The organism is Candidatus Manganitrophus noduliformans, from assembly GCF_012184425.1.
Taxonomy (GTDB): Bacteria; Nitrospirota; Nitrospiria; order SBBL01; family Manganitrophaceae; genus Manganitrophus; species Manganitrophus noduliformans.
The window spans coordinates 1,192,230-1,248,234 of the sequence record NZ_VTOW01000001.1 but is presented as its reverse complement, the minus strand read 5'-3'; the positions used below and the strand labels follow the sequence as shown (position 1 = coordinate 1,248,234).

58 protein-coding genes and 1 pseudogene (2 of these 59 only partly in view) are annotated in these 56,005 nt (G+C 56.9%); 16 read left to right on the top strand and 43 right to left on the bottom strand.

The annotated features are described in order from the left end of the window. Both MNODULE_RS06245 and MNODULE_RS06240 read left to right on the top strand, forming a co-directional pair. On the top strand, positions 1-277 hold the end of the coding sequence (locus MNODULE_RS06245) for an InlB B-repeat-containing protein (protein ID WP_168058585.1). It extends 7,253 nt beyond the left edge of the window; the window shows 277 of its 7,530 coding nt (coding positions 7,254-7,530); its start codon lies beyond the left edge, outside the window; its stop codon occupies positions 275-277. Between the two features lie 93 nt (positions 278-370). After that, complete coding sequence (locus MNODULE_RS06240; protein WP_168058584.1) at positions 371-1,321, top strand: hypothetical protein; 951 nt, start codon at positions 371-373, stop codon at positions 1,319-1,321. Between the two features lie 4 nt (positions 1,322-1,325). On the opposite strand, the gene MNODULE_RS06235 is transcribed toward MNODULE_RS06240, so the two are convergent. From MNODULE_RS06235 to MNODULE_RS06225, 3 genes are all read right to left on the bottom strand, one after another. Next, complete coding sequence (locus MNODULE_RS06235; RefSeq protein ID WP_168058583.1) at positions 1,326-2,393, bottom strand: AI-2E family transporter; 1,068 nt, start codon at positions 2,391-2,393, stop codon at positions 1,326-1,328. A gap of 135 nt (positions 2,394-2,528) precedes the next feature. After that, on the bottom strand, positions 2,529-3,452 hold the full coding sequence (locus MNODULE_RS06230) for a DNA integrity scanning protein DisA nucleotide-binding domain protein (RefSeq protein WP_168058582.1): 924 nt from the start codon (positions 3,450-3,452) through the stop codon (positions 2,529-2,531). After that, the gene (locus tag MNODULE_RS06225) at positions 3,449-4,837 is read right to left on the bottom strand and encodes a DHH family phosphoesterase (RefSeq protein ID WP_168058581.1); all 1,389 of its coding nucleotides are present in this window, start codon (positions 4,835-4,837) and stop codon (positions 3,449-3,451) included. The genes MNODULE_RS06230 and MNODULE_RS06225 overlap by 4 nt, the downstream gene beginning before the upstream one ends. Positions 4,838-5,044: 207 nt before the next feature. On the opposite strand from MNODULE_RS06225, the gene MNODULE_RS06220 reads away from it, so the two are divergent. The 3 genes from MNODULE_RS06220 (at position 5,045) to MNODULE_RS06210 (ending at position 7,795) form a co-directional block, all read left to right on the top strand. Further along, a complete protein-coding gene (locus MNODULE_RS06220; protein ID WP_168058580.1) occupies positions 5,045-5,737 on the top strand; it encodes a tetratricopeptide repeat protein in 693 nt (230 codons plus the stop codon). Between the two features lie 3 nt (positions 5,738-5,740). Continuing rightward, the gene (locus MNODULE_RS06215) at positions 5,741-7,198 is read left to right on the top strand and encodes an FGGY family carbohydrate kinase (protein WP_168058579.1); all 1,458 of its coding nucleotides are present in this window, start codon (positions 5,741-5,743) and stop codon (positions 7,196-7,198) included. A gap of 213 nt (positions 7,199-7,411) precedes the next feature. After that, positions 7,412-7,795: a response regulator gene (locus MNODULE_RS06210; protein WP_168058578.1), complete on the top strand. Its 384-nt coding sequence runs from the start codon at positions 7,412-7,414 to the stop codon at positions 7,793-7,795. 60 nt (positions 7,796-7,855) lie between these two features. Here MNODULE_RS06210 and MNODULE_RS06205 read toward each other — a convergent pair whose 3' ends face one another. Next, on the bottom strand, positions 7,856-8,089 hold the full coding sequence (locus MNODULE_RS06205; protein WP_168058577.1) for a hypothetical protein: 234 nt from the start codon (positions 8,087-8,089) through the stop codon (positions 7,856-7,858). 415 nt (positions 8,090-8,504) lie between these two features. On the opposite strand from MNODULE_RS06205, the gene MNODULE_RS06200 reads away from it, so the two are divergent. Then, positions 8,505-8,969, top strand: coding sequence for a hypothetical protein (locus tag MNODULE_RS06200; RefSeq protein WP_168058576.1), 465 nt, complete (start codon positions 8,505-8,507; stop codon positions 8,967-8,969). Positions 8,970-9,382: 413 nt separating this feature from the next. After that, complete coding sequence (locus tag MNODULE_RS06195; protein WP_168058575.1) at positions 9,383-9,697, top strand: RNA recognition motif domain-containing protein; 315 nt, start codon at positions 9,383-9,385, stop codon at positions 9,695-9,697. Positions 9,698-9,775: 78 nt separating this feature from the next. On the opposite strand, the gene MNODULE_RS06190 is transcribed toward MNODULE_RS06195, so the two are convergent. Genes MNODULE_RS06190 through MNODULE_RS06180 form a run of 3 tightly spaced genes read right to left on the bottom strand, consistent with a single transcriptional unit; the run spans position 9,776 to position 13,526 of the window. Continuing rightward, on the bottom strand, positions 9,776-11,641 hold the full coding sequence (locus MNODULE_RS06190) for a universal stress protein (protein ID WP_168058574.1): 1,866 nt from the start codon (positions 11,639-11,641) through the stop codon (positions 9,776-9,778). 44 nt (positions 11,642-11,685) lie between these two features. Continuing rightward, positions 11,686-12,513 (bottom strand): ABC transporter permease, encoded by an 828-nt coding sequence (locus tag MNODULE_RS06185; RefSeq protein ID WP_168058573.1) that lies wholly within the window; start codon positions 12,511-12,513, stop codon positions 11,686-11,688. Further along, entirely contained in the window at positions 12,510-13,526 is a 1,017-nt protein-coding gene (locus tag MNODULE_RS06180) for a substrate-binding domain-containing protein (protein ID WP_168058572.1), read from the bottom strand. The genes MNODULE_RS06185 and MNODULE_RS06180 overlap by 4 nt, the downstream gene beginning before the upstream one ends. A 373-nt stretch (positions 13,527-13,899) precedes the next feature. Between MNODULE_RS06180 and msrA the strand changes: the two genes are divergently transcribed. Further along, a complete protein-coding gene (msrA, locus tag MNODULE_RS06175) occupies positions 13,900-14,451 on the top strand; it encodes a peptide-methionine (S)-S-oxide reductase MsrA (RefSeq protein ID WP_168058571.1) in 552 nt (183 codons plus the stop codon). A 3-nt stretch (positions 14,452-14,454) separates the two neighbouring features. Here msrA and MNODULE_RS06170 read toward each other — a convergent pair whose 3' ends face one another. The 5 genes from MNODULE_RS06170 to MNODULE_RS06150 all read right to left on the bottom strand — a co-directional run bounded on the left by MNODULE_RS06170 (position 14,455) and on the right by MNODULE_RS06150 (position 19,740). After that, positions 14,455-15,900 (bottom strand): DUF4340 domain-containing protein, encoded by a 1,446-nt coding sequence (locus MNODULE_RS06170; protein ID WP_168058570.1) that lies wholly within the window; start codon positions 15,898-15,900, stop codon positions 14,455-14,457. Continuing rightward, the gene (locus MNODULE_RS06165) at positions 15,897-17,450 is read right to left on the bottom strand and encodes a GldG family protein (protein ID WP_168058569.1); all 1,554 of its coding nucleotides are present in this window, start codon (positions 17,448-17,450) and stop codon (positions 15,897-15,899) included. Before MNODULE_RS06165 ends, MNODULE_RS06170 begins: the two co-directional genes overlap by 4 nt. A gap of 27 nt (positions 17,451-17,477) precedes the next feature. After that, positions 17,478-18,248 (bottom strand): ABC transporter permease, encoded by a 771-nt coding sequence (locus tag MNODULE_RS06160; RefSeq protein WP_168058568.1) that lies wholly within the window; start codon positions 18,246-18,248, stop codon positions 17,478-17,480. Then, positions 18,245-19,240, bottom strand: coding sequence for an ABC transporter ATP-binding protein (locus tag MNODULE_RS06155; RefSeq protein WP_168058567.1), 996 nt, complete (start codon positions 19,238-19,240; stop codon positions 18,245-18,247). The genes MNODULE_RS06160 and MNODULE_RS06155 overlap by 4 nt, the downstream gene beginning before the upstream one ends. A gap of 107 nt (positions 19,241-19,347) precedes the next feature. Then, a complete protein-coding gene (locus MNODULE_RS06150) occupies positions 19,348-19,740 on the bottom strand; it encodes a response regulator (protein WP_168058566.1) in 393 nt (130 codons plus the stop codon). 426 nt (positions 19,741-20,166) lie between these two features. Here MNODULE_RS06150 and MNODULE_RS06145 point away from each other — a divergent pair, with 426 nt between their 5' ends. Next, positions 20,167-21,408, top strand: coding sequence for a tyrosine-type recombinase/integrase (locus MNODULE_RS06145; RefSeq protein WP_168058565.1), 1,242 nt, complete (start codon positions 20,167-20,169; stop codon positions 21,406-21,408). A gap of 30 nt (positions 21,409-21,438) precedes the next feature. Here MNODULE_RS06145 and MNODULE_RS06140 read toward each other — a convergent pair whose 3' ends face one another. The 4 genes and pseudogenes from MNODULE_RS06140 to MNODULE_RS06125 all read right to left on the bottom strand — a co-directional run bounded on the left by MNODULE_RS06140 (position 21,439) and on the right by MNODULE_RS06125 (position 23,709). Next, the gene (locus tag MNODULE_RS06140; RefSeq protein ID WP_202882125.1) at positions 21,439-21,978 is read right to left on the bottom strand and encodes an archaemetzincin family Zn-dependent metalloprotease; all 540 of its coding nucleotides are present in this window, start codon (positions 21,976-21,978) and stop codon (positions 21,439-21,441) included. A gap of 68 nt (positions 21,979-22,046) precedes the next feature. Next, positions 22,047-22,475, bottom strand: a pseudogene (gene tnpA / locus MNODULE_RS06135) (IS200/IS605 family transposase); the annotation flags it as partial. An 82-nt stretch (positions 22,476-22,557) separates the two neighbouring features. Then, positions 22,558-22,830, bottom strand: coding sequence for an HU family DNA-binding protein (locus MNODULE_RS06130; protein WP_168058563.1), 273 nt, complete (start codon positions 22,828-22,830; stop codon positions 22,558-22,560). Positions 22,831-23,019: 189 nt separating this feature from the next. Next, on the bottom strand, positions 23,020-23,709 hold the full coding sequence (locus MNODULE_RS06125) for a Crp/Fnr family transcriptional regulator (RefSeq protein WP_168058562.1): 690 nt from the start codon (positions 23,707-23,709) through the stop codon (positions 23,020-23,022). A 338-nt stretch (positions 23,710-24,047) separates the two neighbouring features. Here MNODULE_RS06125 and MNODULE_RS06120 point away from each other — a divergent pair, with 338 nt between their 5' ends. Both MNODULE_RS06120 and MNODULE_RS06115 read left to right on the top strand, forming a co-directional pair. Next, a complete protein-coding gene (locus tag MNODULE_RS06120) occupies positions 24,048-24,737 on the top strand; it encodes a response regulator transcription factor (protein ID WP_168058561.1) in 690 nt (229 codons plus the stop codon). A 1-nt stretch (position 24,738) separates the two neighbouring features. Then, complete coding sequence (locus tag MNODULE_RS06115; RefSeq protein WP_168058560.1) at positions 24,739-25,824, top strand: sensor histidine kinase; 1,086 nt, start codon at positions 24,739-24,741, stop codon at positions 25,822-25,824. Positions 25,825-25,879: 55 nt separating this feature from the next. On the opposite strand, the gene MNODULE_RS06110 is transcribed toward MNODULE_RS06115, so the two are convergent. Then, entirely contained in the window at positions 25,880-27,190 is a 1,311-nt protein-coding gene (locus MNODULE_RS06110; RefSeq protein ID WP_168058559.1) for a DUF7482 domain-containing protein, read from the bottom strand. Positions 27,191-27,675: 485 nt separating this feature from the next. On the opposite strand from MNODULE_RS06110, the gene MNODULE_RS06105 reads away from it, so the two are divergent. Genes MNODULE_RS06105 through MNODULE_RS06095 form a run of 3 tightly spaced genes read left to right on the top strand, consistent with a single transcriptional unit; the run spans position 27,676 to position 31,688 of the window. Further along, complete coding sequence (locus tag MNODULE_RS06105; RefSeq protein WP_168058558.1) at positions 27,676-30,174, top strand: methyltransferase domain-containing protein; 2,499 nt, start codon at positions 27,676-27,678, stop codon at positions 30,172-30,174. Between the two features lie 9 nt (positions 30,175-30,183). Continuing rightward, positions 30,184-31,278 carry an inorganic phosphate transporter gene (locus MNODULE_RS06100; protein ID WP_168058557.1) on the top strand — a complete coding sequence of 365 codons (1,095 nt, stop codon included), beginning with the start codon at positions 30,184-30,186 and terminating at the stop codon, positions 31,276-31,278. Then, positions 31,275-31,688 carry an arsenate reductase ArsC gene (locus MNODULE_RS06095; RefSeq protein ID WP_168058556.1) on the top strand — a complete coding sequence of 138 codons (414 nt, stop codon included), beginning with the start codon at positions 31,275-31,277 and terminating at the stop codon, positions 31,686-31,688. Before MNODULE_RS06100 ends, MNODULE_RS06095 begins: the two co-directional genes overlap by 4 nt. Positions 31,689-31,727: 39 nt before the next feature. Here the strand turns inward: MNODULE_RS06095 and MNODULE_RS06090 are convergent, their stop codons facing one another. The 22 genes from MNODULE_RS06090 to MNODULE_RS05985 form a co-directional block, all read right to left on the bottom strand. Next, positions 31,728-32,195: a hypothetical protein gene (locus MNODULE_RS06090; protein WP_168058555.1), complete on the bottom strand. Its 468-nt coding sequence runs from the start codon at positions 32,193-32,195 to the stop codon at positions 31,728-31,730. A 231-nt stretch (positions 32,196-32,426) separates the two neighbouring features. Then, a complete protein-coding gene (locus tag MNODULE_RS06085) occupies positions 32,427-32,648 on the bottom strand; it encodes a response regulator transcription factor (protein WP_320412355.1) in 222 nt (73 codons plus the stop codon). 63 nt (positions 32,649-32,711) lie between these two features. Further along, positions 32,712-33,053, bottom strand: coding sequence for a hypothetical protein (locus MNODULE_RS06080; RefSeq protein ID WP_168058553.1), 342 nt, complete (start codon positions 33,051-33,053; stop codon positions 32,712-32,714). Between the two features lie 724 nt (positions 33,054-33,777). Beyond that, on the bottom strand, positions 33,778-34,704 hold the full coding sequence (locus tag MNODULE_RS06075; RefSeq protein WP_168059227.1) for a DMT family transporter: 927 nt from the start codon (positions 34,702-34,704) through the stop codon (positions 33,778-33,780). A 68-nt stretch (positions 34,705-34,772) separates the two neighbouring features. Next, positions 34,773-35,402, bottom strand: coding sequence for an MlaC/ttg2D family ABC transporter substrate-binding protein (locus tag MNODULE_RS06070; protein ID WP_168058552.1), 630 nt, complete (start codon positions 35,400-35,402; stop codon positions 34,773-34,775). 1 nt (position 35,403) lies between these two features. Further along, the gene (locus tag MNODULE_RS06065) at positions 35,404-36,762 is read right to left on the bottom strand and encodes a TolC family protein (RefSeq protein ID WP_168058551.1); all 1,359 of its coding nucleotides are present in this window, start codon (positions 36,760-36,762) and stop codon (positions 35,404-35,406) included. A 5-nt stretch (positions 36,763-36,767) separates the two neighbouring features. Beyond that, positions 36,768-37,211 carry an outer membrane lipid asymmetry maintenance protein MlaD gene (mlaD, locus tag MNODULE_RS06060; protein WP_168058550.1) on the bottom strand — a complete coding sequence of 148 codons (444 nt, stop codon included), beginning with the start codon at positions 37,209-37,211 and terminating at the stop codon, positions 36,768-36,770. Then, positions 37,208-37,972, bottom strand: coding sequence for an ABC transporter ATP-binding protein (locus tag MNODULE_RS06055; protein ID WP_238339224.1), 765 nt, complete (start codon positions 37,970-37,972; stop codon positions 37,208-37,210). Before MNODULE_RS06055 ends, mlaD begins: the two co-directional genes overlap by 4 nt. A gap of 10 nt (positions 37,973-37,982) precedes the next feature. Next, on the bottom strand, positions 37,983-38,783 hold the full coding sequence (locus MNODULE_RS06050) for an MlaE family ABC transporter permease (RefSeq protein WP_320412354.1): 801 nt from the start codon (positions 38,781-38,783) through the stop codon (positions 37,983-37,985). A 108-nt stretch (positions 38,784-38,891) separates the two neighbouring features. Further along, positions 38,892-39,071 (bottom strand): hypothetical protein, encoded by a 180-nt coding sequence (locus MNODULE_RS06045; protein WP_168058549.1) that lies wholly within the window; start codon positions 39,069-39,071, stop codon positions 38,892-38,894. A 13-nt stretch (positions 39,072-39,084) separates the two neighbouring features. Then, entirely contained in the window at positions 39,085-39,699 is a 615-nt protein-coding gene (locus MNODULE_RS06040; RefSeq protein WP_168058548.1) for a porin family protein, read from the bottom strand. Between the two features lie 116 nt (positions 39,700-39,815). Continuing rightward, positions 39,816-40,103, bottom strand: coding sequence for a glutaredoxin family protein (locus MNODULE_RS06035; RefSeq protein ID WP_168058547.1), 288 nt, complete (start codon positions 40,101-40,103; stop codon positions 39,816-39,818). Between the two features lie 176 nt (positions 40,104-40,279). Further along, entirely contained in the window at positions 40,280-40,483 is a 204-nt protein-coding gene (locus MNODULE_RS06030; protein ID WP_168058546.1) for a hypothetical protein, read from the bottom strand. 19 nt (positions 40,484-40,502) lie between these two features. After that, positions 40,503-41,405, bottom strand: coding sequence for a patatin-like phospholipase family protein (locus tag MNODULE_RS06025; protein WP_168058545.1), 903 nt, complete (start codon positions 41,403-41,405; stop codon positions 40,503-40,505). Further along, positions 41,402-41,668: an STAS domain-containing protein gene (locus MNODULE_RS06020; RefSeq protein ID WP_168058544.1), complete on the bottom strand. Its 267-nt coding sequence runs from the start codon at positions 41,666-41,668 to the stop codon at positions 41,402-41,404. Before MNODULE_RS06020 ends, MNODULE_RS06025 begins: the two co-directional genes overlap by 4 nt. Positions 41,669-41,870: 202 nt before the next feature. Further along, positions 41,871-43,421: a sigma 54-interacting transcriptional regulator gene (locus MNODULE_RS06015; RefSeq protein ID WP_168058543.1), complete on the bottom strand. Its 1,551-nt coding sequence runs from the start codon at positions 43,419-43,421 to the stop codon at positions 41,871-41,873. A gap of 35 nt (positions 43,422-43,456) precedes the next feature. Then, positions 43,457-44,407 carry a WD40/YVTN/BNR-like repeat-containing protein gene (locus MNODULE_RS06010; RefSeq protein WP_168058542.1) on the bottom strand — a complete coding sequence of 317 codons (951 nt, stop codon included), beginning with the start codon at positions 44,405-44,407 and terminating at the stop codon, positions 43,457-43,459. 13 nt (positions 44,408-44,420) lie between these two features. Further along, complete coding sequence (locus MNODULE_RS06005; protein ID WP_168058541.1) at positions 44,421-45,038, bottom strand: cytochrome c; 618 nt, start codon at positions 45,036-45,038, stop codon at positions 44,421-44,423. Between the two features lie 136 nt (positions 45,039-45,174). Continuing rightward, a complete protein-coding gene (locus MNODULE_RS06000) occupies positions 45,175-45,792 on the bottom strand; it encodes a cytochrome c peroxidase (protein WP_168058540.1) in 618 nt (205 codons plus the stop codon). A gap of 614 nt (positions 45,793-46,406) precedes the next feature. After that, positions 46,407-46,586: a hypothetical protein gene (locus MNODULE_RS05995; RefSeq protein WP_168058539.1), complete on the bottom strand. Its 180-nt coding sequence runs from the start codon at positions 46,584-46,586 to the stop codon at positions 46,407-46,409. Positions 46,587-46,667: 81 nt separating this feature from the next. Beyond that, complete coding sequence (locus tag MNODULE_RS05990) at positions 46,668-47,597, bottom strand: DUF3179 domain-containing protein (protein ID WP_168058538.1); 930 nt, start codon at positions 47,595-47,597, stop codon at positions 46,668-46,670. 31 nt (positions 47,598-47,628) lie between these two features. Beyond that, positions 47,629-48,579, bottom strand: a complete 951-nt coding sequence (locus MNODULE_RS05985; protein WP_168058537.1) for an NmrA/HSCARG family protein — start codon at positions 48,577-48,579, stop codon at positions 47,629-47,631. A 220-nt stretch (positions 48,580-48,799) separates the two neighbouring features. Here MNODULE_RS05985 and MNODULE_RS05980 point away from each other — a divergent pair, with 220 nt between their 5' ends. After that, on the top strand, positions 48,800-49,597 hold the full coding sequence (locus MNODULE_RS05980) for an HD domain-containing phosphohydrolase (RefSeq protein ID WP_168058536.1): 798 nt from the start codon (positions 48,800-48,802) through the stop codon (positions 49,595-49,597). A gap of 94 nt (positions 49,598-49,691) precedes the next feature. Here MNODULE_RS05980 and MNODULE_RS05975 read toward each other — a convergent pair whose 3' ends face one another. Beyond that, positions 49,692-50,066, bottom strand: a complete 375-nt coding sequence (locus tag MNODULE_RS05975; protein WP_168058535.1) for a hypothetical protein — start codon at positions 50,064-50,066, stop codon at positions 49,692-49,694. Positions 50,067-50,885: 819 nt separating this feature from the next. Here MNODULE_RS05975 and MNODULE_RS05970 point away from each other — a divergent pair. After that, the gene (locus tag MNODULE_RS05970; protein WP_168058534.1) at positions 50,886-52,247 is read left to right on the top strand and encodes a hypothetical protein; all 1,362 of its coding nucleotides are present in this window, start codon (positions 50,886-50,888) and stop codon (positions 52,245-52,247) included. 180 nt (positions 52,248-52,427) lie between these two features. Here the strand turns inward: MNODULE_RS05970 and MNODULE_RS05965 are convergent, their stop codons facing one another. The 3 genes in view from MNODULE_RS05965 to MNODULE_RS05955 are tightly spaced (at most 21 nt apart) and all read right to left on the bottom strand, a layout consistent with a single transcriptional unit that may run on beyond the window. Further along, positions 52,428-54,269, bottom strand: coding sequence for a glycoside hydrolase family 15 protein (locus MNODULE_RS05965; RefSeq protein WP_168058533.1), 1,842 nt, complete (start codon positions 54,267-54,269; stop codon positions 52,428-52,430). 10 nt (positions 54,270-54,279) lie between these two features. Beyond that, positions 54,280-55,386: a glucose 1-dehydrogenase gene (locus MNODULE_RS05960; RefSeq protein WP_202882123.1), complete on the bottom strand. Its 1,107-nt coding sequence runs from the start codon at positions 55,384-55,386 to the stop codon at positions 54,280-54,282. A 21-nt stretch (positions 55,387-55,407) separates the two neighbouring features. Then, a protein-coding gene (locus MNODULE_RS05955; protein WP_202882122.1) for an NAD(P)H-hydrate epimerase crosses the window boundary here: on the bottom strand, positions 55,408-56,005 show its 3' portion. It continues 179 nt past the right edge of the window; only the last 598 of its 777 coding nucleotides appear in the window; its start codon lies off the right edge, out of view; the stop codon is at positions 55,408-55,410.

The following is a 56,005-nucleotide window of genomic DNA, read 5'->3' as shown; positions in this document are numbered from 1 at the left end:
TGCGGCGTACGGCAGCTATCTCGACCCGCACGTCAAGATCCTTCGGGACTTCAGAGACCGCTCTCTTTTGACGAATCTTCCGGGACGTCTCTTCGTCGAGGCCTACTACCGCGCCTCGCCGCCGATCGCCGACGTCATCCGCAAGCATGATTCCCTCCGAACGGTCGTCCGTTGGACGCTGACCCCGTTGGTCCTCTTGATCGCATACCCCTGGGGCGGGGTCGCCCTGCTGGCCCTGATTCTGACGGCTCGACGCCTGCGAAAAAACCGGCCGTAAAAACCATCAAGACGCCGATCCGGAATGCCGACTTTCCATCCGGAGAACGGCAAATCAGTTGACTTGCTCCTTCCACCATGGCAACATCAAAAAATGAAACGCAAGCTCATCACCCTATTGACCCTCATCAGTTTTACCCTGCTGCTCCCCCCCCTCTCCTTCGGCGAGCCGGAGACCCTCTACTACTCCGATCGCTTTGTTTTCCGGAGTAAAGAGGTCGATGATCTGACATTGGTCATCCTTAATTTCAGCCGAGGGAAAGAGGGAGAGAAGTACTATGGGGAGTTCTTCGGCGCGGTGTTCACCCAGACCGGATGGTGGTTTCTGGAGGGAAACGATAAATATTTCTATAAACCGGGGAACCTGGAAATCATTCAGCCCTCTTATTTCGCGAAGGCGGACGGATCGGCCGTTTCCGGATTCAAGCTTCGCTACGACGGGGGGGATTTCACCCTCAATCTCTCCAGCGGGCCGACCCAGCCCCTCTACACCCCAGATGCGGGGAAGACCCTGCAAAAACAGCTCGGCGTGGCCGAGGCGGTTCTCAATATTCGCGGGCAGGAGCATTGGGGAGAACTGGTTCACGAGACGGTCATCTGGCAAGGCTTCAACGGTTTAAAACGCTACAAGGGACTCTTCAAAGAGTACCTTTCCTTCTATCTCATCACCGAGAAGGGGCGCGAAATCTACTTGCACCGGAATAAATCGAACCCGCAGGAGTTTCTCAACAAATACGGCCTGTCGGAAACCTTCCTCCCGGAGGGGGGGCTGGTCCGATCGGGCCCCGAATCAACCTACTTTTTCAAACCGCCGATCCCTCTCTCCCTCCTCGACAGCACCCATCCCTCCTTCGCCTTCTACACCGTGCCGCAGCGGTGGAAGATCGATGCCCCCTCCGTCGGCACCTTGTTCATCTGGTCGCGTGGAAATGCCTCCAAAAATTGGATCTGGGGGGGATACTACCTCATGTCGATCGAAGGGGTGCTCAAAACGGGGACCACCGAAGAGCGGGTCTGGGGATTGGCGGAATATATTCCGAATTAACGCTCTACGCTCTGAAGAGCGGAGAGCGCCTATAGTGATCGGCCAAGGCTTTGAAGAGGACCACGACGACCGCCGCGCCGGGAACCGCCAGGAGAATCCCGACGAAACCGAAAAGATCCCCTCCGATGTAGACCGCCGCAATCACGACCAGCGGATGAAGCCCCACCTGCTGCCCCATGACGAGCGGGGCGACGACCAATCCCTGAACCGATTGCACCGCCGCAAAGAGAAAAATGACATAAAGCGGGTGGAGAAAATCCTGAAATTGGAGCAGGCTCACCAGGATGGAGAGGGAGAGCCCGACGATGAAGCCGACATAAGGGACGATTTCGCCGAAGGCGGCGATGATCCCGAGAACGAAAGCCAGGTCGACGCCGATGAGGGTCAGACCGATTCCGTATAAGACCGCAAGGAAGAGAATCACGAGGAGCTGCCCCCGGATGAATCCTGCCAGCGACCGGTCGAGCTCATGAAGCCACCGGGAGACTTCGGGCCGATGCCTCGGAGGAACATACCCCCAGACCGTCGCCTTCAGCGTCTCGAAATCTTTCAGGAAATAATAAAAAGCAAACGGGATGACGATCAGGTTTGCGATGGCGGCGAGGAGATACGCCGTGTTCGAGAAGAAGGAGAGAAGGACGGCCGTCACCGGCCGGAAAATGTTCGGCGCCTCCTCTCTCAAACGGGGAAGGACAGTCTCCGTGATCTCCTCATACGTCTTCGGAATATGAATGCCGAACCGCTCCTCCAGATAGGGAAGGAAAGCGGTCCGAACATGTTCAAGATAGCGGGGAAGCTGCTCCAGGGCGCGGGTGATCTCTTCCTGGATAATCGGGATCACCACCAGCAAAAAGAGAACAAGGGCGGCGGCGATGATGAGAATGACGAACCAGATCGCGAAAGGACGGCGAATCCGCCTGCGCTCCATGAAGAGAACGACCGGATCGAAGGCATAAGCCAGAAGAAAGGCGATCAGAAACGGGATAAGAATGCTGCCGGCTAAATAGATAATCCCGATCCCAAGCGCCAGGATCGCCAGCCACCCCCAACGTCCCTCTCGTCTTGCTTCCACTTTTTCCGTTATTCGTTAAGCGTTAATAGTTAATCGTTGTTTGCGAGACGTCATTTGTTATTCCTGAGCGTTCTCTTATTTCTTGAAATGGGATTGCCTTTACGTTTAACAATTCACGTTTAACGAATAACGTTATTAGGACGACGCTCCCCGGTCTCGGTGCACCGCCTTTTCCAGTTCGAGGATAATTTCTCCCCCTTTGAAAATGCGGACCGTGCCGGTCGATTCGGAAACCACCACCGCCAGCGCCTGCGTCACCGCTGTGATGCCGGCCGCCGCCAAGTGCCGGCTGCCGAGACCTTGCAGGAGATCCTTCCCTTCGAAGGAGGCGTCGAGATGCCGCCCGGCGGAGAGAATCACCCCGTCTTCCCGGATCACAAACGCGCCGTCGATCGCCGAGAACTCCTTGAGGGTCTCCTTCAGCATCGGATCGATGAGATTCCGCTCCTCTTCGGGATAGCCGTGGAAGGGGTTGATGATCATCTGCCGCGAGAGCTGCAAGACCCGCTCATGGTCCCCCAGGACAAAGAGGGCTCCAACCATTTTCCCGGCCCGGCCCTGATAGGCCAGCTCCACCGCCAGGCTGAGGATCGCCTCGAAGACATCGTATCGGATTTCTCTGGAAAGATCGGTCAGGTCGGCCGAGGTCAAGATCTCGAACTCCCTCCCGATATCGAGGACCACGATGCTGTCGAGAAAGCCGAAGCGGCCGATTCCGGAGAGACAAACGATTCGATCCCCCACCCGGACCAGCCCGGCGGAAAGACCCATCATCACCCCCAGCTTCATCTGCCCCATCCGTGTCAATTCGATCTGGGGCACCCGGACCACCTTTTCAAAATAACGCTGCGCCCGCTGATAGGCGCGCTCCCCGCGGGCCACCAAAATCAGGTTCAATTCCTTGGAAAGGATCTTCAGCGGCGTATAATCGGTCAACAGGTCGGCATAAAGCAGGATCGCCTGCGCCCCGACGCCGGCCGCCACGTCCGAGGCGGCCGAGAGGAAAACATCGTTCATATCGAAGCCCGGCTTCTCTGCCGCGGAATAACCCTTTTTCATACCGCCACCGCCTCTCGCTGGAGAAGATCGGCCAATCGATCGAAGATCAGGTCCCGAACGAACCGCTCGTCCGCCCGTCCGAACACTTCCCGGAAGCCCTTCAACGGCATCACCGCCTTGGCCATAAACCGATGCCCGCCGGCTCGCCCGTAGGAACCGAACGCCTCTTTCATGAGGCTCCCCGCGTTTCCGCTCTTCCCCATGTTTCTCGCGGAGACGATCAGATTTCCCCCCACGATCCCGGAGAGAACCGACCAGTCGATTCCCTCCACTTGGGTGAAGAAGTCGGCCAACCGCGGGACGATATCCTGGCGGGGAACCTGTCCCAAGTGCGACACCAAAAGGCGATGTTCGATCCGCCACCGGCGGATCGCCTTCTGAACGAAACCGGCCTCCTCTTGCGGGAACTCCGGACGCTCGATCTGCCGGATGAGGCCATGGTTTGCCAGCGGATAAAGAAAGGAGAACGCCTCCACATCGCCGGGATGGGTCCCCCGCTCCAAGAAGGCGGTGTCGGTTCCGATTCCATAGAGGAGGGCCGTGGCGAGCCGATGGCTGATTTTGACATCTTCGGCGCGCAGATACTCGGTCATCACGGTCGAGGTCGCCCCCTGGTTCGACCGGATCTCCCGATAGGCCGCATGGTATCCCTTCTCCTCCGGATGATGGTCGATCACCACGTCGATCCGCGGAAACTTGACCGGGAAACGGCTCGGCTGGGTGTCGACGAAGCAGATCCGGTCATAGCCGGAGAGACGCTTGGCGTCGATCCGGTCGACTTCGATCTCAAGATGCTTGAGCATCGCCATGTTTTCGGGACGATCGACCACCCCGAACGAGGCGATCGGCGCGGTCAGCTTGTTCCGGCCCAGCAGGGTCCGGAGCGCCAGGGCCGACGCGATGGCGTCGGGATCGGGATCATCCTGGACAAGGATCAAGACCCGCTCCGCTTCTCCCAAGATCCGGTGGATCTCCCGGGTCTTCTCGCGAAGCGAGATCGCCCGAAGCTCCCAGAAAAGCGGAGAGGAGAGAAGATCGGTGCAGGAGACCACCTTCAGATCGGGAGAGCCGAGATCGACCGCCTCCTTGTTCCGGGAGAGCAGCAGCGAAGGCCGGACCTTTTCTTTCGAAAGGAGCCTCAAAATCGGGCTGAATAGCTTGGTCTTGGAGAGCGCAATGATCACGCGGTCCTCGCGGCCGATCTTCGCCCGTTGATAGGTCGCTTGAGCGGAGAAGGGACCCTGGATCACCGGAACCTTTTTCTTCTGAAGCCAGTCGGCAAGCTCGGGCTCTTGCACGACGAAAAGCCAGGCGCTCCCGGCCTCGCGGTGGCTCTTTAATACCTGATAAAAAAAGGAATCATCACAAAAAACAATATATCTCATCTTCGTCCCGTCTCGCGTTAAATCCCCTCATCATCGTACTCCAAATGACAGATCAGATCAATGATCCACTTTCCGATGTAGTCAGTCTATCGTAGGGGCAGGGCGTGCCTCGCCCCCCGACAAAACCGGATCCAATCAGGATCTCCGCCCTTTTGACAAACCGATGTTTATTGAATAGGATAGAATATTGACCCCTTAGGAGAATCAATGCTGTCACGGTTTCTTATTTTTTACATCGTCATGCTTTTCACCGGAAGCCCCCTCCTCGCGATCCTCGTCATCCTCGGCATCTACTTGGCCTTCGACTACCAGTTCACCGGGTTTCTCCGCCGGGGGGTTCAGATCTTTCGGCTGGAGTCGGAGATCTCCGGATTAAAGAAAGAGGTGGCGCTGAATCCGCATAACGCCGCCGCCCTGAGCGACCTGGGGCGTCTTCTGGTGATGCGCGGCAAGGAGCATCAAGCGCTCCCCTATCTGGAGCGCGCTTACGAGCGGCTCTCCGACACCGAGGAGACGATCTACTACCTCGGCCTCGCCTTTCTTGTGACCGGCCGCGAGGTCGACGGGGAGGCGTTGATCCTCAAGGCGCTGGAGAAAAATCCCAAGTTCCGGTACGGCGAACCGGCGCTCCGCCTCGCGGAACACTATGGAAAGAGGGGGCGGGTCCAGGAGGCGCAGACTTTCTTTGACCGTTTTTTCTCGATCCACTCCTCGAGCCCGGAGGGCTACTACAAATTCGGGCAATTCCAGCTTCAGGTCGGCAATCGGGCCGGGGCCGCCGAGAGTTTCCGGAAGGCGATCGAAATCTTCAAGCTCTCCCCCTCGTTCAAGAAGAGGCAAGATCGCCTTTGGGCCTACAAGGCGCGCTTTCACCTACTCACCGCCTCCGGGACGCGTTAACGAATGCCCTCTTCCTCTCGCTGGGCCATTGCGGCGTTGGACCAGGGGAGCAGCCGCTCCCGGGCGGTCCTCTTTGATCTAAAAGGCAAGCCGCTCGCCCGCGCCGAAGCCCCGCTTCGAACCGACACTCCCAAACCGGGATGGGTGGAGCATGATCCGGAGGAGATGTTGAGCGGTGTTCGGGCCGTTCTCCGGAAGGTCCTTCGGGAGGCGAAGCGATTGGAAAGGGCGCCGATCGCCCTCGGCATCGCCAACCAGCGCTCCACCTTCATCTGCTGGGACCGGAAAAGCGGCAAGGCGATCTCCCCGGCGATCAGCTGGCAAGACCGGCGGGCCGGCGACCTCCTCTCCCGCTGGGAAGGTCCCGACTTCGCCGCGAAAACCGGCCTCCCCCTCACCCCCTACTACTCCGCCGCCAAACTTGCCTGGCTCCTCGATCGATTCAAAAGAGAAAAACGATCGATCGGGGATCTCCTCTGCGGGACGGTGAATGCTTTTTTGATCTGGCATCTCACCGAAGGGAAAGTCCATCAAACCGATCCGACCAACGCCGCCCGGATGCTCCTCTACAGCCTCGACCGGGGCGATTGGGACGACGGCCTGCTCGACCACTTCGGCATTCCCAGGGCGATCCTCCCCGCGGTCGCTCCGACGCAGTCGGCCTTCGGCGAGGCGGTGATCGACCGGGTTCATCTTCCGATCACTTGCAGCATCGGCGACCAGCAGGCGTCGCTCGCCGGCCTGGGGGGACTCCGGGAAGGGATTGCAAATGTGAACTACGGGACCGGCGGCTTTTTCCTCGTCAACACCGGCCCGAAGCGGTGCGCCGTTCCGGGGCTTCTCACCAGCATCGCCTGGTCGAACGAAAATGAGACGACTTACCTGGTGGAGGGAACGGTCAACGGCATCGGCCCCCTCTTCGCCTGGCTGCGCGATCTTGGGCTGATCGGATCGGAAGCGGCGGTCGACGCCGCCTGCGCCCGATCGAAAGAGCGGATCTTCTTCCTCCCCGCGCTGATCGGCCTCGGCGCGCCCCATTGGGACAATCGGGTTCCGACAAGCATCGTAGGGCTGACCGGCGCGTCCCGCAAGGAAGATCTCGTCCGGGGCGCGGTGGAAGGGATCGCCTTCTTGATGACCGATATCCTTCACGCCCTTCAAACGAAGGAGCCGATCCCGGTCCGGAAAATCATCGCGAGCGGAGGGGGCTCGCAAATCAAAAGCCTCCTCCAGATCCAATCGGACTTCTTCGGCAAGCCGATCACGGCGACGCACGATCCCGAATCGACGGTCCGCGGCGCCGCCTTCCTGGCGGGCGAAGCGATCGGCGCCGCCGACCGAAGGGTCTTTCAATTCTCTCCCCTGAAGGAAACGTTCTCTCCCCGCATGGGGAAAGCCGAGCGGGAGGCGCTTTATCGCGGATGGGAGAAGACGCTCGCGCTGGCGAAAGGGTGGCGCTAAAGTCGCTTCTCTCTCAGGGGAATCATCGTATTTAGGACGGTTGGAATACCGATTAGGTCGTCTGTAGGGAAATGAGGGGATTGATTACATTTTAAAAAAAGAGTAGAGATGAGCCTGAGTAAAAAGCTTGGATTGTGACTTGCAACCCAAGTCACACTTATTTCGAGCAGACATCTTTTAGATAACGCGAGCCTCACCCAGGGAGACCCGCGCATGCCGAAGCGGATACTCATCGTCGACGATAACGAAGATGCGCGTCAGCTCTTTGCTCGATCTCTGAGTGGAGAAGGCTATGAGGTCACTTTCGCGAACGATGGCGATGAAGCGCTGAGAAAGGTCGGGTGGGCACATCCGGATCTGATCCTCCTCGACCTCATGATGCCCGGCGTCGATGGATTGAGGGTCTGCCGCGCGCTTAAACAAAACCCCGCTTATCGCCTCATTCCCATTCTGATGATCAGCGCCAAATTTGCCGATCCCGCCTCTCGGCAACAAGCCGTCGAAGCCGGCGCAGAAGAGATCCTCATCAAACCGATCGACCCGTCCAATCTTCTGGCGAAGGTCAGAAGCTATCTGAACAAGACCGACCGGGTTTAAAACCTACCGCGAACGCTTTGCGATATAAAATACTATCCGGATCGGTCATTCGTAGGATTCTCACACGTGTCTTTTCAAAACACGCGGTCGCTCAATCCTCTCGAAAATATTTCTTCTCACCCCCTCGGGGCCTGCATCAAGAAACCTCCAGTCCGGATTGACCCGCCCCGTGATCCGTTCGTCTTCCGATTTCTGAGGCGGTTTCACCGCGGTCAGGACCCACGCCCAGAGAAAGCTGACAAAGACCAGACCGATCATCACCGGAAGTCCATACTCTAAAACAATCCCGTACATCCTTTTCTCCCTACATTTAGGTTTCTGATTTTCTCCATCCGCAAGAGGGCGGAATTTTCGCCACGTTTATGATTACCACTCCCAAGTCGTTCCCGCATTAAATTCGGATTAATTTTTTGTTAAACGTGAACGCGCCCGTGGGCAAAATTCGAATCCGGTCACGACTTATGCTGATGAACTTTGGATACGCTCTGTATCCTGAAAGAAGCATTTCCCCTTACCGCGCCATACCCGATCAAATCTTCTCCACCGGTTTCCTGAAAATGGCCGGCGTTTTCGTCGACACCCACGAGGAATCGTGCATCGGCACGCCGATTGCTCAGGTAGAGGGAGCACGGCGTCAGAGAGGCGCTGTGATGATCATCACAGGGGAAATATCAAACGTCCACATGGAATGTGAATAGGAGGGGAAAAAATGGCTTCGGTATCCAACATTGTAATGTCGCTCTCGGCCGGGTCCACCGCGAGCACCGCCAACGTGACGGTCACCGGAACGATGACCTTTGAAGCGAGCGAGGTGGGGAAGAGTTTTCGGATGGAGATCGGAATTTTCGGGGAGGACAAATCGGGCGATAAGCTCCCGGCCGGGGATCCGGTCGGCGACGACCTGCTCTATCCCTTTCAATGGGGCTTTCTGCTCCCCAAGAAACCGTACAAGCAATTCACCGTCATGGCGGCGGGACCGCAAACCTTCACGGAGACCCGTTCCATCAGCAACGAAAAACTCGACGAGGACCCGGGAAAGGTCAAAATAGCCGAGGCGGACATCAACACGCCGGTCTATTTTCCTCGGCAAGATGAAGTTTATGCAAAAGTCAGCCTCTCGGGTTCCCCGGTTTCCGCTCGCTCCTCCACCGTCATCGCCGGCATTGGCGTGTAAACCGTTGCTTTCGTCCTGCCGGATATCCCTTTGAGGGGGCGCCGCAAAAACACGGCGCCCCCTCAAATCCGGTCGCCGGCACACCGGGGATCGGCTCCACGTTTATTGTCAGCCTACCGTATGATATCGCTTGATAGACTCCGTTCGAACCTGATCTCGATAGAAAAAGACCAGAGCACAATTATCTTGACTTCTGCCCGACTCTGCCTTACGCTTCAAGGATAAATCCCTGGGTCAAATCCGATGGTTCCCCCCCCGTACCTTTCCGTCCTTATCCGTCGACACCCTGCCTTTAGCGAGGGAATCTCGCCGACCTGTTCACTTCACAAGGAGCAGGAACCCCTCTTAATCTTTAAAGGAAAAATACCCAAACCCCATTTTCTTATCACACAACCAGAAGAGAGGAGCGTCGAATGAAAATTTTTGTCGGCAATTTGTCTCGAGACGTTAATGATGCGGACTTGCAGAAGGCGTTTGAGGCCTTCGGGAAAGTAGATTCTGCCACGGTCATAAAGGACAAATTCTCGGGAGAGTCGAGGGGGTTTGGGTTCGTGGAGATGTCGTCGGGATCGGAAGCGCAGGCGGCCATCAGCGGAATGAACGGAAAAGAGTTGAAGGGAAGAGCGGTCAATGTGAATGAGGCCCGTCCCCGCGAAGAGAGAGGCGGCGGTGGAGGGGGCAGAGACCGCGGCGGAAGACCGGGAGGCGGCGGCGGGCGGCGATTCTAACCCCCTCCCAGCGACAAAATCTTTTCATCAAAGAAGGGCGCACAGATAGGTCGGTGCGCCCTTCGCCGTAAATACGGCTTAACTCGGCGGACGGATATGCAGAATCAATACGGGGCGGTCGACCTGGGAGAGGACCTGGCTGGTGACGCTGTTGGTCAGGAAGGCCTCGCGGAGATTCCCGATCCGGGTGCCGAGGACCAACAGATCGTAGCTTCCCTCATAGGCCTCTTTCAAGATCGAGCCGACGATCTCCCCCTCCCCGACCTTTGTTTCCACCCGGAGACCGAGGCTCTCCAAAATCCGAAGAACCCCCTGAAGGTAGAAAGCCCCGCCGTTCTCTTCCCCCTCCGGCGTCACGTGGAAAAGGGTCACGCTGGCGCCGGTGCTCCGGGCGATTCGCCCGACGAAACGAATATCCGATTTACGGACCTTCTCGCTTGAGACACAGACGAGAATCTTCTTAAAATCCTGGAAGGGGGTCGGCGTCAGCAGCGTCGGCACCGGCGCGTTCACCGACACCCGCGCGGCGGTCGATCCGAGAAAGCGGCCCGGGGCGTGGCGGCCGCGGGTGCCAAGGACGACCAGGTCGTACCGGTTCTGCTCCGTCTCGTTGAGGATTTCCTCCGCGGGATGTCCCCGCCGATACGCCGTCTCCACCTCCTGAAGCTCCTGCTGGGCCGCCTGGCTTGCCTGAGTCAGTCCCTCGCGCGCCTTGGCCTCTTCCAGATAACGCTCGGCCACCCCCAGAATCGTCAGCCGTCCCTGGGTCTTCTGCGCCAAATAAGAGGCAAAGTGAAGCGCATGCTCCCCATGCTCCGACCCGTCGATCCCCACCAGAATATGCAGCCCCTGATACGGAAGGATATGGAAAGAGGTCACCCCGACGACGACCTTCTGTCCCGATCCGATCGGGAAGCTCGTCTGCGCCAATCCCATCTGCACCGAAAGAACCGTCGGATCGGTGTCGCCGAAGCCGGCGGTGAGGGAGCGGACGACTCCGGAGACCTGCACCGTCATCCGGTGGAATCCCCCGACAAAGAGGAAATCCCGAATCTCCCCCTCCCCGATAAAGGTGCCGTGAAGCGCCTCCCGGCTCGGTGCAATTTCGATCTGCTCCGGCCGGATCAACACCTGCACCCGCTCTCCTTTTTCCGGTGCCGCGGTCCCCTCCGGAAGAGGGAGGAAAGCCGAGCCGATCTGAATGTGCCGCTCCTGCATCAACCCCGTGAAGAAGTTCGCCGAGCCGAGGAATTGCGCCACATACTCCGACTTGGGCCGCTTGTAAATATCGGCCGGAGCGCCGGTGGCGAGGAGCTTTCCCCGATCCATAATCCCGATCCGGTCTCCCAGCTCGAACGCGTCGGCCTGATCGTGGGTCACCATCACCGTGGTCACCCCGAGTTGCCGATGGATCTGCTTGAGGCTTTGCCGGAGTTGTATGCGGGTCTTCAGGTCGAGCGCGCCGAACGGCTCGTCGAGCAAAAGCACACTCGGCTCATAAGCAAGCGCCCGCGCCACCGCGACCCGCTGCTGCTGGCCGCCGGAGAGCTGAGAGGGATAACGATGGCCGAAGCCGGGAAGCCCGATCAGCTCCAGAAGATGATGGATCTTCTTATCCCGCTCCTCGCGGGGAACCCGCCGGAGCTGAAGTCCGAATCCGATGTTCTCGGCGACCGTCATGTGACGGAAGAGGGAGTAGTTCTGGAAGACGAAGCCGACGTTTCTCTCCTGGGGGGTCAGATCGTTCACCACCTTCCCTTGCAGCAGGATCTCCCCCTGATCGGGGGTGACGAGCCCGGCGATCATCCGGAGGATCGTCGTCTTGCCGCTGCCGCTCGCTCCGAGCAAAACGAAGAGCTCTCCGGGGAAGATCTCCAGGGTGACATCCTCGACCACCGACTGCTCGCCGTATAATTTCGAGATATTTTTAAGTGAAATGGACATCGTTTAACGGTTCCCCTCGGCGGATGAGACTTTCTTCTCTCTGATCAGGCCGGTTCTTCTCTCTCGGTCACGCGAAGCAAGATAAAGAAGATGGCAAACGAAAGTATCGCGAGGACCGCGGCAACGGCATTGGCCGCTTCGATGTTTCCCGCTTCGAATTGGGAAAAAATATAGAGCGGCGCCGTCTGGGTCCGCAGACGCAAATTCCCCGACACCATCACCGTCGCCCCGAATTCCCCGAGAGAGTGGGCAAAGGTCAGCAACGTTCCGGTAAAGAGCGCCCCGCGAAGCGAAGGGAGAATGACGTACCAGAAGGTCTTCAATCGCCCCGCTCCCATCGTGTAGGCCGCCTCTTCATAGGTGACCTCCAACTCATCCAGCACCGGCTTTACCGCTCCGAGCATATACGGGAAGGTGACGAAAACATGCGCCAGAAGAATGCCGGTGATCGCGAACATCGGCCGGAAGCCGAGCGGGTCGAGATAACGGCCGACCAGACCGATCGGTCCCCAGAGCAGCAGCAAAGAGGTCCCGACGACGACGGTCGGAATCGCGACCGGAAGGTTGATCAAGATCCCAAGCGGCCGCTTCGCCGGAAAGCGATAGTTCGCGAAAATATAGGCGGTGAGGGTCCCCAATACCGAGTTCAAGAGACTGGTAATCAGCGCGACGAAGAGGCTTAATCGAAGGGCAAACTGCGCCCCCTCCCCCGTCAGCGCGGTGATGAACCGGGAGAGCCCGTCGCGGGTGGCGAAAACGAAGATCGCCCCGATCGGCATGATCAGCAAGGGGAACAACACCAGGAAGACCATCGTGATCAGAAGCCCCCTCCACGGGAGCCGAACACGCGCCGCCTGCAGCGGATTGATCATGGGCGCACCTCCTCCAAAATACGTTCTCTCCAGAGCCCCTCCACAATTTCGGAATAGGCCCGCGGCCAGCCCCCCAGATCGTCCACGGTAAAGGGATGGGGGATCTTCGAAAAATAGCGGTTCTCGGCATCCAGACCGGGATCGGTGATCGACCGGAAGCCATACTCGACAAAAATCCGCTGCGCCTCCTCCGTCCGGAGAAAGTCGAGAAAAGTCTCCACCAGCGGCCGCTCCTCGGGAGAGATGTTCCGATCGATCGCGATGGCGGGATGCTCGGTGTAGATCGTCCACTCCGGAACGACCATCTCATGATTGAATTTTCCGCGGGCGAGGTCCTTCACCGCCTCCTGCTCGTAAGTGATCAGGACGTCGCCGAACCCCATCTCAAACTGGGTGCGGGCGGCGCGGGCCGACGATCCGAGGATGATCACATTTTTCCAAAGATCGACCATCCCCGCATGTGCCGCCGCCGACCCGCCCCCCTCCGGGAAGGCAAAAGCCCCGTATTCCGCCAGGAGCGCCCAAAGGGCCCCGCCGGAGGTCTGCGGATCGGGATGAACAATCCCGATCCCCGGCTGTCGGAGCGCCTGAAAACTGGAGAGGCCCTTAGGATTCCCCGGCCGGACGATGTAGATGATGGGGGTGCGATTGACGATTCCATTGTAAGGAAGGGCGGTCCAATCGTGCTGAATCACTCCCGCCTCCTTGAGCCGATATGCATCGAGCGTATGAGAAAAGAGGGCGACATCGGCCGGCGCGCCGAACCGGATCTGATTGGTCACCGTCCCCGATCCGGCAAAGGAGGTGTAAAAAAGGACCTCTTCTCCGGTCTGCTCCCGCCAGCGCTTCTGAAAAGCCGGAAGAATTCCGGAGGAGATCACCTCTTCCAGAATGCTGAAGCCGTAGATCACAAGGGTCGGAGACGAATTCCCCGCCCCCTGTGAAAAAATCGGCCAGGTATAGGCGACCAGAAGGAGAAGGCAAGCAGTCACAACCATCTTAGAAAATGTCACGGGATGCGATCCTTATCTTTATATGCTGAGTTGCCCGAAGAAGCAGGCGCTGGATGAGGGGACGGACGTCGCTCAATTTTCGCGGGGGCATCGATTATGCGGCCATGTTAAGGTTGTGAAACCCTGTGTTTCATTATACAGATTTCGTAAAGAGCGCTTCAAGACGGGTGATATCAGGGTGGATCTCTCTCAAAGCGGCTGAGAATGGGCTGGAACCAATGACGAATTAGGAATGTGGAATGAGGAATCAAGAACAATCCTCGTTTTCAAATTCCGAATTGCTCTGCTTGCTGTTGTATTTGTTCGAATATGTTATGATCAGACGGTGATTGAATCGATCATTGCCGTGTGGCTTGCAGAGAGAGGTCCATTGATGAGTAGTGAAAATAAAACAAAAGAGGTCGCCACCCTCGGCGGCGGTTGCTTCTGGTGTTTGGATGCGGTCTTCGCCGATTTAAAGGGGGTGGAAAGCGCCGTCTCCGGCTACGCGGGGGGGACGGTCGACAACCCGACCTACCGCCAGGTCTGCAGCGGAATGACCGGCCATGCCGAGGTGTCGCAGGTGACGTTCGATCCGAAGGTCATCACTTTTCGCGAGCTGCTGGAGGTCTTCTTTACGATCCACGATCCGACGACGTTGAACCGCCAGGGGGCCGACGAGGGAACCCAATACCGCTCGGCCGTCTACTATCACACGCCGGAGCAGAAGGAAATCGCCGAACAGGTGATCGAAGAATTAACGGCGAAAGGGATCTGGGACGCGCCGATCGTGACGGAGGTGACCCCCTTTGAAAAATTCTATCGGGCGGAGGACGACCATCAGGACTATTATAAAAACAACCCCGGCCAGGGATATTGCCGGGTGGTGATCGCCCCCAAGGTCGCCAAGGCCCGGAAGCAGTTCTTTGAGAAGCTGAAGCGGTAGGAGCTACCCCTTCTTCGGTTCGGCCGAACCGGCCGGGGATGCGGGTTGGGCCGGAGGCGGGACAGGGGCTTCGGAAGGTTTGATCTCATCCCTCGCCTTTTGTGCCCGATCGGTCTCTTCTTTCTTCAACAGAACGGGGCCCGGTTGGTTGCTGCTTTGGACGTAGGCCAGATCTCCTTCGATTCGGCCGAACGAGACCGCGCCGAGCGGCTTCCCCTCTTTTCCTTTAAGCTGAACGGACCAATCCGGATTCGAAAGACCGGCCTTCGCCGGCGCAGGCGCCGGCTCCGGGAATTGATCGACGCGCAGCTCATTCAACTCGAAGAGCAGACCGTTCACCAGTGAGGCTTCGACCTTCATCGGGGCCTCTCCTTTTTTGATCGACCACTCCCCCTCTTTCCTCTCAAGGAGGACCGTCTCTTTTCCTTTTTTGATTGAGATCTGCTCCACCGAAGCGGGATCGCCCAGATCGACGACCCGCCTGTCCCGATACGAAGAAGCCGGCTCCTCCAGGATGTTGAAAGCCCCCCTGGAGAGCTTGTAAATGGGGGCCGTCGGGGTAGTCACCGCATAAACCGTCTCCGGCTCGAAGGGCGCCTGGTAAAAGAAGGCCGGATGCTCCAGATCTCCGATAAGGAGACTCAGGTTCAAGATCGGATCGCCGAGTCCCTTGATCCAATCCGCCTTCCGCTCATCGATAAACTCCTCCCCCCGAAGACTCGAGAGGCTGCCGAGCAAATTCGAGATTTCGTTGGGGTCGCCTTTCGCCTCGTTCGGTTTTTGGTGGCCGCTCCGTTCACGAGGCCATCTGATCCGCCAACCGTCTCCCTCCCGGATGATCTCGATCTGTTCGCGGGGCGACTCGATTTGAACCCGCTTGACGTCGGTGAAGGCAAACCGGAAGAGTTCCTGCCGCCGCCACTCTTTCAGCTCTTTGTTCAGCGTCTGCTTGATCGAGACCGGGGCGAGATAGACCGGCGTTCCCATCCCCTTTCGGACATAGACCTGGTTTCCGGTGAGATTTTCGCTCCCGACTTCCAGGATTTCGGTATCCGCGCGGTTGAGGGTGACGATGACAGTGTAGATCGGCGGATCGAGGCCGAACTCCTTCAGATCTTCCGCCTTCTCCTCGATCATCCGGCTCGCTTGGAGCCGTTCCACTTGGGAGATAAGCGCGGAGGAGGCGGCCTCGTTGGCGATCGCCTCGACCGGATGGGTGATCCGCCAGGGGTTGTCGGGATCGGCCGGCTCGTGCAGAAAGTCGATCGACGCGCCGTTCTGTGTTTGGATGCTCAGGTTGGTGACGGCGGTTTGAGAAAAACCGAAAAGGCGCTTTTCTTCGATTTCCGCTTCTTGTTTTTTCTTTTCTCCGGGGATTTCGATGAAGTAGAGATACCCGCCCAAAGCGATCAGGACGAGTGAGAGGAAAATCGTTGCCTTAAACCTCACAGCCGACGCCTCCTTCGCCACACGGTAAGACCGACCATCAAGATGGCGAGCGGCAAAATAATCACCGAGCTGTAGAAGTTAAACCGGTGCTGCGCATTGCTCAACAGCAGGGTGCTCGTCTTCGCCTCCTGCGGGCGGATCGAGATGAGGTCTTCCTCTTCCGCCAGCCAGCTGACGACGTTCTGGAAGAGGTCGCCGTTGCCGGCCGACCGGACGGCGCCGTTGGTGGCGAAATCGGCATCGCCGATGACGACCAACCGCATTTTCTTCGATGCATCGACCGCTTTTCCCCCGTCCCCGGTTTCCATCGGGGGAGGCTCCTCCTTGTAGCGGACCACCCCGCCGAAGGTGATCGGGCCGAGCTTGTCGCGGCTCGGATCGATCGCCAGATCTCCCTCCACTTGGGTTGTGAGCCAGGTCCCCTGTCCCGATTTTAGAATCGGCTCGAAGAGGAGTGTTCCTTCCCTGGCGGGATCAAAGTTTACCGACCTTGTCACCGGGTAGAAGGTTCCCAGGTTGAACCGGTCGGTGATCTGGTGCGGCGGATAGGTGCCGGGGTTGACGATGGGGACCACCCCGCCGAGGCTGGAGGCGGGATCGAGGATGATATCGTTCGCAAGCAGAACCCCCCATTTCGCCAGGACCGGCTCCAGATCGGTCTTCACCAACGGGTCCACCAGGACGAAGAGCCGTCCCCCCCGCGAAAGATACGCATCGAGCGCCGCCCCTTCTTCCTCCGTGTAGGGGCGCTGCGGTCCGCCGATGATCACCACCGCCGCATCGTCCGGGACTTTTTTCTCCGAAAGAAGCAGCAGCTTCTTGACGGAAAATCCCTGCTTCTCCAAGGAGTCTTTCAGGAAAGAGAAGCCGTTGCGCTCCGGATCGTCGAGGGAGTGCTCGCCGTGCCCTTCGACGAAGTAGAAGGTCTTCTTCGACTCCCGGCTGATCCGGATGAGGGCCCCGGTGATCTCCTCCTCCGAGATCGTTCGAAGGGTCGCCTTCTGCCCCCCCGATTCGATGACGACCGTATCGTATTCGGTGATCCCGTACTGCTTCGCCAGGGTCGGCTTTTTGTCGGGATCGATCACTTCATATCGGACCTTGTCGGTTTCATACCGGTAGTTGTCGAGAATATCTTTCGCCAGCCGCTTGGCGTTGCTCTGCTCCCCGAAGAAACCGATCACCTTCACCTCGTTTTTGAGATTTTGAAGGACGCTCACCGTCTGCGGGGAGATCGAGAAGGCGCCGGTTCCGGAGAGATCGAAGCGGACCTCATGCCGGGCGAGGATGAAGTTGAGGATCGCGATGATGGCGACGAAGATCCCCGCCATTAGAAAGCTGTTCACCCCGAACTTCGTCGACCGCCGGGTGGAGAAATCTTTCACCAATTCAAAATGGGTGAAGAGAAAAAAGGAGAGGAAGATCACCGCCGCGCTCTCCAGCACGGTGACCGCCCAGACCGGGGTCCCCCAGATCAAGAAATGAAAAAGACCGGCGAAAGCGCAAACGGCCCCTAAAATTCCGGAAACAATGCTTAGCGTTCGTTTCATGTTAAAACCTCAAAACAGATCATCTCATCATTTCCATCGCTGCGACTCAACCACGCGGTGGGTTAGAAAAAGCCCCAAGATCGTCAGTGAAATAAAATAGGTCAGGTCGCGCGTGTTGATCAACCCCCTTACGAAGTTGTCGAGGTGTTCGAGCAGGGAGAGATAGCTGAACAGCTCCCCGGCGGGAGAATCCGACATCGTCTGCGCGGTCAGCCCGATCAGCCAGAAGCCGATCAAGATCCCGAAGGAGATCACCGCGGCGACGATCTGGTTTTCCGTCAGCGAGGAGGCGAAGAGCCCCATCGAGAGAAAAACTCCTCCCAGCAATAACAGCCCCAGGTAGCTGGCGGCCAGCGGCTTCCAGGCGACCGTCGCAAAATGGGACAACATCAACGGCAGGTGGAGGGTGAGCCCCAAAAGAAGCGCATAGATCACCCAGGCGGCCAAAAACTTCCCGAGGACAATCTCGGTGATCGTCAACGGAGAGGTCATCAGGAGCTCCGTCGTCCTCCCTTTTTTCTCCTCGGCGAAGAGACGCATCGTCAAGAGCGGCATGATCAGAAGGAGAATGATCGCCATATTCAAAAAAGTCGGCCGAAAGAGAATTTCATGCAGATTGAGCTGAGGAACGTTCCCCTGAATCTGCATCGCCTGCGACGACAGCCTCGAATAAAAAAAGACCTGACTATGGAAGAGGTAATTCGACACCATCAAAAAGACCATCGCCAAGACATAAGCGATCGGGGAGATGAAATAGAGCTTTAATTCCTTTCCGGCCAGGGTCAGAATATTTTTCATGCGGGCACCTCTCCCGGGGCAACCGGCGCGGCGGCCGCTTCCTCCACCCCCTTCTCCTCCGTAGTGAGCTGGAGGAAGACCTCTTCCAGGCTGACCGCCAGCGGTTTCATCTCAAGAAGACCCCACCCGCACTCGACCACCCGCTTCGACAACTCTTCACGGATATCGCGGCCGAGCTCCGATTCGACGATGAAAACCCCCTCCCCATTCATCGACGGTTGCGCCGGTTGCGGGAGGAGCTGTTGCACCCCCTCGATCGAGACGATCTTTTCCGGATCGAACGCCTCTCCCCGACGCACCCGGACCGAGATCTTCTCCGATTTCCGGACCTGCGCCGAGAGCCGCTCTTGCGAGTCGACCGCGACGATCCGGCCGCGGTTGATGATAACGACCTTCTGAGAAACGGCGGTCGCTTCGGGCAAAATGTGGGTCGACAACACGATCGTGTGCTCTCCGCCGAGCCCCTTGATCAACTCCCGGATCTCGATGATCTGCTTGGGATCAAGCCCCACCGTCGGCTCATCGAGAATCAGAACGTCGGGATTGTGAATCATCGCCTGCGCCAATCCGACCCGCTGCCGATACCCGCGGGAGAGATTGCCGATCAGGCGGCGGGCCACGTCGCCGAGATTGCACTTTTCCAAAGCGGAGGCAAGGGCCGCTTTGACCCGTTGATTCGCAACCCCTTTGATTTTGGCAACGAACTGAAGGTATTCCGAGACGGTCATCTCGGGATAGAGCGGCGGATTGTCGGGAAGATAGCCGATCCGGCGTTTCACCTCCATCGGCGATTCGAAGATGTCGAACCCCGCCACTTTCGCGGTGCCGCTGGTGGCCGGCATGAAGCAGGTGAGAATCCGCATCGTCGTCGTCTTCCCCGCCCCGTTCGGCCCCAAAAAAGCGAGGATCTCCCCTTTGGCCACCGAAAAGTTCACATCATCGATCGCCACGATTTCCCCGTAGCGTTTTCCTAAATGCACCACCTCAATCATATCTCTTAAAACTCCCTACAATGCGTTGCAACCGTGTAAATTATACAATTCATTTTTAGGTGTCAAGGGGCCGGTCCCGGATCGCATATCGCTGGCGTGAAGAGAAATTACGGGGTGGAGGGAGAGGAATGTTGGTTATTGAAATATCCTTTGATCTTCGCGATCAGATCGGGGGGTCTGATCGGCTTGGTCAAAAGCGCCTCCGCGCCGACGTTCAGGCCTTGCTCCTGTATGGCGGGATCGATACCGGCGCTGATGATCAGAATCGGAATGGAGCGCAAGGAGGGATCGCTTTTGATCGTGCGGCAGACTTCGAAGCCGTTGATTCCGGGCAACATCACATCGAGCAGGATCAGGTCCGGCCGGGACTGCGCGACCCGCTGTAATCCCTCCGCGCCATCTTTCGCAAGCGTCACCGCATAGCCCTCCTTCGTCAAAAGGCGGGTGAAGACCTGGCAGGAATCTTCGTTGTCGTCTACAATCAGGATCTGCTTCGGCATGCGTCTTCCCTTTTAAATCTCCGGATGAAGAATGTAGAAATAGTACTACATTGACACGCCTAATACAAGCCAACATTAAGGCGTAAGCCCTTACGAGAAAAACAGGGTCCGCACCGGCCGCAGCCAAAATTCGGAGGAAATTCGGAGGAAGAGACGGAAGGGATATTGCCCGGGGACAGCGCCTTTGGTTTGCTGGAGCCGGCGGTCAGGATTGAACTGACGACCTGCTGATTACGAATCACGGACCCCCATCCCTACATCCTACCAGTACCACCTATAACATATTGTAATTCCTAAATAGATATTTCATAATTGACTACCATCCATACATAATTTACTATGCTTTATGGTCACCGTATGGTCACCGTAAAAGGCCACTGACCGGACGCCACTCCGAGATAAGAGCGGTGACCAAGGAGGAAACCCATGAGGTTGACAAAGCGACTGATTGACCAATTCCGTTATGAGGGGACCAAGAAGGATGAATGGGATGTTCGATGGGACGACGCCATTTTAGGATTCGGCCTTCGGATCTATCCGAGCGGGAGAAAGGCTTTCATCCTCTCCTACCGGGTCGAAGGCCGAAAGCGGCTGATGCAGATCGGAGATTACGGCGTTCTCACGCTGAATCAGGCGCGGGATCTAGCGAAGGTACATCTAGCGGGCGTGATCCAGGGGGCCGATCCCCTGGAGAAAAAGCGGCGGGCCGTCAAGGGGGAGACGGTCGGGGATCTGTGCGCCGCCTACATGGAGCGACACGCCAAAGAGAGGAAGCGGACCTGGCGGCAGGATGAGCGGCGGATCGACAAGCGCATTCTCCCGGCTTGGAGGTCCCTAAAGGTCACGGCGATCCGGCGGGCCGACGTAGCGGCGCTGCATACCAAGATCGGGCGCGAAGGGGGACCCTATGAGGCGAACCGCGCACTGGCGCTGATCAGTAGGATGTTCGGCCTTGCGTCCCGATGGGGATTTCTTCCGGAAGGCGCGCCGAATCCGGCGGCGGGTATCGACAAATTTAAAGAGGCGAAGCGGGATCGGTGGGTCACCCCCCAGGAGCTCCCCCGATTAGCGGCCGCGATCAACAAAGAATCGAACCCATACGTCAAGGCGGCGCTGTCGCTGTATCTACTGACCGGATGCAGAAAGACGGAGCTGCTTTCCGCAACCTGGGGCGACATCGACTTCGACAGATGCGAGCTGAGGCTGGAGAAGACCAAGGCGGGCCGGATTCATTACGTTCCCCTCTCCGATCCGGCAATCCGGATTCTTCGATCCCTCCCCAAACAGAAAGACAATCCCTTCGTCTTTTGTGGTCGGCGGGCCGGAACGCGGATCATCGGCATCCGAAAGACCTGGAATCGGATCCGGAAGGCGTCGAACCTGGAGGATGTTCGGCTGCATGATCTTCGGCGGTCGGTCGGTTCTTGGCTTGCCGGATCGGGTGCATCCCTGCCGTTGATCGGGCGCGTTCTGAATCACTCGAACGTTTCAACGACACAAATTTACGCAAGGTTGTCTGAGGACCACGTCCGGCTGGCAATGGAGAATCACGGGAGGAGACTGACCGAGGCGGCGGAGCCGAAAACCGACCCGGCGGAGAGGATGGTTGCAGCATTATGGAAGGGGAAAGCGAATGGCGAAGAGGCCGAAAAAAGAAAAGATCACTGAGGAACCATTTATTCGGATAATCCGTTTTCCTCACATTGCCGATTGGGGTGATATTCGGCGGGAAGCACACCCTGGGCAGAAGGACTCGCCGTTGTGATCAGTCTCTTTAAGATCATCGGAGAAGTGCATGACGCAGGCCGGATCGGGACAGTGTCCCAAGCCGTAGGTGTGCCCCAGTTCATGGACCGCCTCCTTCAGAATTCGCTGATGAAGGAGCGCCTCATCAGGTGGGAGGCCATAGAACTCCGGTTTCAGACGGGCGATGGAGATGACCGCCACCCCCTCCCTCGGATCGGCCTCTCCGAAGACAAAGTTTTGGTCAGCAGCATAGAGATCGACAGCCATCACCCCCAAGGCCCGCTCCACCTGGGTCAAGGAACTCCTAAACCGGGCCAGGCTTTTTAAGATCTGGGTGGAGGAACACTGGCGCCGTTCCGGATCGTAGCTGGAGGGGGGAAGATCAACTGGATCATGCAGGATGACAGCAAAGTCGAAGACCCGCTGCAGGGATGAAGCAAGGGCCCGGAGTGTTGCTCCGGATACCTCACCGAGAGGGAGAAGATGGATCAAGGGGCTCCCCTTTCCGGAACCGCGGGCGAAATAAAGCATCCTCGAAGTAAGCTTCGAGGTATTTAAGTTCAAAACAAGGATAGTTGCTCGCGATGCAATTTTTTATATTCCTTCTCCCGACCTTGCGCTCTAACATAATTCCGAATCGACTCTTCATTCCCGTGTTGGCCAACGGTGTTTACGTAATATCCTTTCGACCAAAACTCCCCTCCCCACAATTGCCTCTTCACCTCAGGAACCCGTCGAAATATCTCGCGCGAGGTTATACTCTTGATCGTCTGAATTATTTTCTTCGGACTATACATTGGAATCGACTGAACCAAGAAATGAACATGATCATTATCCATTCCAATTTCTATGAACTTGATTTGGAATCTCTTCGAAATCTCAATGCAAACGTCCCTCAACTCATTATCCACTCTCTCAGAAAACACGACACGCCTGTATTTAGCGGGACAAACAAAATGGTACAGTAATACAGAAACATTATGGCTCTTTCATATCAACTCGCTCACGGAGCCAATATTTCATATCAGACCTCGCGAAGCAAGCTTCGGGGAATTGGACCCGTAAAAAAGATTAAAGACTTTTCTTCAGCGAGGGAGCCGGCTTGAATCCCACGGTCTTGGAGGGTTTTATCGTAATGGCTTCTCCAGTTTTCGGATTTCTCCCCTTCCGGGCCTTTCTCTTCTTCACGGTGAAGACCCCGAACCCGGGGTAGGCAACGCGCCCCTCTTTTTTGAGGGCCTTGCTGAGGGTAGAAAATACCGCTCCGACAACTTCCTCCGCGGCTTTCTTGCTCAAACCGTTGCTCGACTTCTGAATGGACTCGATCAGTTCTCCTTTGGTCATGACAATTCCTCCTGTTGGATATCAGCTTCAAATCGTGCGCAAGACAACAAGCGAAACCACTTTTTAACACGGCCTGATGATGAAATCAAGACTTTCTGGGATGTTCTTCAGGGATGATGATTGAGAATCGACCGGAACGGAGCAATGCCAGCAACCTGAGCCTCTTTTTGAAGTAGGCGAGGTAGGGCCTCAAAAGCCGACGCGTTTTTTTAAGAGATCCGGTCTGAGAAGAATAATCTTTCGACCGTCAAAGGTAATGAGTCCTTCTTTCTTGAAATCTCCCAAGATGGTGCTGACCGTCTCCCGAATCGATCCGATCAGATTGGCGATCTCTTGATGGGTGATTTTAATCTTGAGGAGGATTCCTTGCGGCGTCTCTTTTCCATACTCTTTGGACAACCGGAGCAGAAGATGAGCCAGCCGATATGGAACATCTCTAAAAACAAGATCCTCCACACGACTCTCGATCTGCCTCATTCGAAAACCGATCAGTTTGGTAAGACGAAATGAAAGTTCGGGCTTACTGCGAATCAGAGCAAGGAAAGTATCCCGTTGCATAATGCAGAGCTCGCTATCGTCCAACGCTTCGGCCAGGGTATCTCGGGGCAGGTCGTCAAGAGCCTCCAGCTCTCCGAAGATTTCACCCGGCTCCAAAAGAGCAAAGGTAAGTTCCCTCCCCTCTTCAGAGAGGCGGGCAATCTTCACCCTTCCCGATTTCAGCAGATAGACCTGGCGACTGGGGTCCCCCGGAAGGTAAATCGTTTCTTTCTTTTTCACAGCCGCCATTCGGGTGATTCGATCCAGATCTTCCATCTCCTCCGGAGGGATGGCGTTAAAGAGATTAATCCTTTGTAGATACCAGATCTTGTTTTTGATCATGTGAAGTATCATAGCGAAGTGATCCGGATAAATCAATCTTCTGACGTTCTCTCTCTCTTGTGCAGAAAGAAAAGTGGCCAAGGCCATCATTAGAAATTTGTCCCGACCGCAGAACGCACTGAATATGTATTACAGGCTACAAAACGGCATGCAAGGTTCTGCTACGGTAAGTTGTTCAACCCTATTACCGGATAACCGGCACAAGGAAACCACCGGTTCGAATCAAGGCCAAATGAGGAATGGGAAGAGAACATGATAAATGATGTTCGTTACCGAGGTGAACGAACCTGCCATACCATGCCTTCAGAGCGTTGGTTCACCGGAACGGAGAGTTGAAAATGACACACCCTGTCTTGATTGTAGAGGACGACCGAAAGACGGCGGCGCTTTTAAGCCTCTATCTTCAGAGAGAAGGGTTTGATACCAGGGAGGCGTATGACGGCGAGGAGGCCCTTTCCATCTGGATGCGCCATCCCCTTACGTTTATCCTGCTCGATGTGATGGTTCCACGCCTCGATGGAATCGAAGTTTGCCGAAGAGTTCGCGAGAAGTCGGACGTTCCGATTATGATGGTCACCGCCAAAGTGGAAGAAGCAGACCGGCTGGTCGGCCTCTCGACCGGTGCCGATGATTACGTCACAAAACCGTTCAGCCCCCGTGAAGTGATTGCCCGCGTCAAAGCGATCCTCCGCCGCGCGCAGCCGATCAATGCGGCCGCGAGCGGGCCGCTTTCCTTCAAAGGACTGGAGATCGACACCAAGAAACATAGCGTCACACTGAACGGCGTTCCGATCCAATTGACGCACTTCGAATTTAAGCTATTGTTGACCCTCATCACTCAACCAGGACATGTCTACTCCCGTGAAACCCTTTTGGAGAAGATCTATCCGATGGGGGAAGCGGCCGTTTTGGATCGGACCATCGATGTCCACATTCGAAATCTTCGCGAAAAGATCGAAAGAGACCCGGCCCGGCCCAACTATATCAAAACCGTTCGCGGCGTCGGGTATAAATTCGCCGAGGAATAGGATGCGTCTGCCTAGAATCGGCCTCCTTGGAAAGCTCATTGCGATTCACCTGCTGGGTGGAGGGATGGTCATTCTTCTGGCATGGCAGGTGATCGGTTATTTCGGGGCCTACTACTTCATGCGTCTGATGGATACATACGGCATCGAACCTGAAGCCCTCCATGCCACGTTTCTGCGGGCTATTTATCGATCTCTCCTGATTACCATCGGACTCGGCATCGGAATGGTGACCATCCTTAAGGTTTTTATCACCAGGAAGATGATGGCCCCCCTCACCCAAATGAACATCCTTGCCCGGAAATTGGCGAAGGGAGACTACTCCGAGCGGGTCCATGTCGTCACTCAGGATGAGATCGCTGAACTGGGGCATGCCTTCAATCAGATGGCAGATAGCCTGGCCAGCATCGAATCGATGCGAAGAAACCTGGTTGCAAACGTAGCCCATGAACTCCGGACCCCCCTAAATAACCTCCGTGGCCAGATCGAAGCACTGCAGGATCGCCTCATTATCCCTTCTCCAGAAATGATCAATTCTCTTCATGAAGAGACTCTCCGGCTGGTTCGTCTGGTCGACTCCCTCTACCGGCTTTCTCAAATCGACGCCGGCACGCGGGTTCTGGACGATGAAGAATTCAATCTTCAAGAACTGATTTTCTCCATTCTTCTTAGAGAGCGGCCGCGCTTTGACGAGAAAAAGATAGCCCTGAAGATCAACTTGTTCCCTCATCCTGTCCATGCCGATTCGGCATTGATCGCCCAAGTGGTTCAAAATCTGATCGAGAACCTCCTGCGTTACACGCCCGAGAGGGGAGAGGCCCGTATCGATCTGTTCGGAGAGCCGAGCTCCGTTAAATGTGTCCTGACCAACAGCGGACCGGGGATCACCCCGGAAGATCTTCCCTACATCTTCGAACGCTTCTATCGTGGTGAAAAATCGCGCTCCCGCCAAACGGGAGGAGCCGGGATCGGATTGGCGATTGTCAAACAGATCGTCGAAGCCCACGGAGGCGCGGTCGGCGCGGAGAGCCGGCCGGGACAGACAGAGATCTGGTTCACCCTTCCCGTCCCACCGTCTTCTTATCAATAATAGCTCGCATGCCTGCGGGCCGGAGGATTGATCTCTCCGGCCCGCAGGTTGATTGCTACCGTCTCACCGTTACCGGAACGGGGCAGTTCACAATGAGCGGAGGCAGCAGTGGGCTGTCGAGCCTCAAGCCGGGCGGCGCCTCGGTTCTAAGCAGCACGCCTTTTTCAATCAGTTTCTCTTCATCACCGTAGTAGACGGTTCCATCCGATGCGCCCGTGTGACGCGATGTCATCAGGGAGGCGAAGTCAGGACAGAGGACCCCCTTGTCGTCCATGCCGAACGGATCGAATGTCGCCGGGTCGGCCGGATCAAAACCGGCGATACCGGATCCAGCGACCGGCACCGCCCCTTCCCCCACGTTCCGGTCGGGCCTGAAAAAGACGCCGTTGCCGTTGCAATCCCACAACAGGAAGGTGATATGCCACATCGGCGTATAGGTTTTGGATCGCCCTCCCGGATAGGATGCGATCCCGGGCTGGAAGCGATCCGGACCCCCTGAAGGAAGCGGAACCCCGTTTGCGAACTGTTCAATCCTTCCGACCGCATCATTCTCCCCGTATCGGCCGATGTTTCCCAGTTTCGGCGCATGAATGACGCCCATGAACCCGGCGGGCGGAACCCCGGAAGCATCGAAGACGGTATAATAAGGAACTTTATCAGACCGAAAGGTCCCTTGATGCAGTTTCATTGATACAGTCATCCGGAAAAGATCTAGATCGATCACCTGTCCCCCTGAATACCTGTCAAGCGGCTTTTCGTTCTCACAGGGAAAGTGCGCATTCGACGGTCCGCCGCCCAAATAAAACGGCGAAGGGGGATTGCTTCGAATCAGGGGATCGCATCCGCCGCGGTCGATCAGAAGCTGTTCCCCGGGCCCGTCCCCCCATTTGATGAACGGGGCGTTGACGATGACGGTCCTCCCCCCCCAGCGGATCTTCTTCAAAGGGGAATAGTTCGGGTTACCCATCGGAGGGAAAACGGTTCCATCGGCGTCGAAACGGGCGACCTTGCCGGGATCGTTAAAGAAAATCCACTCGCCGTCTCCCCCGCCGGAATCATGAAAAACCGCGCCTTCAAGGGCGGCTTCAGGCGTCTTCTCCAATGCATCCGCACGGATGGCGCCGAAACGGTCTGCAAAGTCTTGATCGCTTGCATCCGTGATGACGAAAAGCACCTCCCGGCCGCTTTCGGCGAGCGTCCCTCGATGGAGACGGTACGTCACCGTTCCTCGATCAGCGCCGGGGACAAGATCAACATCCACTCCAGTTTGATGAACCTCGATCCGCTCTCCCCGCGCCTGTGCCGTCATTGAAACCAGCAGCGCGATCGCGAGGGCAAAGAAAATTGCTCTCTTCCTGTAGGTCATTTTCCACCTCCTTTTTCGATGTAAGTGTCGTCAATATAAAGATCTCTTTATAAATTGGAGGCCGATCTCGAAAAGAATCGTCGATTCCATCGCCCTCTCCCAACATGGAAGCATCTGGTTTCTTCCAAGCTGTGATATAGCTTTAGCAAGCCGATGTGAAGAACGGATAAACTGGGTGTGAAGATTTGATGAATAAGGTGAATAGAGAACTGTCTCACCATTTGGTTCAGGTGCCGGAGATCCGTAGAGGAGCGAAAAATGAAGGAAGGAGTCAGAGACTGACCGAGATCGGGACAATAGATAATAATGGAGGCAGAGCGATCCAGGTCAGATCCGTATGGGCAAAGGCTGCCTGCTATACTGAAAGACGATATGCTTTCCCTTTCGGTTCAAATGATCCAGATTGTAGCCTAGACTACATGTTTTCAGTCGGTTGCTAATTATGATGATGGAATCAATCCAAAAAACCATAAGGAGGAAGGTTAGTGTCGAACGAGATATCTCTTCATGAAACGAGCCGGCTTTTTGCACCGATCTATCGCGAGGTGGAAAGAGGCGAGCGGGTCCTTCTGATCGACCCGGAGGCGCCGCACTGGATCATTACCGATCAACGCGGCGCAAGGATCATCGGCGAGTTGGACGGCAGACGGAGCTTCGGCGAGATCGTCTCCAACTATTGCCGCACCGTTCAAGTGGATTGGGCCAAGGGATGGCTTCACTGCCATACTTTTTTGGGGAATGCCCTCCGAAGCGGCTTTCTTTCCACCCTCCCGTTTGTCCGCGCCCCCTATCCGGGCCGGCCCGAAGCCCTCGAACTCGACCGTCTCTCCGAACTCTGGCTCCACGTGACCAATGCCTGCAATCTCTCCTGCGCCCACTGCCTGGTCAACTCGTCTCCGAGCGGGATCCCCGGAGCGGAAACCGACTTCTGGATCCGGACGATCGATCAGGCGCGCGACCTGGGGGTGAGCCGATTTTACATTACCGGCGGCGAGCCTTTCCTACGGTCCGACCTCTTCGAGTTGATCGGGCGGATCACCCGCGAAGCGGAGCTGATCATCCTGACGAATGCGATGCTCCTCAGAGGAGAAAAACTCAAACGGCTGTCTGAATTTGATCGGACTCGAATCACCCTCCAGGTTAGTCTCGACGGTCCGACGGCGGAGGTGAACGACCCGATCCGGGGGAAGGGGACGTTCGACGCCGCGCTGCACGGGATCAAGGAGGTGATCGGGATCGGCTTTTCGCCGACGCTGACGACCGTGGTGACTCGCTCAAACGTTACGCTCCTTACGGAGATGGTTCCGCTCGCCGCCTCGCTCGGGATCAAAAATATCCATCTGCTCCTCAGCCACCATCGGGGAAGGTCGATCGGATCGGACTCGCTGGCCTCCCCCTCGAATGCCGAGCTGCTGACGGCCTTCCAGAACGTCGAAGCGGCCACCGAGCAGGCCGGAATTCGATTCGACAATCTCGATGCGCTCAAGAGCAGGCTACTGGGGCGGCCGGGGGTGAAGCGCGATCTCTCCAATGCCGCTTACGAATCGCTTTGCGTTTATGCTGACGGCGCAGTCTATCCCTCCGCGGCCTTGGCCGGCCTCCCCCCCTTCCGGATGGGAAGCCTCTCCGATCAACCGCTTGAGACAATCTGGAGAGAATCACAAGTGGCCCGCCAGATTCGGAGCGCGACCGTTCAGAAGAAGGCGCGATGCAAAGATTGCTATCTCAAATATCTCTGTGGCGGCGGGGACCTTGAACACAGTGTCCTCTACAGCGGCCGATTTCTGGGAGAAGATCCCTTCTCCGAATTCTACGAGGAGTGGATCATCCAGACCCTCTTTTCCCATGCCGAAAAACGAAGCCGGAAGAAGATCCCCTCCGGATACGATCGCCCGATCCTCTTTGCCACCATGGGGGAGGGGGTGTTGGAAGAAGCGCAGGATCAAGGCGCGCGGGCCATCGGCGGTTTCGAAGTCGCTCTCTCCCGCTCGGCCTGCGTCTTATCGGTTGATCTCGATCATTCGCGACGGGTGGTCAGCGATTTCTACGGTGCCGCGGCGGAAACACCCCAACCCGCCCTCTGCTGTCCCGGAGGATACCCGCAGGAAGATTCCTCCCACATTCCGAAGGAGGTCTTGGAGATCGCTTACGGCTGCGGCAGCCCCGTCGGCCTGGCCGGGATTGCTGCGGGGGAGACGATGGTCGATCTCGGATCGGGGGGCGGAATCGACTGCTTCATCGCCGCCAAGAAGGTCGGCCGGCAGGGAAAGGTCGTCGGGATCGATATGACCGATGCGATGCTGGAGAAGGCCCGCGAGGCGAACAAAACGGTCGCCCTGAACCTCGGATACGACGTCGTCGAATTCCGAAAAGGTTACCTTGAAGAGATCCCCCTCCCCGACCGGTTCTCCGATGTCATCACCTCCAACTGCGTGATCAACCTCTCCCCCGACAAGAGGCAGGTCTTCGTCGAGATGTGGCGGGTCCTGAAAGATTTCGGCCGGATCGTCGTCTCCGACACCGTCGCGGAGCGGCCGGTGCCGCCGGGGATGAAGGCGAATCCCCGGCTTTGGGGAGAGTGCGTCTCCGGGGCGCTGACCGAAGCGGAGTATCTCTCCCGCCTGGAGGAGGCTGGATTCTACGGGATGGCCGTGATCAAGAAAAACCTCTGGAAGGAGGTGGAGGGATACCGATTCTACTCGGTGGTGATCCGCGGATTCAAGTACGAGAAGAAGCGCGGTTGCAACTACGTCGGTCAGGAGGCGATCTATCTCGGGCCGATGCAGGCGGTGATCGACGAGGAGGGGCATCTCTTCCCGCGCAATCAGCCGGTCGAGGTCTGCACCGACACCGCCGCCAAGCTCAAGCAGCCGCCTTATGCCGGATCGTTCGCCGTCATCGAGGGGAAAGGAGGCGATCAGACCGTTTCAATATCGGCCTCTGCTGAAGAAGAGACCTGCTGTCCTCCGGGACAGTGCTGCTAGGAGGGACGTATGACGACAGCACTCTGGATCACGGTTCTGCTGCTCGCCTTCGCCAACGGTGCCAACGACAACGCCAAAGGGGTGGCGACGCTGCGGGGGAGCGGATTGGCTTCCGACACCGTTGCGATCCTCTGGGGAACCTTCTGGACCTTCTTCGGCGCGCTCCTCTCCGCGCAGATCGGCACCAAACTGATCGCTCTCTTTAACGGAAATGGGCTTCTACCCGCCGAGGAGATCGGCCGACCCGATCTCCTCCTTACGGTCGGACTCGCTTCGGGAGGAACCGTCCTGTTTGCTTCCAGAATCGGCGCCCCGATCTCCACCACCCACGCACTGACCGGCGCGCTCATCGGGACGGGCGCTGCGGCGTTCGGGATCGGGCCGCTTCGGATTGAGACACTCGGGAAGGGGATCGTCCTCCCCCTCCTCGTAAGCCCCCTTCTCTCCCTGGGTCTGACGCTGTTGCTCTTCTCTTTTCTCCGGCCCCTTCGCCGTTTCGCCGAAAGCTGTATCTGCCTAGTCCGCAGGGAGCCGGTCATCGTCTCGGAACAGGCCCTTGCACAGTCACAATCCGCGCCGCCGGCCGAGATCGTGATCGGGACGGCGGCGGAATGCCGATCGGTCGCCGGTGCGGATCGGTTTACTCCGTTGAACGGAATCCACTGGCTGTCGGCGGGGCTGATGAGCTTCTCGCGGGGATTGAACGACACGCCGAAGATCGCCGCCCTCCTTCTGGGGATCGGCTTCGGGCCGACGAAGGGATGGGCCATCGGAGGGATTGCCCTGGCGATGGCGGTCGGAGGGATGCTGGGGGCGCGCCGCATCTCCCGGATCCTCTCGGAGCGAATCACGCCGATGGACCCGGTTCAGGGGTTCTCGGCCAACCTGATCACAGCACTTCTCGTCGCCGGTGCCTCCCATGTCGGAATGCCGGTCTCGACCACCCATGTCTCCTGCGGAAGTCTCTTCGGCATCGGCCTTCTCCACCGGAACAGAACCGATTGGAGATTGGTCGGTCAGATCCTTCTCTCCTGGGGAATCACCCTTCCCTTGGCGGCGCTGCTGGGAGCGGTGCTTTATGGCATACTGGAGACCTTTTTATGACCCGGTCAGAACGGAAGCGGATATTGTTCGTCTGCACACACAACTCGGCCCGCTCTCAGATGGCGGAAGGGTGGGTGAACTTTCTTTACTGCGACCGATATGAAGCGTTCAGCGCGGGAACCGCGCCCTCTCGCGTCGATCCCCGCGCGATTCAGATCATGGCGGAGGTCGGGATCAATCTCTCCCAACACCGATCCAAAAACCTTGATGAATTTCAGGGGATGAAATTCGATTATGTCGTGACGGTTTGCGATCGCGCGAAAGGGGTCTGTCCCTCCTTTCCGGGAGGGAAGGTCATCCTCCATCAGTCCTTTGACGATCCCGCCCCATCGACCGGCGCGGAAAGTCTATCCGACTTCAGACGGATCAGGGATGAAATTAAGAAATGGTTGGAGGGAATGTTCGGATGACTCTGCGGCTCGAGCGAATCGGAATCGCTCCGGCCGGTCTCATTTGAAATGCGCTTTGATCAATGGGTCGACCTTCGCTGCCCTCTCAAGCGTTTTGATATCATCAAGATGAAGCAGAGGAATGACATTCGGCGTTCCCAAGTCCGCTATCAACGGACTCATTTCACGAACTGTAATAATTCTTATCCCCGGTACTGACGTGGAGAGGCGATTGTTCAACGCCTTCTCCATTTGCGCCGCATCCGCGAGGGTCGCAAAGAGGATAGGCAGCTTCGGGAACACGCTTCTGACTTCCTGAAACACCTGCTCGTAGGACTCCTCGATCTCTGTATCCACCGCCGTTGAAATCACCGCCCCTTTTACATTGATAGGAGAGAAGCGCTTCAGTTCGCTGAGAGTCTGAATCGGTTTCGGCATATAACCGATTCGATTGATGAATTCTTTCATGTGCGCCACGATGAATGGATGAGGGCGCGTCAATAACACGAGTTTTTCCGAAGACATCATGGCTCCTTCAACAATAGGGTTGTACCTCTTCTATTTTATATCCATTTCGGATTTTTGTGTCTAAGCAGGCAAATGAATCGTGAGGGGAAATCAATGACTTTAAATTCGTCAAGAGAACTTCATCTGGTATCAGAGCCCGTTTCCTGACTCTGTCTGCCCCGAAATGGCGGCGATTCAGGCCGGTCAAGGCCGCTTTGGTCGCCCCCGGGCAACGCGGATTTTCATCTTGGTTTAGGTGTCTTCCTCCAGCTTGATCATTCCTTTCCGTATCGCGTATTTCACCAGTTCAACAAAATTACGAAGGGCCAGTTTATTCATGATGTTCGCGCGATGGGTTTCAACTGTTTTGATTTTAATTCCGAGCCGCTCAGCCACCTGCCGGTTTGTATGCCCTTCCGCCACGAGACAAAGGACTTCCTTTTCACGTTTGGTCAGTTTCTTTCTCTCATTCACCTTTGCCCCTTTCAACATAGGAGATCAAATCGCTCTATAAAAAGAGTACCCTTTTGGGATTGATCAACGGTACTGATGAGAGACCACGCCACAATGATTGCAAGTGGCGACGTAGAGACAGGCCCGTTTGCCCAGATCACATCGGAACCGAAGGTGCGCCCCCACCTTTTCACAATATGGGCAGCGCGTGCTCGAAAGATGATTTTCAAGGTCCGGGTTCGTCTTGCGAAGATCCCTTGTCTCCGTGCTGACCTCGAACGCGTAACCGCAGTGAAGACAGGTCGCCGTGTAAAGGCACTCTCCGGGACCCAGCTCGCATCGAAGAGAGAGATCAAATCTCGATTTTTGGCACTGCGGACAGGCGACGTGATTCAATTCTCCCTGTAACTCCGTCAACGGCTCCATCGCTTCCTCCCTTGTGAAACATCGCTACATCGCAAGCGGACAGACATGCGCTTCGATTTACACAAGCTTCAACAGTCCCGACGCCGAGTTGGTACGGGGTTGTCTTTTCCGAATACCGCGTGACTTCAATTTGCAACCGGATCTCGATTCCTCAGGACCCTGCCTCGTTAAATACCCGGTGTGACACCCCTCAAGAGGCGCATATTGACGATAGCCGCAGATGACGCAATGAAAGACCTCTTCCCCTTCATTCCAGTAGAGAGAGACCGTCCATTCATCCCCGGAGGGACCGCCGTTACGGCAACGCGGACATTGTCCCGGAGAGAGCTCTTCGCCCCTGTTCATTTCTCCTTGTACGTTCGTGCTCATTTTTCTTCTCCTCTAGTATTGGGGTTTTTGAAGACACCGTTCAAACAGTCCCGGAACCTGCCGGGTATTCCCCATGATCCTCTTTTTCCATGACCCCTCGAAGCCAAACATCAAAATCGGAGATGCGAAACAGAAAGAGATAGTGGTCATACGGCAACGATATACGCACCATCAAAGCAGGGATGTAGCCTGGAGTACAAAAATCTCAATGTAGCGGACTGAGCGAAACACCGGAAGGAGAACTCGAATATCTTCCTCGTGCTTCTCCCACCGGCCATGGAACACAAGGGTAAGAATCTTCAGATCTCCGTAAGACCCCGTCTGTCCAGTGATTCCAATAACCCAACCCGATGGTTCAGGACAACTCGTCTCCCGTTTTTCGGACCGCTTCAGTTTTTAAAACCGAATCAGGCCGTCTGACGATCAGCACCAGCGCGATGCCGCCGAAAATCACGGTCGATGCGATCAACAGGCGCAGCGTGATCGGCTCGCCGAGGAAGACGATGCCGCCGACGGCTGCGATGACCGGGACACTGAGCTGCACGGTTGCCGCGCTCGTCGCTTTCAACCCGCGCAAAGCCGTGTACCAAACGGCATAGCCGACTCCCGAAGCTAATGCCCCGGAGAGCGCCGCATACCCGATGCCCGCGCGATCCAGCCTGGCCCAAGGGAGCAAGACGAAACTTAATCCCATCGCCAGCGGCGCAGCGCGCAGGAAATTACCGGCGGTTGCGCTGACAGGATCGCCGGCGCCTCTGCCTCTCAATGAATAGATCCCCCAGGCAACACCGGCGCCCAGCATCAGTATCGCGCCGCGAATGGGCGGCGACGAGAGGCCCGGAAGCAAGAGGCCGACAAGACCGGCTAAGGCAAAGGTAAGGCCGACGCTCTGCTGCTTGCGCAGACGCTCCCCGGCCCAGAGCCCGGAGAGGATCATCGTCGCCTGCACGGCCCCAAAGAGCAGCAATGCGCCGGTGCCGGCCGGCAGGCTGACATAGGCGAATGAAAAGGCCGCAGCGTAGACGAAAAGCGCAACTGCGGAAGACCAACTGCCCGTTGCGCCATGTGCCCCTCCGCCGATTCGCGCAATCAGCCAGAGCGCCGCCGCGCCGGAGAGAATGCGGACGGAAGTAAAGCTGGCCGCGTCAAGACCCGTCTGCTTCAGCGCCAATCGGCAGAGCAGTGAGTTTCCCGCGAATGCGATCATGGCGAGCAGCGTTAGGATGAATACCCGCGTGGACGGTATCCATTGTTTAAACGAAGTCCTCGATTGACCCGTCATTTCAAACCTCCACTCTCCATTCTCCATCGGTATCCGAATACCGCGGTGCAACCTGATTCTCCGAGGTGTTACGGTGTAAGGGCGATCTCATCCCGTTTGGCTCTCATCTTCTGGACCAGTTCCTCATAAGACCCGCTTCGGATGATCTTGTTGAATTGGCTCCGGTAGTTGTTCACCAAGCTGACCCCATCGATGACAATGTCATAGACCCTCCAATCGGAACCGATTCTAAAAAGGCGGTAATCGATGGGGATTTCATCTCCTTTGCGCAATATCTTAGTTTTGACCTCGGCAAAATCTCCGTCTAAGCGTTCACGCGTATAAACCACCTTTTCATCGGTATAGCCTTCGATTTTGCCGAGGTAAGAATTTTCCAGCAGTTTCTCAAAAAGGTGGATGAACTCTTTCTGTTCGGCAGGGCTCCGCTCCCTCCAGTGCGCAGCCAGGCTCCGCTTGGCCATCTTCGTAAAATCGAACCGCGCGGAGATGATCTTCTCCAGAAGGGCCCGCCGCTCCTCCTTTCTGCCTGGCTGTCCGAGCGCCGGATCCTTGAGGATTCGGACCACCTCATCGATCGTCCCCTTCACCACCTCCATCGGTTCGGACGCCGCCGCCAAGGGAATCCGCCCGAAGAAGGAGAAAAAAACAACCGTCAGGCAGAAGATGCTCCATCCTTTTCCATCCCATTTGAAATTCATTCTAATCTCCTCCGGTCGCGAAGGCCAGGTTCGCCAGGGCCAGATGACGGTTGTATACCGATCTGAAATAATTCGCCTTCAACTTGGCATAGACCTCCAGGGCGTCGAAAATCTCCTCGGCAGGGCCGATTCCGAAATCGTAATTGGCAAGGGCCGAGATCATCCATCTTCGGGCGGACGGATAAGCCGCTTTTAAGGCGGGGATGCTCTTTTCCGCCTCCAATCGCTCCAGGTAGGCCTTTTTGACCTGAAGGGGGATGTAGGCCTCTGCGAATTCTCTTGTCCGGCGAAGTTTATTCAATTCCGCTTCGGCGGAGTGGACCTTCCCGCGAGTGATGCCGAAATCCCAATGCCATTTCAAGCCGACGGCAACGCCTCCGAACGTTTCATTGAAAGGATCCGAAATAAACGGATTTTTGATGTCGGTCCTCCCCGGAGCGTTTCCATAAGCAAAGAAGCCGGCCAGAAAGAAAACCGGATAATAATCGGCCCAGGCGACAACGGTCATCGCCTTCCGCGCCTTCAGGCCCTCTTCGAGCTGTTTGAATTCCGGCCTCCGAGAAAAAGCCTCTTCCACATAAGATTCAAGCGGATCGATCTCTTCAGCCTCATCGAGCAGGCGCCGGTCGGCAATATCAAACGCCTCCTCCTCTGAAAAACCAAGATAAACCCGAAGGGCGCTGAGGGCCAACCTCTCCCCTTTGAGGGCTTCCTGCCGCAGCCGCTCGACCTCCCCGGAGAAGGCCTCCAGTTTCAAGAGATCGGATTCATCGGCGGTCGGCGCCTCTTTTTGAAGGAGCTCCTTGACCTTTTCTTCCGCCTGCCCTAAAGCGTCTTTGACCTCCAGCACCACCCCCATCGATTCACGGGCCAGGAGCAATCCATAATAGGCCTCCTTGACCTTCAGAATGATTTCGTTTTGCTTTTGTTCTACCTTCGCTTCACTGACCTTCACCCCGCTGCCGGCCGCTTCCAGCCCCTTCGTGATTTTTCCGAAGGTGTAGATCGGCTGGATCAGGGTTATCTCGGCCCGCTCAAAGAGGCCGATCCCGTGGATCCGATCCGCTCGGTCAGGGGAGGAGAGATGGTCTCCCCGGGCGTCCGGGATCGGCCCGATCAGCAGCGTCGAATCCAACTGGGGAAGCCGGTATCCTTCGACCTCCTCCAATTTGCTTTTAGCGAGATCGACATCCGATTGGGCCTCTTTCACCTCCGGGCTCTTTGAGAGGGCGAGTTGAATCGCCTCTTTCAAACTGACGATGCGCGGCGGAGAGGTCGATTCTGCAAAGAGATCCGAAACGCCCAACATCAGGAGCACCAGCACCCAGCGCAAACGAAAATATTTGAAGAGGTCGTGCATGATTTCTACTCTACCTTTCCATGGATAAATTGGCTGATCAGCTCTTCCAGCGGCACAGCCGACTCTGTCGAGCGGATCACATCGTCCGGCTTGAGCAGCCTCTCCGATCCCCCCGGGCTGAGGGAGACAAACTTATCCCCAATGATCCCCGTGCTCTTGATGGAGGCGAAGACATCCTCTTGCAGCGCGACCGGATCATCGATCTTCAGGGCCACCCTCGCCCGCCCTTCATGAAGGAGAATCGGTCCCACCTTTCCGATCTCGACCCCCGCGATCTCGACAGGCGCTCCGGGCCGGATCCCTGAAGCGGAATCGAAATCGGCGTAGACGGTATAACCTCGTTTTCCAAAAAGCGCCACATCTCCCAGCTTGATCGAGAGATACCCCAGCGAAATCATTCCGAGCAGGACAAAAATCCCCACAGTCACCTCCAGCCTCTCGCCCTTCATCCTTCCCCCTCCAGGGCATCCTGCATCGGCCCTTCGATCTCACCATGAATAAACTGCCGAACAACCGGGTGGACGGAGGCGCGGATCTCTTCCGGCGTCCCCTGCGCGATAATGATTCCGTGGTGGAGCATGGCCACATGATGGGCAATCGCAAAGACCTCGGAAATGTTATGGCTGACCAGCACGCCGGTGCAATTCGAGCCGCCGTGGCATGCCTGAATCAGCCGGTCGATCACATGCTCCATCACCGGGTCGAGACCGGTGGTCGGCTCGTCAAAGAGCATGATCTCCGGATGGAGGATCATCGCCCGCGCAAGCCCCACCCGCTTTTTCATCCCCCCGGAGAGCTCCCCGGGGTATTTCTCCCCGACCCCTTCCAGCCCCACTTCCCGTAGCGTCTCCTCCACCTTGGCCCGGATCGCCTTCTCCGCGTGTTCTGTCTTCTCCCTCAAAGGGAAAGCGATGTTCTCAAAGACGGTCATCGAGTCGAAGAGGGCCGCCCCCTGAAAGAGAAAACCGAACCGTGTCTTGACACGGGAAAGCGCTCGCCTTGTCAGAGAGGTGATCTCCTCCCCGCCGACCCAGATCTCTCCGCTGTCGGGGCGGATGAGGCCGATCAGGTGTTTCAGCAGGATGCTTTTCCCCCCACCGCTGCGGCCGATGATCGCGGTGATCTTCCCTTTTGGAATCATCAAGTCCACCCCTCGCAGAATCTTCTGATCTCCGAGTGACTTCCGAAGATTCACGACACGGATCATCATTGCGCCCTCACTACAAAATCGACGTGAGAAAATAGTCCCAGATCAAGATCAGGACCGAGGAGAGGACGACCGACTCCGTCGTCGCCCGGCTGACCCCCTCCGCCCCCTGCTTTGCGAAATAGCCTTTGTAGCAGGCGACCCCGGTCAGGATGAGGCCGAAGCTGACCGATTTGATGATCCCGCCATAAATGTCGTCGAAGACGACACTCCCCTCCATCCCTGAAAAATAGCTTCCTGAGCCGACCCCCAGGAGCTGAACCCCTACCAGGTATCCGCCATAGATCCCGACCAGATCAAAGAGCGAGGTGAGCAGGGGGACGGCGATCAACCCGGCGATCATCTTGGGGGCGACCAGGTGACGGATCGGATCAATCGCCATGGCATCCAGCGCGTCGATCTGTTCGGTGATCCGCATAATCCCGATCTCGGCGGTCATCGCCGATCCCGCCCGGCCCGTCACCATCAGCGCGGAGAGGACCGGCCCCAGCTCCCGGATCAGGCTCAGGGCCACGGCGGAGCCGAGCAGCCCTTCTGCTTGAAACTTTCTCAACGTGTAGTAACCTTGAAGACCGAGCACCATGCCTGTAAAAGAAGCGGTGAGGAGGATGACGAAGAGGGACCCCACGCCGATAAAATGGACCTGGCGTATGATCCGGCCCCCCTTGTAAGGGGGCCTGATCCCGGCGAGGATCGCTTCTCCAAAGAAAAGCCCCATCCGACCCGTCTCCTGCAGCCAATCCAAGAAACCAGATCCCAGACCCCTCAAGCCGGCCTGCACAACCGCTCTTTTTGTCTTCGAATCTTCCTTCACTCTCCCGTTCCTCTCTTCTTTTCAAGGTCGAGACCAAACGGGGTTCAGGGCTGCCCGCCCCTCACCCCGTTTGACTTAAACAACGTCTCCATACAAATAGGCCGATGGTTAGACCGTGTACTTCATGGAGGCGCCGCAACAGAGTGGAATATTCGTTGTGGCGCACTGCTCCCCATGTGTGGGGCAGGTCAGTTTGGTTGCATCTTTCTTGCTGACAATGCCGGGCCCTTCATCGAGCTTGGGCACGGGCCTTTCACCGGCACATTTCGTACAGATCAGTTTCGCCATGTTCTCCTCCTTTTTAAAATACCCACGCGATGCCGACCGTGGCCTCGGCGGTGTTCAGTTGCTCCTCGCGAGAATCCACGAGCTGGTCGATAAAGCGATACCGCCCATCGAGCCGAAGCGAGACATGCTCCACGACCTCATATTTCAGGCCGACCCCCACGTTGACGGTGAACCCGTCGTCATCGCTGATCGTCTTCGGAACCCCGTTGATGGTCCCGGTGATATCACGATCGATATCCGCGAACGCCCAGCCGACCCCCGCCGTCCCGTAGAAGACCACCGGGTCGTGGGGGTTGACATGGTAGACCGCGTTCACGTCGATCAGGTGGAGATCGAGATCAATCTCCCCCGTGGGGGTAATCTCGGCGGTATTCGGACTGAATGTGTACCGCCCCTCCAAACCGAAGTGGCGGGTGAAGTTGTAGGTGTAATTGAGCCCGACCGCGAAATCGTCATCCAACTCCGGCTTCCTTCCGGAGATCGCCGTATCGGTCAGCTCCGCGTTCGCCCCGAAGAGAGCACCGGCATGGATTCCGATCTCCTGGCTTCCCTCACGGATCTCGGCCCGCGCCAATCCCGGGATTGAAAGGGTCAATAGCGCCGCGAATGTCAAAAGTATCCTTTTCATTTTTATTCCCTCCTTCTCTATGAGTCTCTGCGTCACAATCCGCCGTTCCTGTATTGCTCTACCGCTGCACCATTGCAGCCGCCGGGCGGGATTTCCTCGATCACTCTCTTATCAACCTAATCTGTACAGATTTCATTGAAGCTTCCCGCCGCCGGAACCTTGGCGAACCGACCCTCCAGATAGGCAATGATGGCGTCATCATCATCCGCAATGACGACATCCCCATCCACCAGGGTGGGAATTCCCCTCTGCCCTGAGATGTTAAAAAGATCCTCTCTCATCGGCTTTTCATCGGGGACATTCACCGTGATATAAGGGACCCCCAATTCCGCCAGTTTCATCCGGACCCTCCGACAGTAGGAACACCACTCCGCCTGGTAAAGCTTGATCAATCGTTCGGGCATTTCAGACCTCCTTTTTTGTTGAACATTGTTCACGTTATTGGCCTCCTAAAACCGATAGGCCACGTCCGCGGCCAGGGTAAAATCGGCCGCGGCCCCTTGGGGCTATTGAAATTCTCGATCACTGATCATGGTCTCTTCCCGGTACAGAGCATTTCGACTCCACCCATCGGTTCCTCTCAATCGATCTCATGCTTCGGACTGCATCCTGCATATTGGACGAGCGAGGATCCGAATGTCGCGCGATTCGTGAGAATCGTGAAGTCCAGAATCTCGCCGCAGAGGATGCAGCGCCAGCCCTCAAAACATTTCCTCCCCATATCCTCGTAAAGGTCACAAAACCGCTCGTCGATCATCAAGCCACGACACTTTGGACACTGCATGACACACCTCCTCCCTGCATCAAACCGTCAGAGATAATGATGGGGCCGCATGGGAACCCCTCTCATCGATTCCCGTGTATCTTCTTGCCTTGCCTTTGTTCAGAAACGCATGAGACTTCAACACCGCGAGGGTCTCGGCCTCTCCTTTTTGGATCAGTTCCCGGCGGCGCTGCACCTTGAAGAATCGGTGGTCGCCCACATCCGGCTCGATCAAGATCAACGGCGTTTCTGCTTCAGAGCAGCGGCGGCACTCTAACATCTCCCTGTTTTTTATCTCGTAGAATCGTTCCATGATGGAAAAGATGCCGTCCTCCTGGATCTCATCACCGCTCAGGGGATTGAGCGGACCCAGGCTGACCGCAATGATCAGATCGGGCTTCCTGATCTTGGCCAGTTGAAGCGGAAGGCTATCCACTACCCCGCCGTCGACATAAAATGCTTCCCCGATCTTTTGGGGCGGAAAGATCCCGGGGATCGCGCAGGAGGCGTAAATCGCGTCGTGGAGCGGGGGATTCCGATCATGATTCATCCCCCAGAAGGTCATCTCCCCATCGCCGATGTTCACCGCACCGAGAAAGAGCGGTTTTTGAAGACGGTTGAACCGATCCGCTGGAATGACCCTCTTGATGAACTGCCGGAGGCGCTCCCCTTTGCAAAGACCCTTGATCCGGCCGGGGTTGGTCAAAAGACCTGCGTAGTTAAAGTCAAAGAGGTCGCTCTGCCGAAGGAAGAGGCCGATCTTCTCAATTTCACCGGCTTTCATCCCGCTTGCCGCCATCGCCGCAACGATGGCGCCCACACTCGTCCCTGCATATTCGGAGATCGAGATCCCTAATCGCTCGAGGGCTTTCAGAACGCCAATATGAGCAAGCCCCCTGACGCCGCCCCCTCCCAAGATCAACAGGACCTTTCCTATGTTCATCGCTCCCCTCTTCTTAAAAGTTCGGATAGAAATAAAGAACAGCCGGTGAGCCGGACCCGATCTCCCTGCACCGCTTTCAGCATTTCGACTCCCCTCTTATCAACAAAGCCGACGGCAGAAAGATCGAGGATCAATTTGCTTCGCTTACCCAGACACACCTTACATTCTCTTTCGAGCATGTCGATCCATTCCCCCACGATCCGGCCTTCCAGCTTTAATGTCACGGTCTTGTCATTCTCCGCGACGCGTGTAACTTTCAACATCTCCTCTCCCCCTACCTGGCTGCATCCCGCATTGGATTCCGCGGCATTCGTCTATGTCTATTACGATAGAGCAAGGTTTGAGCCAAATAAAAAAGCCATTTAAGAAAAACCTTAAATGGCTTTTATTTCAGGGACTTTAGAAAGTTTTTTTTACTTCTTATAGAACCGAGCTTCTCTCCTCCCCCACGGTATCCCGTGGCTTCTACGAAATGCCGTGGGGGTTCCGCTTGATTCCCAATTTCTGGAGTCGGCTGCGGAGGGTATTAGGATGGAGGCCGAGAATTCCGGCAGCCCCTTTCGGTCCTTCGATCACCCACCGGGTCGCCTCCAGTGTCTTGAGAATATGCTCCCGCTCGACCTCCTCGAGGGGAAGGAGGCCCTTTTCATTCCGATGAGGTAAATCGGAGGGGGGCAAGAGCGCGTCTTCTATCTCTAAGGTAGGTCCTTTCGATAAAATCACGGCCCGCTCAATCACATTCTCAAGCTCGCGGATATTTCCGGGCCAAGGATATGAGATCAGCCGATTCATCGTCTCTTGACGGATTTTCTCAATCCGCTTGCCCATCTTCATCGCGTATTTGTGGATAAAGTACTCGGTCAGCAATGGAATATCTTCTTTTCTCCCCCGCAGCGGAGGGAGGGCGATCGGAAAAACATTGAGGCGATAGTAGAGGTCCGCTCTGAAGGTTTTTTCTGAAACCGCCTTTTCCAGGTCCCGGTTCGTGGCGGCGATCAAGCGGACATCGACTTTGAGGGTCTGCGTTCCGCCCACCCTTTCCAATTCATGTTCTTGTAACACTCTTAGAAGCTTCGCCTGGACCTCCGGCGGGAGATCCCCGATTTCATCCAGAAAAAGGGTCCCCCCATCGGCCAGCTCAAATCGGCCTATCTTTCGAGAGAGGGCTCCGGTGAAGGAGCCTTTCTCATGGCCGAATAGCTCGCTCTCGATCAGCCCCGTTGCGAGCGCCGCGCAATTCACCTTGATGAGCGGCCTGTTCTTTCGCTTGCTCAGATCGTGAATGGCCCGTGCGATCAGCTCCTTTCCGGTCCCTGTCTCCCCAAAGATCAAAACCGAGGAATCGGTGCCGGCCACCTTCTCCACCCCTCTTAAAACTTTCTTGAGGGCCTGGCTCTTTCCAACGATCTCCTCGAAGTTATATTCGGTCTTGATCTCGTCCTGAAGATAGACATTCTCCTGATCGAGCCGATCTTTTAATTGCCTGATCTCTTCATAGGCTCTGGCGTTGTCCATCGCAATGGCGATCTGATCCGCAATGAGGGATAAGAGTTCGATTACCTCCTCCGAGTATCCGGCCGGGCTCTTGCCGGCCAGATTCAAGGTCCCGATCACCTCTCCCCGAGTGATTAGCGGGAGATTCAAAATCGACCGGAGCCCTTCCCTATAAAAAAAATCATCTTCAAAAAAGAGGCGTTCCTTGGCAAGGTCCGATCGGAGATGGTACCGCCGCTGATCCAAGACCCATCCGATCGCGCTCCCTGAATGGGGGATCTCCGTTTCCCATGTGAGATGCAAAGGAGAAACAGTGGTCTCCAGGACATAGATCCGAAAACAATCCCGGGCCGGATCATACAAGGTAATTCCGGCCCGGTCAAAAGGGAAGACTTTTTTAATCTGCTCGGCGATGACTTTGAATAAGCGGTCTTTATGCAGATTGGAGACGATTGCGTTATTGATTTCCAGAAGGGTCCGGTAGCGATCCTCGCATCCTTCTAACCGTTCTTTGAGATTCATCTGATCCACCAGGGCCCTCAATCAACACGCCCGATTTACCGGACATATCGGAGAATCGTTCCCCCATGCCCCACGGCCCAACCGTGGGCGGCATCGGAAAAGGTGACATTCCAAAGATCTTCAACGGTTCCGCTCGCTTCTTGTCGCCATCGGCGCCCCCCATCGGTCGTAAGGAGTATCAATCCTCCCTCTCCCACCGCCCAGCCGACCGCCTGATCTACAAAGGCAAGGCCCCAGAGGTCCTTTGTCGTCCCGGAAATTCGTGGAGTCCAGTTTTTCCCGCCATCCACCGTCGTCAACACCGTTCCTCCCGCGCCGGCCGCCCATCCATGCTCCGCATCGACAAAATGAATCTTGGCCAGCGGGTGAATGATCCTGATCTGGCCGATCCAGCGTTTCCCTCCATCGACCGTGCGGATGATGTCTCCTCGCATACTGGTTGCCCAACCGACCTGCGGACCCAGGAAGAAGACACTGGTCCAGTTGAAGGTCGATGCGGTCGACTGTGTCTCCCACTGAGATCCCCCTGTGCTTGTCTTCTGTACATCTTGAAAGGTCCCGACGACCCACCCATGCTCCGGATCGATAAAATCAAGATCCAAAATGGTTTGATCGCCCTCTTGCGGCTGCTTCGACCAGGAACGGCCCCCATCCTCGGTGCGAAGAAGAGCCTTTCGGGCCCCGCCGGCCCATCCCGTTCGTTCGTCGATAAAATCGACCGAAAAGAGATCATCCCGCGTCGGGCTCTCCTGCCGTATCCAGGTCTTTCCTCCATCCTCGGTATGCAGGATCGTTCCCTTTTCCCCCGCCACCCACCCTTTCTGATTGTTGACGAAAGCCACGCCGCTGAGATTGGCCGTTGTCCCGCTCGACTGAAGGATCCATCCGCTCTCTTTGGAATTGGAATCGGTTCGAACAGAGCAGGAAAATAAAGCCAAGGCCTGGAGCAGAAAAGATATGACGAGTGGGATCTCCCATCGCTTCATCGTACCCTCGCCTTTATTTTGGACCCAGGATATAGGCCACAATCGCCTCGATTTCCTGATCGGTCAGGTGAAAGTTCGGCATGAAGGTGTAAGGGTCCCAGGCCTCGGGGTCCTTGAGAAACTTCTTGTCCCATTCGGGACGGAGTTTCTCGCCGATCCGAGTTAAATTGGGGTAAATGTCTCTCCCGCCGGTTTTGATTGTATGACAGGCCCGGCAGTCATAGGCTTTGACCAACAGTTCGCCGGCCTTGGCAAGATCTTTTTCCTTGAGGATCTTTTCTCTGTCAACCGGCGTCTTGAGCGTATCGAGATAGGCGATGATATCATGGATCTCTTGATCCGAGTTCCAGGTAAACGCGGGCATTCCGGTGGCCGGACGGGTGAGAGAGGGATCTTCGAGCCACTGGAACAACCATTCTTTGGACCGCCGCAACCGGACATTGGTCAGGTCAGGGCCGACATCCCCCCCTTCCTTCCCGATGCCGTGACATTGATAACAGTCGAGCTCTCTCATGAGCTTCTCACCGGCAATCGGATCTCCGACAGACTCTCCTTCATCCGCGCTTGCTTCGGCCGGCTCCAGAAAAAGGGCGACTCCGCCCGCGAAAACGATTAGAGATAATACCCACATAAAGCCGAATACTCGTTTATCTGCTCGTTTGAAGAACCCCGCCCTAGCGGGGCGGGGATTGCGCTCGCAATGCGTGTTCATGTTCGCCTCCTGCTGGGGAGGAATGGGGTCCCCATTCCTCCCCATTCTGAAATGATTACATGGCGCCCGGCACCGGACGAGGAACAATCTTCTCTTTCCCAGGCTCCAGACTTTTCCCCTTGCTAAAGTCAGTAATGTATGCGACAAGATCGACCGATTGCTGGCTGTTCTTGTCGATCGGAGCCCCCTTCAGAAAGGTCATAATGCACATGTTGTTCATGCCGGCCAGGTCGACCAGCGCCTTCATCGGGCCCATCGGTTTGGGAAAATGGGCGGCGGCCCCTCGGAGGGTGGGGATATTCACCTTCATCTTCATCCCTTTCCACTCCATCTCGGCCGCTCCCCCGACGGTCCCCCCATTTTCGTGGCAGGTTGAGCAACTTTTGCGGCTCTTATTGTCGCCGAGCTTCTCGTCGTTAAACAACTTCTCGCCCCGCTTGATGCCGGCCTCAAGCGTGTCGGGCTCCATCGACATCATCATCTTTTGCATGGCCATGACCTTGTCCGGCGGCAGGAGATAGGAGCCTCCTGAAGCCATCATCTCTCCTCCGCTCATCTTTGAGCCCATACTTTCTTGTCCCCCCATCGCATCCATATTCCCCATCGACGAACACGCATTGATGATCAACAGGGAAATCCCGCCCAGCATCGTAAAAAATAATGTCCGCTTCATAACCCTCCCCTCCATTTTAGTGAGGCCCCCTGCCACCTTCGGTTTCCTGCAAAGGGTTCCCGGTTTTTTGTCCCTATCTCCACGGCTCCAAACAAACTCCCTGGTCTTTCGGTCCGGCGCCTTTTTTCAGATTGCTTCTCTTTTCCCTCGAACCTCCTCGATCCGCTCACGCTCAATAGTCGGATCGAGGATGATCCCCCTGCGTCCGATGCGGGCCTGGTCTCCATGCACAGACCGCCATACGAGCGATACAAGTCGGATCATTGAAAAACTACTCTCTTTGATAAAGAATAAATGTAGTCGGGACTACCAATTGAAGATTCCACGCCGCCATGTGAAACATCGACATACCGCCCCTCTATGATGGATTTCCCCAAGAGCGGCCGGGTCGGGCTTTCCCTCCCCGAAAGATTGGCTTTCTTCGTCTCGTCCTATCATCATGGCAAATCCCATCGTCCCATGGACACGGCTATCCCTGGAAATCCACGGCGTCCGGACAATATAGATTTTGAAACTGTCAGGCTCAAATAGAAGGGCGGTCCCGGCCCCATCAGCGATGGGGCCGGAATTATTTTCTGAAAGGTAAAAACAGATGAATACTTAGACGCGCGTGTTCACGCTTTGTATTGCATCGGCGCGCCACAGCAGGCCGGAATATCGGTCGGCATGCATCCTTCCCCGTGAGCCGGACAGACAAGCTTTCCGGGATCCTTGGCGCTCGGAACGCCCGGGCCATCATGGACGTGTGGAACCGCTCTCTTCCCGCCGCATTTGGAACAAACTAATTCCGCCATTTAATCACCCCCTCTCCATTTGAATTTGATGACACTTTTTTTAAAATAAGACGCGAGCCGGTTTGGTTTCTCTCGAGATGTTCATGGTCTCCCTCCCCGCGACGGGGAGTGCCGATAGATCTCCGTTTTTGGATGAAAGGCCGCCCAGGCAAACCAATAGGAAACCACCGCCGGAAGTTCCCGTCCCTCTTGGTCCCGAATCCGTGCGGTCCGGGAGGGGCGATCATACGAGAGGATCACCCGCTTCGATCCGAGGACGTCTGTAAAAGATTTCGGACCCCGCTCCAGTTCCGAGAAGGGGTAAGCGCGGGCGATCCCGTCGAGATCGATCCCAAGGACCCACGCTTTTGGCTGAAGGCGATCATCCCCCTTTCCAACCGGGAACATCAGGCGATCCGACCGGGCATACGATTCATACGGATCGCGCGTGTAGTCCCGCGTGAAGCCGGTATCGGTCGAGAGGACCTGCGTCTTCGGATGATCGGCCCGCCAGGCTCGCCAGGTGGTATGGACCAAAGGGAGCAGCCTCAGACGGGTCCCGGTAAGCGGGCCGGTCACTCCCTCTTGTTGTATCTGCGACCAGAGGCTTTCGGTCTGATGATCGTACATCAGCACATCGCTCTTGTAGAGAAGGCCGGAGACGCCGAAGGTGTAACGCTTTCCCTCGATCACCGGATCGAACGCCATCCCAGTCCCGCAGAGAGGACAGTAACTGATCAGGATCGGTCGGCCGCCGATCTCATCGTTGACGATCTCGTGCCAGTTGAGGATCTTAATCGGGTAGGCTTTCGCCTCGCCGTTTGATTCGAGGGCGAGAACCCGATCATCCCACTTTAAAAATTCAGCCTGATCCGCAGGAACAAACTTCGGCCTTAGGATCGCAGGGATGCCATCCTTCTCCGGTCCCCCGGATAAAATTTCATCCAAAGGGATGCTGTGTTTCGAAAAATCGAACCCCATCAGGGAAATCGCGGCAATGACCAACAATATTCCTCTTGATCTGTTCTTCATCGCAGCTCCTAACCATATTCCTCGGCCCATGTTACCCGATCGGAATTCGGCTCTTATTCTTGGCGAGCCACTGCTCGAAGCTCTGCAGCTCCGGGTTGAGCAACCGGGCGACCCTCGGATCTCGGATCGCGCAGAAGTCGTCATTGAAATCGCGCTTGAACTGGAACATGTTCCCGAGATCGTCGGCCCCTGGGAAGCCGAAGCTGCGGTAGGCCTCGGGCGACACCTCGTTGTAGCGGACCTCCTGACCGAGCGCCCGGGTAAACGCGGCGGCCATCTGCGCCCCGGTCAACTGGTCCCCGGAAATCCCGACCCTCTTCCCGATGAACTCCGAGCCTCGCTTGAAGATCTCGAGCGCGCACTTGCCGATGTCCTCGGCGGCGATGCCGGGAAGTCTCTTGCCGCCCATCGGGAGTGTGATCGCCAGCTTTCCGTCCGGTCCCTTCTTCGGACCCATCCCGAAAGAGATGAAGTTGTCCCAGTAGAACGAGGTCAAAAGAAACGTCGTCGGTACGCCGAGGTCGGTGAAGGCCTGATCGGCCTCTCCTTTGCCGTCGAAGTGCGGCACCTTGTACTTTCCCATCAGCGTCGGAATCCGGTTGTCGGAAAGCGGCACCCAATTGCGGGTGTCTTCGAGGGTCGACCAGATGACATGCTGGAGACCGGTCTCCTTCGCCGCCTTGGCAATGTTCGACGCCTGCGCCGTTTCCCTCTCTGGGGAGAAGTGCTCCCAGAAGTTGGTGACGCAGAACGCCCCATAGGCTCCGGCGAACGCCCGCTTGAGGGCCTCGACATCGTCGAGATCCGCCGCGACGACTTCGGAACCTTGCGCTTTGAGCGCCTTCGCCTTTTCGGAGTCGACCTTTCGGGTCAGCGCGCGTACGGCAAATTGACCGTCTTTGTGGCTCAAGATGGCGCGGACAAGTCCGCCCCCCTGCGCGCCGGTGGCGCCCACAACAGCGATCGTCTTTTCTTCAGTCATGATGGTTCCTCCTGAGTTGTAATGGAAAGATCATTGATGAATCAGAACTGAGAATGGAACCTTTCTTTCTTCGACTTTGGATCAAGGTTATGCGATATCCCCCATAAAAAATGTAGTCCAGTATACAAAACGGGGGGAAACACGTTTTGGCAGGTAAACCTGCTTTTGGTATGTTGGGCTACAACATCGGGAAGGGCCATTCTGTTATGTTGAAGGGGAAGTGATCGTTGGATTCCACCCGCTGCGCGGTTTTAAGATGCCTTCTGAAAAACAGATCAACCAGGCCTATCTCGATACCCTCAATCTCCTCTCCAACCTGATCGAGGGGAGGGACCCCTACACCGCCGGCCACACCTGGCGGGTCTCCCGATATGCCGTCGCGATGGCGCGCCAGCTCGGCTGGGATCAGAAGAAGCTCTCCGCGATCGAATTGGGGGCCCTCTTTCATGATCTGGGAAAAATTGGGACTCAAGACCAGATTCTGGGAAAAGTCGGACCGCTCTTGGAAGAGGAGTTCAAGCAGATCAAGGTCCATCCGATTGAGGGAAGGCGGCTTCTTCAGGGAATCGAAATGCTCCGCCCGGCGATCGTGGCGATCTACGCTCACCATGAACGGTATGATGGCAGCGGTTATCCGGAGGGTCTCAGGGGAAAAGCGATTCCTGCGGAGGGACGGCTGGTTGCCGTGGCCGACGTCTTCGACGCGCTAACGAGCAATCGGCCCTATCGCCGCCCCGGGCCTGTTGACGAGGCGCTCGACTATCTGGAGGCCCATAAGAGAATCCATTTTGATCCGGAGATGGTTGACGCCTTCTGTTCTGCCTGGCGGGAGGGAGCGCTTGAAAAAACGGTCCTCCATAGCGAGGGGCATATCCCTCTCCTCGAATGTCCTGCGCACGGTCCGACCATCGCCGTCAGCCCCAGCGCCTCGCAAGGGGACGAAATCTTCTGTCCCGTCTGCAAGACCCGGTTTGTACTTGTTCGGACCGAAGAAGGATGGCAGGCCAAATTGGTTTAAGGGGGAGGATGCGTGTCGGCCCTGCCGAGAAGAATACGACTGTTCGCCATTTGCCCCGAAGGACACACATCGCAACACTGGCGTCCCAGACCGCTCAAACACCTCTTGAAGACAAGCGGTTGGGACGTCCGCTCCACCCCGCGGCGATCCACAAGGCAGCCGGTATCAATAGGGTCAGCTGCAGAATCGGCCAGAGTCCCACGCCGAGCCATGGAATCTGCGGCATCCGATCAGAATAGGACCAGCGCCCCCAAAAAATGGCGATCCACTCAATCGCCACGGCGCAGGCCGCCCCGATGAATGCGCCCTGCAAGTAAACCCGCCTGGTTCTTGCTCCCCGATGTTTAAACCGCCACGCCAAAAGCAGACCCGCGCCGAGGGTGAGGAGCGCGTCTCCGATACTGGCAACAGTGCAGCGAAGCGCTGTCTCCCGCCATGGTTGCCCCGCCATCTCGGTGTAAGCCACCATCTGAAACATCTCCCAAAACCAGTTCAGCACAAAAGCGGCAACGAACAGCACAATGAAAAAGCGACATCCAGATAGCGGTGGCCCTTTTTTCTCTTCCATGCCTTGCTCTTTATTGCGAAGTATAGAAACCAGTTGGCCTCTCTCTTCCCTTGGCCGATGCTTCATTTGCACTTCGGCGGAGGGGTCGGCATAAAGTTGTGGGCCACTCCGGGCTTGAATTGCATCTTCATCATATCGAATTCATCGACCGCCACATGCCGAAGCCAATACCCTTCCTGGCCATTATCCCGCCTTGGGATATTCTTTCATAATCATATTGCTGCTAAGTACACATAAACAAATCCGCCGTAAATCGTAAATGTAGACTGGGATACCGAAACCATTTTCTTTATCGGCGGCTTGTTCATTCGGTCGGCCCCCTCTTGAAGGCGTTCTTCATCGAAATTTCACATCTCCTTCATCAAAACCTCATCATTTCGCGTCATGCTACTTTTGCTCGTCAGAAGAAGTTTTTATCAGTCCGATTTGGAAACTTATTAAGGAATCATCCTATCAAATACAAAAACAAGGAGAAAGACAATGAGTAGAAATAGACAGTATTTAAGCTCCTTCGCGCTGGGAGTCGTTTTTGGCTTAATCACAACAACCTCTATGGCACAGCATCCCAGCCCCCAACCGCGACCCATGGCCACGATGGGAACCGTAGAATCTCAATTTACGACGAAGGAGCCCGACGGGTCGCTTACAACCAAAATTATCTCGGCGACAACCCCTCTGCCGTCCGGTATGGATAACGAACTTCCTTACGTTGAGGGCAACATGCTTGATGGACTGGGCGTCGAAATGGTTAATACGCTCCCTTCCACACCCACGATTCCCTTCAACCTAATTGACGGAGAAGTACAAATCAGCCCAATCCCAAAGATTTCACCGAAGGACGATCTGGAACAGCTTCTCAAGGAGATCCAGAGTGCGGCCAAGAAAGGGACTGTCGATCAGCAGAAGATTCAATCCGCTTTGGACATCCTGGAAGGAAACCCGATTGCAAACAGGGCGTACAGCGGATTTCCGTTACTGCACTACAACGGTCCCGACAAGGTCGGTGTTGTGACCCCTATTTTCGATGCGCGGGGGGGCAAAATCGGCGGCAACGTAAACATCCATCAGATCTGGTACGACAACCATATCGAATCTGATACTGCTCTGTTGGACGACAGCGCCGTCCGTGATGTCCCGTGGACGGCGACCTATACCATTGACGTCCTCAATGGCGGCGCGGACGATTTCTCGCCGTTCGTGATGTACTTTGACGATCCCTCGTTAAGCATGCCGGGCATGCCGCCCATGCCTCACGTCGGGATGGATGCCACTTTCTATCCCATGTCAGACGGTCACCGCTATGTAATCAAGGTCAAGCATGCGCCGGCGAAATATTACAACCTAACCTATACATGGGGCTGGCGTATTCACCCGCCTCGCGTTCAGGTCACGGAGAAGCTCGCCAAGGCGGCGCCGGACGAAACCGGCGTGATGCGAGATCTGTTGTGGTGGGAAACTTCGACCTTCGGCGCCAACCCCCGTCAGGACGAAGCCAGCAAGCTGTACGCAATCGGCAAGATCGGCGAACTCGCGCCGGCAAAACGCATGTGGCAAGCCTTGCGCGACGCGCGTTCGGCAAGCGCCGGTCAGGTGGTTGAATTGATCTCCGACGCGCTGATCTCCTTCCGCGATTGGAGTGACCGCACGCGTCTGCCGCGCGGCGTTCAGGCGGATCCGAACTCGGACATCACCTTAGTCTACCTGAACAATACCCTGTACGCCAATGCGACCAGCTTCAACAATTGGAGAGGCCCCGGCGCTATCTTCAAAGCGACCGTGCTTAACGGCGATCACTTCATCCACGCGTACGTCAATGTCGACTTTGGCGGCTCGCGGGGATGGGAAAATCAGTTCCAGCAATCGGGGGGGCCGGGCGGCTCCCACACCTTCGGCCGCGTCCATTGGTGGATGAACACGGCCCTGCCGCTTAATTCGATTATCGTCCCACCGGCTTCCGCAGATGGAATCACCCTCGGCAGACACAATGTTGAAACCATCCTGAATTACGACGCGCCTCAAAGAATCAAGCTGTATCAGTTTGATCCTCTTCATCATGATGTGGCCGTCTACTCGTTACACTGAACCCTATCCCTGAATCCTGCAGTCGTTAAGATCGCGGTTGCAGGATTCAGGTGGAAGCAGAAGCAATGGATCGCGGCATTCCAAGCCCCCCTGCACCAGGGGGCTTCATTGACGATCGATATAACAGATCGGGATTTTTGGAAAGGCGGTTCGTTCCGATGCGCACTTTCCGCCTTGGTTTTATCGCCAATTTCCGAGCGCCCGGTCGAGGTTGAAAGCGGCGCTGATCAGGGCGAGATGGGTGAAGGCTTGCGGGAAGTTGCCGAGCGCCTCGCCGCTCGGCCCGGTCTCCTCGGCGAAGAGGCCGAGGTGGTTCGAATAGCCGAGCATCTGCTCGAAGATCAACCGGGCGGTATCGAGCCTCTCCGGGTCGGAACGTCCGGCCCGCGCCATCGCCTCGACCAGCCAGAAGGTGCACATGTTGAATGTCCCCTCCACCTCGTTAAAGCCGTCGGGCAGATCCCGAACATTGTAACGGTAGACCAGACTGTTCGAGACAAGCCCCCCTTCTTCAGGCGATTTGAGAACGGCGTCCAGCGTCTTTCGCATCCGAGGATCGTCGGGAGAGACGAAGAAGACAAGGGGCATCAGAAGATTGGCCGCATCCAGGGCGCGGCCGCCGTAGTACTGTGTGAACGCTTGCCGCTCTTTATCCCATCCCTCTGTCATGATCTGATGATAGAGGATATCGCGGCAGGCGAGCCACTTCTGCCGATCAGCGGGAAAGGAGCGCTTGTCGGCAAGGCGCAGCGCTCTGTCGAACGCCACCCAGCACATCAACTTTGAATAGACAAAGTGCTGCCGCCCGCTACGGATCTCCCAGATCCCCTCATCGGGCCGATCCCAATGGCTGGCGACATACTCCATCAGTCGGCCGAGATGGCGCCAGAGATCGTATGAAATCGGCGAGCCGTACTTGTTATAAAGATAGACCGAATCGATCAACTCCCCGTAGATGTCGAGCTGGAGTTGGTTGTAGGCCCCGTTTCCGATCCGGACCGGCCGCGATCCCCGGTACCCTTCGAGATGATCGAGATGTTCCTCCGTCAGCGCATGCCGGCCGTCGATCCCGTACATGATCTGAAGCGACCCATCCGGGTTCAACTCCGCGCAGCGCGCTTCCAGCCAGTGCATAAACGCCGTCGCCTCCTCCGTGAATCCGATCCGCATGAACGCGTAAAGGGTGAAGGCGGCATCCCGGATCCAGGTGTAACGGTAATCCCAATTCCGACCTCCGCCAATCGTCTCCGGAAGAGAACAGGTCGGCGCGGCGACGATCGCCCCCGTCGGCTGAAAGGTGAGGAGCTTAAGAGCCAGCGCCGACCGGTGGACCATCTCCCGCCATCGGCCGCTGTAGTTGCACTTGGAGAGCCATCGCCGCCAGTATTCGACCGTTTTCTTGAAAAGCGCCGTCGCCTCTTCCTCCGATAATCCCGCCCCGCAGCCCGCTTCCGGCTCGGTATCCTGGAGAATCGATGTCGCGCTCTCCCCCTCACGCAGGACGAAATCCGAGACGACCCCCTCTCCCTCCGGCGTCAACGGGAGCCGGGTGGCCAGTCCGAGGTGAAGCTGCGGCGAATGGAAACAGGCCCCGCCCGGGATGATTCGGACATCGTGGCGGTCGCGGGCATAGTTGAAGGCGGGGCGGCACTCCAGGTGAAACCTCATCGCTCCCCGGACGACCCGGACGCGGCGGACGAGTTGGTGGCGGCCGTGCCCCTGCCATTCGACCCCGACCGGCATATAGTCGGTCACTTCCCCGACGCCGTCCGCGGAGAGGAAGCGGGTCACGAGAATATTGGTATCGGGCCAATAGAACTGCTTGCGCCGGATTGCCGTGTCGCCGTCCACCGGCGCGATCTTGAACCGTCCCCCTCTTCGATCATCCAGGATCGCTCCGAAGACGCTCGGCGAGTCGAAGTGGGGGAAGCAGAACCAGTCGATCGACCCGTCCATCCCGACGAGGGCCGCCGTATGCATGTCTCCGATAAGACCGTAGTTTTCGATCGGTTGATACGCCATGTTGTTCCTCTCAGAATTCGGCGATGTCGCAGTAGACTTTGATCGCCTCCTTTTCCTCGGTCAGATCGTTGAAGAGAAGGGGGTAATTTTCCAACCCTTGAACTGCATGGGTCAGCAGCCGTTTCAGCCAGCCGGGATAGGCCGCCTCGGCATGCGCCAGATCTCGGACCGCCGCCTCGAAATCGTCGCGGCCCGCGCTGACGATCCCGACGGCGACTTTGTTTCCGAGAACAAATTCCAGGTTAATCCGGTCGGCCGGGACTTCCACCTTTCGGTCGCCCCCCGTCACACTGGAGAGAATGATGATCCCATTTTTTCCGACCGCCTCCATCGCCTCGAAGGCGAGCGGAGAATAACCGGTCGCCTCCAGGATCATGTCGAAGGGGCCCTCCCGGTTCGCCGCCTCCAGGAGCGAGATCTCCTGCGTGGAATAATAACGGGCCCCCACCGCCTCGGCCAGATCGGTGTTGAGATACGGCTTCTTCGTTCGAGCAAAGGTTGTCACATCGAATCCCCGCAACCGGAAAATCAGCGTCGCCAGAAGGCCGATCGTCCCGGCGCCGAGCACCGCCGTCCGTTGCGGCCGCCAGAGTCTCAGTCGCCGCTGAATCTCCACCGCCTGCCGCCACCCCTTCTCGGCCACCGTCGTCGGCTCGACCAGCACCCCCACTTCTTTCAGCGACGGCGGTACCTTCACGAGATAAGAGGCATCGTCCACGACCTCCTCGGCGAGGTAGCCGTGAAGGAAGTTGATCCCCCGCTCATAGTAGGTCTCATCGGTGCTCAGGTCGGGAAAACCGATCCGGTCGTAGAGACTCCCGCCCGGCCGCCGCACCATCGGGACGACGTAGTCGTCGGGGGAGAGATCGGAAACTTCCGAACCGACCTCTTCCACTCGGCCGAATCCTTCATGGCCGATCACCAAGATTTCTTCTCCCGGAGGGGGCGCGCCGTATAACCCTTCATTGATCTCCTTGTCGGTTCCGTCGATCCCGACGCGCAGCATCCGAACCCGCACCCCCCGGCCGTCGGGGATCGACGCCATCGAGGGGGTCGGAACCTCCGCCAAGTGAACCGAATTCGGCTGTCCAGGCCGAACGGCAATCGCTTTCATCATGACCTCCGTTGAGTCCGTTCTTTACCGAACGACAAGAGGAATGTAAAACCGATTTCCGAAAGGCGGCGTGTAGGCCACCCCCGCCCGGTGATAGGTCTCCTCCGGAATGCCGAGATCTGCGAGGAAGAGAGGTCCGGTCCGATCGGGATGCAGTCCCCGCTTCGGAAGGGCGAGCGTCAGCGTTGCCTGCGGACGGATCGCCTCGCCGTATGCAACGCCGGTGGCGGCGTCGAGGCCGCTCGGAAGATCGAGGCTGAGAATCGGCGTCCCGCTCCCGTTCGCCCAGCCGATCAGCGCCACCGCCGTGCCGCGCGGCGCGTCGGTCAAACCGTAGCCGATCAGCGCATCGACGATCAGATCGGCCGGGGTCCGGTTCAGATGATCCGGATCGATCTCTTTTCCTCGCGTCGATTGGAAGATCCCCTGCTGCTGCGCGGGAACTTCGCCGAGCCGCTCGGTTGCCAGGCAGAGGGAGACGGCAATGCCTCGATTCGCCAGATGGCGCGCGGCGCAGATTCCTCCCCCGCCGTTCCCCCCGCCCCCCGCCAGAACGGTAATCCTCGCCTTCCGCCACTCCCTTCCGAGAAAATCGAGCGCCATCAGCGCCAGGCTGCGCCCC

Bases quoted from the DNA above. Each gene is read 5' to 3' on its own strand.
- MNODULE_RS06160 (WP_168058568.1), bottom strand. From the start codon at position 18,248: ATGAAAAATATTCTGACCCTGGCCGGAAAGGAATTAAAGCTCTATTTC.
- msrA (WP_168058571.1), top strand. From the start codon at position 13,900: ATGAGTAGTGAAAATAAAACAAAAGAGGTCGCCACCCTCGGCGGCGGT.
- MNODULE_RS06210 (WP_168058578.1), top strand. From the start codon at position 7,412: ATGCCGAAGCGGATACTCATCGTCGACGATAACGAAGATGCGCGTCAG.
- MNODULE_RS06070 (WP_168058552.1), bottom strand. From the start codon at position 35,402: ATGAATTTCAAATGGGATGGAAAAGGATGGAGCATCTTCTGCCTGACG.
- MNODULE_RS05985 (WP_168058537.1), bottom strand. From the start codon at position 48,579: ATGACTGAAGAAAAGACGATCGCTGTTGTGGGCGCCACCGGCGCGCAG.
- MNODULE_RS06155 (WP_168058567.1), bottom strand. From the start codon at position 19,240: ATGATTGAGGTGGTGCATTTAGGAAAACGCTACGGGGAAATCGTGGCG.
- MNODULE_RS06045 (WP_168058549.1), bottom strand. From the start codon at position 39,071: ATGGCGAAACTGATCTGTACGAAATGTGCCGGTGAAAGGCCCGTGCCC.
- MNODULE_RS06030 (WP_168058546.1), bottom strand. From the start codon at position 40,483: ATGCAGTGTCCAAAGTGTCGTGGCTTGATGATCGACGAGCGGTTTTGT.
- MNODULE_RS06190 (WP_168058574.1), bottom strand. From the start codon at position 11,641: ATGTCCATTTCACTTAAAAATATCTCGAAATTATACGGCGAGCAGTCG.
- MNODULE_RS06100 (WP_168058557.1), top strand. From the start codon at position 30,184: ATGACGACAGCACTCTGGATCACGGTTCTGCTGCTCGCCTTCGCCAAC.
- MNODULE_RS06115 (WP_168058560.1), top strand. From the start codon at position 24,739: ATGCGTCTGCCTAGAATCGGCCTCCTTGGAAAGCTCATTGCGATTCAC.
- MNODULE_RS06195 (WP_168058575.1), top strand. From the start codon at position 9,383: ATGAAAATTTTTGTCGGCAATTTGTCTCGAGACGTTAATGATGCGGAC.
- MNODULE_RS06040 (WP_168058548.1), bottom strand. From the start codon at position 39,699: ATGAAAAGGATACTTTTGACATTCGCGGCGCTATTGACCCTTTCAATC.
- MNODULE_RS06120 (WP_168058561.1), top strand. From the start codon at position 24,048: ATGACACACCCTGTCTTGATTGTAGAGGACGACCGAAAGACGGCGGCG.
- MNODULE_RS06230 (WP_168058582.1), bottom strand. From the start codon at position 3,452: ATGAAAAAGGGTTATTCCGCGGCAGAGAAGCCGGGCTTCGATATGAAC.
- MNODULE_RS06220 (WP_168058580.1), top strand. From the start codon at position 5,045: ATGCTGTCACGGTTTCTTATTTTTTACATCGTCATGCTTTTCACCGGA.
- MNODULE_RS06000 (WP_168058540.1), bottom strand. From the start codon at position 45,792: ATGAAGCGGACATTATTTTTTACGATGCTGGGCGGGATTTCCCTGTTG.
- MNODULE_RS06205 (WP_168058577.1), bottom strand. From the start codon at position 8,089: ATGTACGGGATTGTTTTAGAGTATGGACTTCCGGTGATGATCGGTCTG.
- MNODULE_RS06065 (WP_168058551.1), bottom strand. From the start codon at position 36,762: ATGCACGACCTCTTCAAATATTTTCGTTTGCGCTGGGTGCTGGTGCTC.
- MNODULE_RS06240 (WP_168058584.1), top strand. From the start codon at position 371: ATGAAACGCAAGCTCATCACCCTATTGACCCTCATCAGTTTTACCCTG.
- MNODULE_RS06015 (WP_168058543.1), bottom strand. From the start codon at position 43,421: ATGAATCTCAAAGAACGGTTAGAAGGATGCGAGGATCGCTACCGGACC.
- MNODULE_RS06010 (WP_168058542.1), bottom strand. From the start codon at position 44,407: ATGAAGCGATGGGAGATCCCACTCGTCATATCTTTTCTGCTCCAGGCC.
- MNODULE_RS06005 (WP_168058541.1), bottom strand. From the start codon at position 45,038: ATGTGGGTATTATCTCTAATCGTTTTCGCGGGCGGAGTCGCCCTTTTT.
- MNODULE_RS06215 (WP_168058579.1), top strand. From the start codon at position 5,741: ATGCCCTCTTCCTCTCGCTGGGCCATTGCGGCGTTGGACCAGGGGAGC.
- MNODULE_RS06080 (WP_168058553.1), bottom strand. From the start codon at position 33,053: ATGGAGCCGTTGACGGAGTTACAGGGAGAATTGAATCACGTCGCCTGT.
- MNODULE_RS06145 (WP_168058565.1), top strand. From the start codon at position 20,167: ATGAGGTTGACAAAGCGACTGATTGACCAATTCCGTTATGAGGGGACC.
- MNODULE_RS06095 (WP_168058556.1), top strand. From the start codon at position 31,275: ATGACCCGGTCAGAACGGAAGCGGATATTGTTCGTCTGCACACACAAC.
- MNODULE_RS06075 (WP_168059227.1), bottom strand. From the start codon at position 34,704: ATGACGGGTCAATCGAGGACTTCGTTTAAACAATGGATACCGTCCACG.
- MNODULE_RS06090 (WP_168058555.1), bottom strand. From the start codon at position 32,195: ATGATGTCTTCGGAAAAACTCGTGTTATTGACGCGCCCTCATCCATTC.
- MNODULE_RS06225 (WP_168058581.1), bottom strand. From the start codon at position 4,837: ATGAGATATATTGTTTTTTGTGATGATTCCTTTTTTTATCAGGTATTA.
- MNODULE_RS05970 (WP_168058534.1), top strand. From the start codon at position 50,886: ATGCTTGATGGACTGGGCGTCGAAATGGTTAATACGCTCCCTTCCACA.
- MNODULE_RS06185 (WP_168058573.1), bottom strand. From the start codon at position 12,513: ATGATCAATCCGCTGCAGGCGGCGCGTGTTCGGCTCCCGTGGAGGGGG.
- MNODULE_RS06130 (WP_168058563.1), bottom strand. From the start codon at position 22,830: ATGACCAAAGGAGAACTGATCGAGTCCATTCAGAAGTCGAGCAACGGT.
- MNODULE_RS06025 (WP_168058545.1), bottom strand. From the start codon at position 41,405: ATGAACATAGGAAAGGTCCTGTTGATCTTGGGAGGGGGCGGCGTCAGG.
- MNODULE_RS06020 (WP_168058544.1), bottom strand. From the start codon at position 41,668: ATGTTGAAAGTTACACGCGTCGCGGAGAATGACAAGACCGTGACATTA.
- MNODULE_RS05960 (WP_202882123.1), bottom strand. From the start codon at position 55,386: ATGATGAAAGCGATTGCCGTTCGGCCTGGACAGCCGAATTCGGTTCAC.
- MNODULE_RS06150 (WP_168058566.1), bottom strand. From the start codon at position 19,740: ATGCCGAAGCAGATCCTGATTGTAGACGACAACGAAGATTCCTGCCAG.
- MNODULE_RS06125 (WP_168058562.1), bottom strand. From the start codon at position 23,709: ATGATCAAAAACAAGATCTGGTATCTACAAAGGATTAATCTCTTTAAC.
- MNODULE_RS06110 (WP_168058559.1), bottom strand. From the start codon at position 27,190: ATGACCTACAGGAAGAGAGCAATTTTCTTTGCCCTCGCGATCGCGCTG.
- MNODULE_RS05995 (WP_168058539.1), bottom strand. From the start codon at position 46,586: ATGGCGGAATTAGTTTGTTCCAAATGCGGCGGGAAGAGAGCGGTTCCA.
- MNODULE_RS05965 (WP_168058533.1), bottom strand. From the start codon at position 54,269: ATGGCGTATCAACCGATCGAAAACTACGGTCTTATCGGAGACATGCAT.
- MNODULE_RS06055 (WP_238339224.1), bottom strand. From the start codon at position 37,972: ATGATGATCCGTGTCGTGAATCTTCGGAAGTCACTCGGAGATCAGAAG.
- MNODULE_RS05975 (WP_168058535.1), bottom strand. From the start codon at position 50,066: ATGGTGGCTTACACCGAGATGGCGGGGCAACCATGGCGGGAGACAGCG.
- mlaD (WP_168058550.1), bottom strand. From the start codon at position 37,211: ATGAAGGGCGAGAGGCTGGAGGTGACTGTGGGGATTTTTGTCCTGCTC.
- MNODULE_RS06165 (WP_168058569.1), bottom strand. From the start codon at position 17,450: ATGAAACGAACGCTAAGCATTGTTTCCGGAATTTTAGGGGCCGTTTGC.
- MNODULE_RS05990 (WP_168058538.1), bottom strand. From the start codon at position 47,597: ATGAAGAACAGATCAAGAGGAATATTGTTGGTCATTGCCGCGATTTCC.
- MNODULE_RS06035 (WP_168058547.1), bottom strand. From the start codon at position 40,103: ATGCCCGAACGATTGATCAAGCTTTACCAGGCGGAGTGGTGTTCCTAC.
- MNODULE_RS06200 (WP_168058576.1), top strand. From the start codon at position 8,505: ATGGCTTCGGTATCCAACATTGTAATGTCGCTCTCGGCCGGGTCCACC.